Below are 57,671 nucleotides of genomic sequence, written 5' to 3' on the forward strand. Positions count from 1 at the left end.
ATGAACAGTTCGGGGATTTGAAATTTAAGTATAGAAACAGGGAGTTCTGGTGCCGTGGATACTATGTAGACACGGCAGGCAAGAACACGAAAAAGATACAGGAATATATAAAGCACCAGCTCGAAGCGGATAAAATGGGAGAGCAGTTGTCGATCCCTTATCCGGGAAGCCCGTTTACGGGCCGTAAGTAATCCAAAATGCAAATGTCAGATTGCGATGCGCCTGTTAGGGCGCTGCTGGTAAGAGAGCCTTACAGGCGCATTTGAAAAACCTCCGGCTATGCCGGAGGATATTTATTTTTGTACTTTATTGCCGACTGCCGTCGGATCTCCCGCTTATTTCAGCCGCCTGCCTGTATATCATCATTTCCGGACACGGAATACCTCCCCGTGTTTGTCAACAGGACCGCAGCGTTTCGTTGCCGGGCTTTTATAGTCTGACCCATTTGTACAGACCTGCCTGTGGATCGTTGTTGAGCACTTATCTGCCCCCGGAGACCTGGCCTGCGATGGTACTACAGGAGTAATGCACTCTGGCCACTGTGCACGTTACGATGCTTACCGGGTTAAGGCAGCCCGCATGTATGCAGTCAGTGTCTTAGGGCGGAGAAATGGTGTGTTTTGTCTGAGATGACCGGAACAGGGAAAAACAGAGACTCTTCGCCCGGAACTGATTGAATATACGCCATTAGCTTCACGCTGACGGGGCTCTTTGTACGGTGTGCTGTTGACGTGTCCGGGAGCAGGGGAGTAAAACTCAACGGAGAAGGGGTTTACCGTCTGAGTGTGGGGCTGTCAGTACCCTCTATGCCCAAAGTTTAGCTCTTTATCTCTTTAAATCAGTTGGTTAGTGGTGATAAATTAAACATATCAGCGCGAATATGTTCGCTCACTGAACAGGTTGATGAATTTTCAGTCATTCAGTCGGTTTTATTAGAAAAAATAGGGGATAGCACTTGCCAAGGTCGGGGAACCAGTCCATAATAGCCGCCATTCCGGAGACGAAAGAGAAATTAAGTCTTTCGGAATCAATAAGTTAGGTCGGCGTTTTGCCGGTGCTCAACAAAAAATCAGAAAGATAACATCTTTTAAGGTGTTGTAATTCAAAGAATTAAAGGCGCGTTGGCAGAGTGGCCATGCAGCGGATTGCAAATCCGCCTACCTCGGTTCGACTCCGGGACGCGCCTCCAGATTTGCCCGGGTGGTGAAATCGGTAGACACAAGGGATTTAAAATCCCTCGGCTGTAAGGCTGTGCGGGTTCAAGTCCCGCCCCGGGCACCACCGATTCAAATGAACAAAAATAAGCACTTATGTGCAATGTCGTTTAACCGCCGTCAGGCGGTTTTTTTATGTCTGAAATTCATGCCCTGTGCCCACAGGTAGCAATAAGTTGATCCTACCCACGTAATGTGTAGACAGCTCTAAGTGGATGGTGATGGCTGAAAAACCAAAACCTCAAAAAGTATCCGGAACTCATACAGATATGCTTATACTGCCAGTGACGTATCTGCGTGTCCGTCCGCGCTGGACTCAGGACGATAGTTACCGGATAAGGGGGCAGCAGTCGGGCTGAACAGGGAGCCTGCACACAGCCTGGCCTGGAGCGAACTGTCGAAACGGAATCGCGGTATCCTTTTCCCATGAACCGGTAACGCTCGCCGCAGCCTCATGACTGAACCTGAGTGATCGGATGAGCGGGGAGGTATTATTTCATCTGACCGTACAGAGTACTGCGGTCACTCCTGAGCTACATATCACAACTGCCACATGAAGCACTTTACTGACTTCTGCCCCCATGCCAACATATTAAGCAATGATACACACCGTTAGTGCTACCTGACTGGTTCAGGGCTGCGCACCGAAACCCGCTAAAACCACTGACGCACTAGTGCCTTGTTTCTTTCCACCCGGCGCGGTGTTACCAGGGGGGCCTGATTTCCGGGAAATGTACCCAAATGCTCACCCTGTGGGTGACTGAAGACGAGCACCGACGGCTGCCTGAGCGCTGCGACGGTAAACAGCTTGCAGCCGCGATGTGCCAGACTTACCTGGCCGCGAAACCGGTCCGTGCAGGCATACTTCCCTCGATCTCGCCGGCGTTGCTGCGTCAGCTGATCGGGGGGCGGAACAACCTCAATCAGACAGCCCGCAGAGTGAACCGCGGGCAGTGGTCCGGAAACGAGCGTGTGCAGGTGTTGCATGAGCAACAACAAAAGGATCGGGTTAAAGGCGGGCGCATCCGTAGCTGTAGCGGACGGATTTAGGTTAAGTTTCGTTCGGCATATGATGCTGACATTAACTTTTTAACATGCAAGGGATTAGCATGGAAATTATTGGCGACAATACCTGTTTCACCAGTATCAGGCCTAACAATAAAGTCGTTCAGTGTCGCGGAGAACAGCATAAATACTGGCTTGAACTCCGGTTCGTTGATGAAAACAATACCCCGGTTTCCGGGCTGAACGTGAGGCTTGAGTACCATCCGCTGGCGTCAGCCAGGGATGTGGAGATGTGGCGGCAATCCGGCTACGACTATAATCCGACACCGCCGCCCAATCCTCCGGGGGGCATGACCGATAGTCAGGGCGTGGTGCGCTTCGATAACCTCTACTGGATAGCGGCTGACGTGAAGACCGATGCCCGGCAGCTGGCAGATGAGATGGAAAAGCGCCCGCTGGGCCTGCGGCGTAACCCGAACAGCCAGCCGGTAAGCAACAATATATTCCGGCCGGAAACCCGCGCCCCCAAATGGCGCTCAGACGTGCAGGAAAAAGCCGGGATAGCCGGATACATCCATCACTATGTGACCATCGGGGAGCTTTGCGACCGGCTTCCGGAGATCGAGGGCTGGGCTGAGCCGGAGCCGCCGAAGTTTCATTTCCCACCGGGACGGTCACTGAAAGGCACCGAGATAGCGCGGGAGGCGCTCGATAAGCGGCATGTTATCGAGATCTGTCCGTTCCGCGCGTGGGTGCTGTCGCTGCACGACACGAAAGAGTATGACCTGGCGAACGCGCTGAACCTGGGCATTATGGCCGATCTGGTGTATGCCGCCGAAGCGAAGAACCCGACCATCGATTACTTTTTCCGACAGAAGTGTCAGGATCTGTCCTGTCTCCCGCAGCTTGCAGAATTCCCGAATTATTTTCATACGCTGGCGGTGGACGTGCCGTTCCGGGAGCGGTATCAGCCTCCGCTCTATATGAATACCGGGCAGGGGGCGCAGGGAGAAGGTGATACCCGCCTGTTTACGGTGGAGTGTGCCTCGCACGTTCTGGTTGCCTGGTGCGGTACCGACAGTCTGCTGAATTTCCGGACCGACGTGTCCTTCGGCCCGAAACGGTGCCCTGCAGAGCTGGGCGGGATGGGGAATGTGCACGGCGGTTTTCTGGAAGCTTATCAGCTGGCTAAACGGAAGTTCGGGGATAAGTTTAATCTTCGGGCACTCAGAACATCTTTAGACAATAGAAAGTCATTATTTATTTGCGGCCATAGTCTGGGAGGCGCGCTGGCGCTGCTGTATGCCGCGGAGATGAAGGCATTTAACCCGGTGCTGTACACCTACGGAATGCCACGAACGTTCAGTCGTCTGGCCGCGTACCTGCAGAGGGACATCACCCACTACCGTCACGCCAATGATAATGACACGGTGACACAGATCCCGCCGGAGGTGGATCTCGACAGCGAGCTTTACGAGAAACTGGGGTGGCTGGGTGACAAACTGGGCTTTGACTGGGTGATCACGTCGGCCATCGGTCTTTTACCGCGAACCTTCGGGGGAAATGCGGGCGTGGATATGGGGATTACACAGGAGAGAGATCCCTACTGGCATCACGGAAAAACGGTCCTGTTTTTACGCGCAGAACAAAGCGTAATGAAGTCCGGTGAGCGAAATACGCTGTGGATAGGGGGCGGAACGGTAAGCTATACGGAGAAGGCGGCGGTCAAACTGTATCTTGTGCCTGCCCTTAAGGAAGAATACCTGATATCCACCAAAGAGCATCAGGCGGCATTCATACAATGTCTGGCGCCGGGCGAGCTGGAGAAGCGGTTCCCTAAGGGGGAAAATACGGCATCATCCGGCTGGTTCAGTAAGCTATCAAACCACTCGATGGCGCACCGCTACCTTCCCTATATTCATAATCAGGTGCTGGAGCTTGCCGATCCGGTGCGGGATATGGACCGGAAAGCCATGCGGGACCGGTTCCGGAAGAGCGTTGAACAAAAGGCGAGCTTCAGTCATCCGGATGAGGTTGAACGTAATCGTGAGTTTCTGGCCCTTCAGGACATGCTGTCGGTTGCGCTGAGGCTGACACAGGCAGAGGAAACCGGGAAAAATGCCCTGCTGCGCTTTTCGGCGGTAACGGAGGAAGAAGTTGAATTTTCTCAATAAAACCACCGTCATTGCGTGTGCTGTAACACTGCTTTCCGGGTGTGATAACCGGCCTGACAAAACGCTGTCTCCTCCGGCGGATGCAAAGTGGGTAGACGTCACTTTCCGGGTGCCGGAGGGGATTACGCTGCAGCCCGCCGGGCTGCTGTACCGTTCGGCACAGTGCAAATCTGTGCGCTATAACTCAAGCAATGAACCGCATGATATACCGGGTTATAACGATATTGAGCGACCCTTCGGTGCCTCTGATGGCGATAATATCCGCCGTCTGCGGATTGCCGTGGACGGTGGTGGCCCGTGCCAGTGGCAGCTGAACTCGCTGATGGTGAACTTCAGAATTGCGGATGATGTTCCCCTGGCGAAGGGAAAAGAGGTTATCGATACCAGTTATATTTTCGATTTCGGAGACTACGGACTCAGTGATGGTTACGGGACCGGGCGGGCTAAAGCGTTCAGCGGGGAGCTAATTGAACTAAAAACAGATTTTTTCCCTATGGTGGTTCACCATATTGATAATACGGTAGATCTGTCTCTTTTCGGTGGTAATACAGCGTATGAGCAGTGGCGGAGGAGATATAAAACAGCAGATGTGGAACGCATTAATATTGATCCACAAATACACATCAATAAAGTAGTTTTATTAACCCCGCCTGCTATACGACTGGGAAATTTAACGGCGACCTATCCGGATGGCAGTCGTGAAGATATAAATCATATTTTCCCGGATTATGACAAGTTGCTGTCAATGAAATAGGCGATGTATATACCGAATAAACATGCTGTCGGTTGCGCTGAGGCTGACACAGGCAGAGGAAACCGGGAAAAATGCCCTGCTGCGCTTTTCGGCGGTAACGGAGGAAGAAGTTGAATTTTCTCAATAAAACCACCGTCATTGCGTGTGCTGTAACACTGCTTTCCGGGTGTGATAACCGGCCTGACAAAACGCTGTCTCCTCCGGCGGATGCAAAGTGGGTGGACGTTACTTTCCGGGTGCCGGAGGGGATTACGCTGCAGCCCGCCGGACTGCTGTACCGTTCGTTGCAATGCAAATCTGTGCGCTATAACTCAAGCAATGAACCGCATGATATACCGGGTTATAACGATATTGAGCGGCCCTTCGGTGCGCCTGATGGCGATAATATCCGCCGTCTGCGGGTTGCCGTGGACGGTGGTGGCCCGTGCCAGTGGCAGCTGAACTCGCTGATGGTGAACTTCAGAATTGCGGACGATGTTCCCCTGGTGAAGGGAAAAGAGGTTATCGATACCAGTTATATTTTCGATTTCGGGGACTATGGTCTCAGTGACGGCTACGGGACCGGGCGGGCGAAGGTGTTCAGCGAGAAAATGTTGGTTCTGAATACAGACTTCTTTCCGATAGTGTTTATAAATCATATGTTTAAAAAAACAACGCTAAAATTTTTTGGTGGGGATACTAATTACGATAAATGGGGCAGACGCTATCGCTTATCTTATACTGATGATATTTATCTGCATCCATCAGTGCATATTAATAAGCCCGTAATACTTGAAAGTCCAATATCGCCCCCGGGAAATATCAATGCACTCTATCCTGATGGCAGTCGTGAGGATGTGCCGAATATTTTCCCGGATTATGACAAGTTGCTGTCAATGAAATAGGCGATGTATATACCGAATAAACATGCTGCCGGTCGCTCTGAGGCTGACACAGGCAGAGGAAACCGGGAAAAATGCCCTGCTGCGCTTTTCGGCGGTAACGGAGGGAGAAGTTGAACTTTCTCAATAAAACCACCGTCATTGCGTGTGCGGTGACGCTGCTTTCCGGGTGTGATAACCGGCCTGACAAAACGCTGTCTCCTCCGGCGGATGCAAAGTGGGTGGACGTTACTTTCCGGGTGCCGGAGGGGATTACGCTGCAGCCCGCCGGGCTGCTGTACCGTTCGGCACAGTGCAAATCTGTGCGCTACAACTCAAGCAATGAACCGCATGATATACCGGGCTACAACGATATTGAGCGGCCCTTCGGTGCCTCTGATGGCGATAATATCCGCCGTCTGCGGGTTGCCGTGGATGGCGGCGGCCCGTGCCAGTGGCAACTGAACTCGCTGAAAATGAGCTTCAGAATTGCGGACGATGTTCCCCTGGTGAAGGGAAAAGAGGTTATCGATACCAGTTATATTTTCGATTTCGGGGACTATGGTCTCAGTGACGGCTACGGGACCGGGCGGGCGAAGGTATTCAGCGAGAAAATATTGGTTCTGAATACAGATTTCTTCCCTATAGTTGCTAATCACATCGATAATACGGTTAGTTTGAAGTTATTCGGGGGGGAGACAGGAACAGAAAAGTGGCGCAGGCGTTTTAGTCTAAGTAATACACAGCATATAGCTATTGAACCTGTTGTTCATCTTATGAAAGTTGTTGTATTAAACCCACCAGATCATCCAGGAAATCTGACAGCAACTTATCCTGATGGCAGTCGTGAGGATGTACCGAATATTTTCCCGGATTATGACAAGTTGCTGTCAATGAAATAGGCGATGTATATACCGAATAAACATGCTGCCGGTCGCTCTGAGGCTGACACAGGCAGAGAACATCGGGAAAAATGCCCTGCTGCGCTTTTCGGCGGTAACGGAGGAAGAAGTTGAACTTTCTCGGTAAAACAGTCGTCGTGTTGGCTTTAACACTGCTTTCCGGGTGTGATAACCGGCCTGACAAGACGCTGTCTCCTCCGGCTGATGCAAAATGGGTGGACGTTACTTTCCGGGTACCGGAGGGGATTACGCTGCAGTCCGCCGGATTGCTGTACCGTTCGGCACAGTGCAAATCTGTGCGCTACAACTCAAGCAATGAACCGCATGATATACCGGGCTACAACGATATTGAGCAGCTTAAGGGATGCCATAAGTCTGTTTAACCGGCTCCACAGAAAGGGCCGCCCGCAGCCGGGCCGGTGAAATGACAAAAAAGGCCTGACAGATCTTAATCCGGCGATAGGGTGATTCAGTAATATTATCGGCTGTTATTTCTTATGCTCATCAGGTCATAAATATAAACCGCTATTTTTCACCACTCACCCAATAAGTATCTGTTCCTTTCCTAACGCCTTCTATGAATAAATAATCACAATCCGGGCGCTCCTGACATTGCATAATATCCATAATAATAACGCGGAATATTTAATCCTCAATAAAGAGAGCCCCGAAAAATAAGGCCCTGTTTTTTTCGGGGTTGTCGTTATTTTTTGATGACTATTATTAATCACAACGATCATTTTTTTAAATGGCAGGGGCGGTATTATTTCTTCATTGTCATGAAGATGTAATAAAAATGATTTAACAGCAGTTAAATATACTTTGGTTACAATTTATCCCGAAAGGAACTGTTAGTTAACTAACATAGTATTAAATTTTGTATAAGGATCGTTATGTGATCCTTTTCTCTGGGTGAAGTTGATAAATTACAATAATTAAGTATAAATCACTTAATTTCCTCTCGTAGTAAAGATTGCGTAAATTTCTGTTTGCTTAAGTAAATTCATCTCTCTATGATTAATCTCATTCGTTAGCATTTAGTGCTATTTAATAAATCTACCGATAAGAGAAAATAATAGGTGGCCAGAAAAATATTATATTGCCTGGTGTTATTGTTTGTATTTTCAAGGCAGGATTTGGCGGCAGAGGGTTTTCTGGCTTCCCGGGCAGGCAATTCACCGGAAAACGGTCTGTCTCAGATTTATGAAATATCGTCAGGCACAACGTTGAAGGAGGGATTACAGCAATGGTCTGCCACGAGCGGGTGCAACCTTGCAGGTATTCCTCACTGGAAATTGATTTGGGAAAGCCATGTTAATTATCCGGTTGATGCCCCCCTTATTTTCCATGGGGATTATCTTTCGGCTATCGCAAAGGTCATCGATTTGTACTCAGCGGCTCAGATCCCGCTCTATGCACATATTTATCGCAACCAATGTCTGGTGGTCATCGATACCCGTTAAAGGATGACTTATGTATTACTGGTTACTGTCATTTTTTATCGGTGGATTATTATTTATGGGGCTGTTTCCTCAGGCGCAGACTCAGCGTCAGATTGATGATGAAAACTGCCAGCGAGAGGCGATATTTTTTCTGAACAGCTCAGTCAGGTGGCAGCATTCAGACCAGACACTGCCTGCCAGTGCCGGATATTCTGAAATCCCGTTACATTTTGAACGGCGGGGGTCACAACATTATATCTGGACTGCTGAAAAGCCGGGACTGGCAGGTTGTCTGATGGTGGTTAGCGAACATAGCCGGTTATTTTATATTTTTCGGCATCACCGCTTGTATGACATGTACGGTACAGCGGTAAACATAGAAATTCCTAATGACATGACTGACGACAGTATTCTCTATTATTACCAGGGATAAGATGGTTTATGAAATTCAATAAAAACACCACGCTGAGCCTGTTATCATTCATCTTTATTCAGATATCAGGATGCAGTAGCTGGCAGAGAATTAATGATATTGAAAAAGATAATAGTCAGCTGACATCACAGGCAGATGCCATGATGCCATTCAATAAATCACATCCCTATGTTATTAACGAAAAAACGCAATGGATCAATCCTGAGCCGATAAGCCGCGACTTACAGAAGGAGCAGGGTGAACTGCCATCCTGTAATATGACATTGAACCATCCGGGAAATATCAGCCTTGAGGCGGTTGCTTCACTGATTACTTCTCAATGTCATATTCCGGTGAATATCAGTCAGGATGCACTCAGTCAGCAGGAAAATAACCCTGGTTTCAGTAGTCAGGATCCGTCAATGAATGACCCTTTGCCGGGGAACGGCGCGCCGGTGAATACCGTTTCCTCCGGTACATCACTGAATCATCTTTTCTGGCAGGGGCCGGTTGCTGGTTTGCTGGATGATATTACCGCACGTCAGGGCCTGAGCTGGGAATATCAGGATCACCGGGTCATTATTTCTTATATGACCACGAAAACCTTCCCTGTTTTATTTATGGATAATAATGCCAGTTTTTATTCCCGTACGGTCAGCGGTACAACTTCTTCGCAAAACCAGAATACTAACGGCGTAGCAGGGGGCCAGAGCGCGTCTGACAATAGTGATAAAAACTCAGGCACGACTTCTCAGGCGACCACGATGGAAATAAAGTCCGGACTGTACCGTGATATCGCCAGCACCATCTCTATGATGCTGACTCCGGGTAAAGGACGGATGGATCTGACGAACGGAGAATTGACCGTTCGGGATACACCGCGAGTATTGAGTGATGTGGCGCGATATATCGATGATCGGAACACTCAACTAAACCGGCAGGTTGTTCTGAATGTGCAGGTTTACAGCATCGATAACAAAGATAACGACCAGCTAGGTATCGACTGGAAAGCGGTATTCAACAACAGCAACCTGGGGTTATCACTGACATCGCCGTATGCGGATGCGGCCAGTGAAATGATGAGTAGCGGTATCTCTATTCTGGACGGGAAAGGGCAGGGCAGTACGGCATTAGTGAAAGCGCTGGCAGAACAGACGCATCTGACCGTCGTGACCCAGCTCTCCAGCATGACGACTAACCTTTCAGCGGTTCCGGTTCAGGTGGCGTTACAGCAGGATTATGCCTCTGATACCAGCACAGAGAATACTGCCAATGTCGGTTCTTCCAGCAGTATCAGTAAGTCCACCATCACCACGGGCCTGAATATGACGATCCTGCCATATCTGATGCCGGACTCAACCCGTATGCAGTTGCAGTTTGCCATCAATATGTCCGATGACCCGACCTTCAGAACCTTTACCAGCCAGAATGCGTCGATTGAACTGATGAAAACCAGGATGAAAATTTTCACTCAGCGGGTATTGATGAAATCCGGACAGACGCTGGTGTTAAGCGGTTATCAGTCGGTAAGTAACAGTGATGATCATCAGGGCGTTGACCACTCTCATTTCTTCCTGTTCGGCGGGGGTGACGGCGGCAGCCGCGGGAAATCGGCGCTAGTGATCCTGATCACCCCGGTTCTGATGGGATAACGGTAATGCAACAGAACAGACCCTACAGCATCCGTCAGGGCGGTCGCCAACTGGTGGCCGGGCTTTCCTGGCGCTATCTGCCGGTCCGTGGCCGCAGGAAGATCCGCCAGCGCTTACCGGCGGTTCAGCACACTTACCATGTTGTGCTGACAAATGACCGCACGGGTGATCCGGGATGTCTGCTGGGCAGCGTACAGCTGCTACCGGCAAAACAGGGGCGAGAGAAACGTTATCCGCTGGCCCTGGTGGCTCTGCAGAAAATGCCACCAGACAGCTACGCCGTCTGCCGGCTGGAAGAAGGACTTTACTGGTTTATAGCCAAAGAAGGTCACGGGCTATCACCGTTCAGCGATATTCCCGGTACCCGTGAGGAAACAGAGCACTATCTGCAGCAGTTTTTGTTACTCCACCGCTCAGATAGCCAGTGGCAGGAATTTCGCAGCACCAGCGCGTCAGAAAAAAAAGAGACTTTCGCTGGCCTGACGCTGGACGAGTTGCTGCAAGATACGCCACCGCTGGCCCGTAAATACCGGCTGAAAGGAACAGATAACCGTTACCGGCTAAGGCTGGCCGGCGGGCTGTTGGTGGCCGGGGCTGCACTACTTTCAGCCGTTATGTGGCGGAATAACTACCAGCAACAGCAGCGTATTGAAGCGGCCCAACGCTATTTGTTACTAAAGCAGCAAAGTGCGGCAGCCGATGCGGCTCCGCCCTGGTCCCGTCAGCCTTCCCTTAGTGAGGTGTTGTCTGCCTGTCAGCAGCGTACCGGTGTTTTACCGATTATGATTGCCGGCTGGGGATTAAGTCATGTGAGTTGTACGGCTGATCCCGCCAGGATAACGGCGAAATATAGTCTGCAGGGCAGCGGAACGGTCGATGATTTTTCCCGCCAGCTAAAAGAGCATGGTTTGTCCGGGCTGCCTTACCGGTTCAATCTTCCGGGAGCAGGCGATGAAGCTGAGCTGCTCTTGCCTTTTGTTATGCAGAAACGCCCTGGCCCTGGTGTGGCCTCAGAGCCTGCGTCGCTCACCTCGCTGGCGAGTCTGGCACAACGGACGCACAGTGAATTACAACTTTCGGACGTCGCCGGGACCGGGTCGGATCCGTTCAGTGTGCGGACATTTACTCTGGTGACGCCGATCAGTCCGCGTTTATTACTCTCAGGCCCGGTCATGCAGGCCCGGAACCTGGGGTTTACTCGCCTTGACATCAGCCTGACCGCGGGCCGGTTACTTTTTACGCTTGAGGGACGCTTATATGAAAAGCAGTAATTTCAGGGGAGGTTATCTGTTGATCCTGCTCACCTGTAGCCTGAGAGCGGTAGCCGGAAGTCAGGATGACGGATTTACCCTTGGCTCTCTTGAAAAGATCCAGGAAGAAACCTTATTTGACCAGGCTCAGCTGGAACATGTCCGGGCACGGAATGAGCTGGATAAATACCGGCAAACGGCTCAGCCACAACCGGCAGCAGAGCCTGCAGAAATCCCCGGCCATCAATCGACGGGTATGCACGGCGGGGCGGCTTATGCTCCGGCGCCTCTCAGCACGCCATCAGAAAGTACTCCGCCGGCAGAAGCCGCTCTGCCGATGGTTATCCAAATCTGGGGGAGTCGCCGGCATCTTAATGCACAGTTGCAGATGCCGGATGGGAAACGACTGACGGTGGATGAAAACACGATCCTGCCCGGCGACTTGTATCGCGTCATCGCGATCACTCCCCGTGAAGTCAGGATAAGTACCGGCCATGGCTCACCGAAGAACCTCGCATTTATCGGGGGGAGTGATGATTAATCGTCAGGACAGTTCGGCATACATTTATATTGACCGTTCTGCGGATGAGCCCACGGTTTACTTCTCCGAAGCTCACCGGCATGACCCGTTAACGACCTCGGTGCTGGCCGGCATACTGCGACAGACACCACAGGCCAGGTTTGAACCTGTCCAGCTCGATGAGCTGCGTCAGTTACAGAGTGAACAACAGAGTAGCCAGGTCACTTCGGAGATCAGCCGCTCTGAGCAGCAATCAAGAGTGATCCGTTATTTCCGGCAGGCCGTGACTCTCGGAGCTTCAGATATTCATCTGCTGATAGGGTACCAGGAGGTCACTCTGGTGCAGTTACGTATCCACGGCCAGTTGCGCACCATCGCGCAACTGGAGCGCGAAGAAGGTATGCAACTTGCGGCGACCATTGTGTTATCCATGTGTGATGTAACGGAAAAAAGCTTTAATGCTAACCGTGCACAGGATGGCAGGTTACGCAGTGAATTTGTCCGTCAACTGGGGATTTTCGGTGCCCGTTATGCACATACGCCTGCCGAATTCGGGCTGTATGTTGTCATGCGCGTTTTGCCCGATGACAGTAGTTCATTACCCACCCCGGACCAATTAGGTTTTCTGCCGGTGCAGCAGCAACAGATCACCCGAATGCTGACCCGTCCCGAGGGGATCATCATTATTTCAGGGCCTACCGGCTCAGGAAAGAGTACCTCTCTGCGCTGTTTCAGCCGCTGTTACCTGGAACAGACGTTACACAGTAAACGGCTGTTCACCATTGAAGATCCTCCTGAAGGGATGATCCCCGGGGCGGTTCAGACGCCGGTGATCGCTGATCGCACCGATCCCGAAGCGCTGAGTCAGGCCTGGTCCAGAGGCATTTCATCGGCGTTACGTCTGGATCCGGATGCGATGATCATCGGTGAGATCCGCGATACTAACTCGGTCCGGGCCGCACTCAGTGCCGCGAAGTCAGGGCATCTGGTGCAGACCACTCTGCATGCTAACGATGCTATCGGTATTCTGGATCGCCTGACCGATACCCTGCAAATTCCGTTGCCGGAAATTGCTGATGCTCAGTTAGTGATTGGCCTGATTGCACAGCGTCTGGTCCCTGTGCTGTGTCCGTCCTGCAAGCTGAGCTGGCAGCAAAAGCTACCTTCCTTATCAGCGGAACAACGGGAATTTCTGACACGGCATTGTGATGCAGAAAAACTCTGTTTCCGGCATTCGTCCGGATGTTCAGCATGTTTCCATGGCACGGTTGGCCGGAAAATGATTGCCGAGGTGATCCGCCCCGATGCCCGCTTTATGGAGCTGTACCGGCACGAGGGTAAAATTGCTGCCCGCAGATACTGGCTGGATACCCTGAACGGCATTACCCGAACGGCGCACCTGAAAGACTATCTTCATCAGGGAGTTGCCGACCCGCTCGACGCCGATTTGATAAGCCCGCTGGATGAAGATGACCTGATGCAGCCTTCTCTAAGGAGTCAGGCATGACGGAGAAACGGACGTGGCGGGAATACAGCGAATCTCTCAGTCGCCAGCTGGCATTGAGAACCTTCTCAGGGAATGACCGGATCAGTTTGTATGATGACCTGGCTTTCCTGCTGGAGAATCAGTTCAAACTCGCAGATGCCATCAGCACGCTGATTATCAGCGATCGTTCGGCAAACAGCCCGCGGGTCTATTGTCTGCAGGATATTGCTGCCGCACTGACCTGCGGCATGTCACTGGATAAAGGATTACGTGGCTGGGTCCCGGAGCAGGAACTCTTATTGCTCAGTGCGGGGGTCAGTGACGGTGACCTTGCTGCCGCTATCCGACGCGCCATGACCATCGCGCGGGCCACAAAAGAGATGCGCTCAGCCTGCAGTGCTGCGCTGGCGTATCCGTGCCTGTTACTGATCTCTTGTCTGTTTATGGTGCAACTGGTCAGTCATCGCTTTCTTCCGCGACTGGCGGTTCTGGTCAGTGAAGACCAGTGGCAGGGCTCGCTGCAGGCACTGGCCATTATTTCCCGCGGGCTGAGTGAACACCTGATCCTGATCTCTGTCAGCGCTCTTGTGCTGACGGGCTGGACACTCTGGTCACTGCCTAATCTGACCGGACGTGTGCGTTGCCACCTGCTGGACCACATGTTGCCGTGGAAACTTTACCGCGATATCCAGGGGGTGAGTTTCCTGCTGAATATCTCGGCACTGCTCCGTGCACAAGTGAAAACCGAACAGAGCATCAACCAGTTAATGCAACGCGCTTCGCCCTGGCTGTATGAACGGCTGGAGGCCACTCTGCAGCATGTCTGGCAGGGAAAGCATCTGGGGGCAGCATTGTTTGCCAGCGGATATGCCTTTCCTTCAGCGGAGACCGTTAAAAAACTACGGGTACTGACTGCCGCGGATAATGCAGAAAATATTATAGAAAATTTCGCTAATGACTGGCTGCAAAAAACCGTACAGCGGATTAAGCAAACCGCGACGATGGCCGGGTATGTCTGCCTGGGCCTGAACGCCGGTTACATGGTACTGATCCTGCTCTCCACGCAGGACCTGAATAACCTGATTTCCGTTCATCAATAACCCGAGGAAACTCATGACAACTGCAACACGAATACACCGGGGCGCTATCTCCCTGTTTGAAGCCGGTATCTGGATCACCATTTCCCTTATTGTGCTGGTGATTGGGATCAGTGTCGGAGGGGGGTTATTCAGCCGTAATGATACCAGCACGGAGATGGGGAATATCAGTGAACTGATCACCAATACCCGTAATATGCTAAAAGTCGGCGGGAGCTACCAGTTTGCATCCGACCGGGAAATGACCGGGGCGTTGATCCGTTTCGGTGGCGCGCCGGGGAATATGACCATCCGCGGGGATAAAAACTCCGGTCAGGCCATCCTCAGTAATGTCTGGGGCAAAAATGTCACTCTGGTTCCGGATAACGTGCAGGGAGAGGGCAGCGACAGCGGATTTATACTGCGTTATGAGGGGGTCCCGTCGGAGGCCTGTACAACTCTGGCGACCAAACTGGGTAGCACCAGCCTGATCGATCATATCAGTATTAACGGTCACCGCTATACCAGCAGTCAGGGGGCGGGAGAGGCCGCTGCGGACTGCCAGTCCGCCGGGGGCGGTAAAGATGATAACCGTCTCGAATTTTTCAGTGCGAACTGACACGATGGAGCGCGGGCTTTTTTGTTTTCTGCTGCTGTTATCGTGGCCAGGCTGTGCCGCAGATTGTTTTGAGCAGGCAGCCCGTCACTATCATCTGAATGCTGATCTGCTCAGGGCCATCAGTCAGGTGGAAAGTCAGGGAGAGGCGGGCAGTATCGGACTGAATCGTGATGCACAGGGGCGGGTGATCAGCAGGGACTACGGACTGATGCAGATTAATTCGACCCATATCGCCGCATTGATTCGTGAGCACCGGATACACCAGGCCACAGATTTATTGCGGGACCCTTGTCTGAATATCGATACAGGCGCAGGGATCCTGGCCCGTCATCTGAGCTATTGCGGAAATAACTGGGCCTGTCTGGCCACCTACAACACCGGTTTTCTGCAGGGCCGGGATCAGGCACGCCGCCGTTATATCCATAAGGTTTACCTGGCTTATATGATGTATTCGCAGCGGAAGGCAGGATGATGGCAGACAAGATAGTGCTGTTTATGGTCGCCGGAATGCTGATGGTCAGGCAGGCCTGTCAGTTTATCGGTGATCATCAGGGGAATACCCCGGGCAAGCCAGTGCCTGTGGCAATTATTCTGCTGGCCACAGCCGCTTTTGCTCTGGCACTGTGGGTGCCAGGCATGTCCGCACAGCCTGTGGTACTGGCAGCGTTTCTGTTATGGGGAATTTTATTCACCGTGATTGATATCAGCAATTTCTGGCTGCCCTGGCGCTTTACTCTTAGTTTTACAGTGACCGGTGCATTGATACTCTTTCTGATAAAGGGCAGTGCCGCCGTTATTACCGGAATAATTACCTGGAGTATTCTGTTTTTATTATTCCGGGGAGTCGAAAAAATTTCGCTGAGGATCTGCGGAACCTCGGTAGGTCAGGGGGATGTGTATTTTATCAGTGCATTGAGTTTCTGGATGCATTGGCAAGTCATTTGTCTGGTATCCGGCGTGGGTTTTTTATTATTATTTTGTCACGCACTGATAATAAATAAAAAAACACTACCGTATGCCCCTTATTTTTATGTAGCGTTCTTACTCTGTCAGGTAACGGATGTTGCCGGATTAATTTAACAATAGTGTACCTATGGGAAATATACATCGCGGAGATACGCTGTTTTCTCTGAGCCTGGTGCTGGCGTTAATATTAATTGCAGCGCCGATAGGGTATCAAAGATACAGTGACTATTTACAACTGCAGGAATGGACAGTCACCGCCAGAGAAACTGACATGTTTTCCGGTGCGGCTGAGCGTTACCTGAAAGATAATTATGGTGAATTACAGAAACATTTGCTGGCAGAGAAATTTATTGCGATCGATGTAGAGCAACTCCGGCAACAAGGGTATCTGGATAAAAATATCTCGCTTATTAATAACGAGGGGCAAAGCTATACCGCGTATTTCACTCTGGATAACCTGACGGATAAAAATATTACAGGGTTATTACTTTCCCGGCAGGGCACTGTTCTCAGTGAAAAAGGGATGCGTTATATCGCACGACTGATGCACGGAGAGTCCGGGTATATCAGTAAAGATAATCAGGCGACCGGGGTGGATGGCAGCTGGAAACTGAATACCACGGAGTCCGGCATTCCGGCGGCCCGTGGGCATCTGGTCACGCTGTTCTCCGCCGACACGATGCAGAGTGTATTCAGTGAAAGTGACCGCCTTTACCGTTATACGGTACCAGGCCATCCGGAACTGAATCAGATGCATGCCGATATGGATCTGACGCAGCACGGGATACGTAATGCAGGCGAGATCACAGGAAAAAACATATCGCTCAGCGGCAGTCTGGCGGCAGACAGCGTATCGGCCAAAGGCGGGCTGTGGAGTGACGGTACGATCACCGGTGAAACGGATATCCGTACCGTGACCGGGTCATTGGTGACCCGCGGGGATAAAGGATGGATCAACAGTACCCATAATGGCGGCTTTTATATGGATGATGACCAGTGGGTAAAAGTCTGGAAGGACAAAGGGATTGAAACCGGGGGTGAAATTAAAGGCGGGAAAATATCTTCAGATGGCCGCATGACGACCCGTGAATATTTGGAGGTTCAGGGCAGTGCCTCACTGAATTCTGCCTGCAATGAAGATGGCCTGATGGCTAATGGCGGCAATTCAGGGATTTTATTTTGCTACAACGGCCAGTGGACGGGATATATGAAAAATTCGGTTCAGCTTTCCAGCCTCGGTGGCAGAACCGGAAGCTATCAGGGTGTCAATGGCACGGGTGAAATGGTCTGGATGTCGGCAACCGGGGGGAGTTCTTCACTGAACCGGAGTGCAGGAGATGGCTATTGTTATAATTTTGCGGATTTAATCGCCGCAGTTAACGGAATTATTGTCGCTCACAATAGCAGTCAGGGTAAAAATATTACGCCTTCAACTTCGGTGTTATTTGCTATTCCGCCGGGAGCGAGTTTTTCCGTGTCTTCCCGGCCAGGCCAGTTATATGGCTGCGGATCCGGACAGTTTTCTGTTTCTGCTTATCAATAATCGTTATCGGAAAATCAGGAGGTGAATTAAAAACAAAAAACCGTGTGTATTCCTTATTAAATATAACTATGGAGTCTGTAATGAATAAAATGATGAAAAGCATTCTGGCTTTCCCGCTGGCAGGGTTATTTGCAGCTAATGTTATGGCAACAGATACACCGGCCGATCAGGAGCCGGTGACCACAGTCACCACAACGACCTATTATGCGTTAGGGGATACTGATGGTGGCGTTTTAAATTATTTTAAAACGAAATACACCGCCGGCAGTGCCAGTGATTACGATATTTTATTATTAGGTGATTCACTCAGTGCTGACGCGTCCTTAAAAGCGACTGTGACTCAGGCATTAACGCAGGGAAAAGAAGTGATTTTTGATGGCAGTGCGGGCGGTAAAAAAGCGGCAACACTGGCAGGAGAAGTCCTGGGTTCTTCGGTTCAGGCGGATGCTGTGATGTTTAAAACGGCACCGGAGGGTGATGGTTATCTGATGACCCCGGTGGATCTGAGCTCCGGGCAGTATTCCACAGAGTTATTCTCGGATGAAAAAACAACATCCGCTGTGAATTCAGACAATACGCCGGATCAGATTTTCCAATAATTCAGGGGACAGACAATGAAAAAGATTTCACTAACGTTGTTAGCGGCACTGATTCCGCTGTCGAACAGTTTTGCGGGCACCTGCCTGGTGGGCCATACCGAGGATGTTATATTAACCGGCAAATCTGCCGCCTTTGCCCAGACCCAGTCGCGTACGACCTGGGAAGACTGGATCTGGCGCGGACCTATCTATCTGTGCCCGCAAGGGTCCGGCGGGGTAACCAGCTGCACCTATATCTGGGGGCAGACTAAAACCACCGGGTATCAGTGGGGCGGCACGGTCGGTCTGAATCTGAGTAAAATTCCGGTGATCGGTGGGGCATTGAGCCTGTTCTCGGTAAGTGCGAACTATAGCCACCAGCAGAGCTTCAGCACTAACTATAACTGGAATATCAGCGTTGAGCCTGGCTATTACGCGCAGCCGATCCAGGTGGTGGTTCGTCGCTGGACTCAGGGCAGTTACCGCGGCGGATACGTTCATAACCCGACCACCAGTTGTTCTACCGGTATAGCCGCCACACCAGCACCTAACTGGTATGGCTGGGATAATAGTGTTGTTGCAGGACGCTGGACGGCGAATATCGAGCAATCACGTTACGCGAGTTATTACGTTCATAAATAATCCGCGTCACTGAAGTTAACCACCCCTTACCGGGGTGGTTTTTTTACTTTTGGGTTACGCATAACATTTCTGTCTGCGGGGAGGCCCGACTTGCCGCAGAGCGGAAGCCCGTCACGGACGGCAGATCAATGGGTGACGGATTTGGAAAATAACTGGATGACTACCACGCCCATCACTATCAGCAGGATGCCGAGGATGGCTGCAAGGTCCAGCGTTTGCCGGAAAAACACCCAGGAAATCAGAGACACAAGACAGATGCCCACCCCGGCCCAGATAGCATAAGCTACCCCGACATTCATGACCCGCACCACCTGAGATAATCCCGCAAAAGAAATGATATAACCGGCGATGACTGCCAGGGAAGGGAGCAGGCGGGTAAAGCCTTCGGAGGATTTGATCATCGAGGTGGCAAAAGTCTCAGCAACGATAGAGACCAGAAGGATCAGCCATGTTTTTAACATAATATCATCCTTAAAGTGCACCCCGGGGAAGGACCTCTACGCTGCAGTATCAGGAAGCGTACCGGAGTGGCTAAAACCGAAGCCAGACAGAGAACAGGTTGTTTTAATCAGCAAAGACCTGGCGATAAGTCCGGCAAATTGTACCTTTTTTGTGCCGGAAATGACAGGTATCCTGCCTTTAACGGCTGTCGGTGATCATAGCTATTTATGGGGTCCGCGGATGCTGACTTTCCGGGGAAGGATCACCCGCATCCGGAGGTCCGGGAAAATGCTTGTTTGCCTGAGACACCGGGAATACTTAACTTCAGAAGTTTTAATGAGAAACTGCGTTAAAAGCAGCGATTCCGTACCTGTTACAATTTTAGTCGTTAGCGAGTGACCGGGTGTACTATACTCGCAATGCGAATCAGAGCTCCCCATAACTGACTGTAACCTATGAAATTTTTAACAAAAAGTGCGTTTACATTTTCATTAAAAACGGCACTGGCGGCTTTCCTGGCGTTGTATCTGGCATTAGAACTTAATCTGGAAAAACCCACCTGGTCATTAACGACAGTGTATGTCGTTTCACAGATCTATTCCGCCTCCACGGTGTCAAAATCCTTTTTCAGGCTGCTGGGCACTGTGCTGGGCGGTATTTTTATTTTTGTTATTTACCCGGCCACCGTGATGTCACCGGTGATGTTCAGTTTTTCTGTATCGGCCTGGGTCGCGGTATGTCTGTATCTGTCATTACATGACCGGACACCGAAAAGTTATATTTTTATGCTGGCCGGGTACAGTGCTGCGATTATGGGGTTTCCGGATGTGACGACGCCGTCAGCCATCACTTATACCGTGATCTCCAGGATCGAAGAGGTGGCGCTGGGGATCCTCTGCAGTAGTCTGGTGCACGTGCTGATTTTCCCGGTGAGTATGAAATCGCTACTGCAGAACAGTATCGATAACTGGTATCAGCAGGCAAAAAAAGTCTGTGCTTCTCTGCTTAGCCAGCAACCCCGGTCGGCAGAAATGCCCGAAAGAGAACAGATCCTGATCCAGATGGCGAATTACCCCGTGAGTGTGGAAGTCCTGATGACTCACTGTGCCTATGAGCCCGATCAGGTGAAGCGGCTGGTACGGATGGTATCGGCACAGTATCAGCATCTTTCCTATCTGGTGCCGACCCTGACGGCGATAGAAAAACGTCTGAGCCTGCTGTCTGCAGAAAATATCCCGCTGCCTGAAATCATGATGCATGCTATGGGCCGTTTTCTTGACTGGCTTGAACAGCCAGCCAGCACTGAAGATGTGGCTTCGGTGAATCGGTTACTGGAAGAGACGCAGCAAAATATCACAGAAAACTTCCATTCCGGTGCGTGGGGGACTGAAGAGTGTTTACTGTTTACCGGACTGACCCGACGGTTACAGAACTTTGTCCGCATTCTGAGTGCGTATCACGGGGTTGAGGTCAGGATCTCCCGGCTCAGAAGACGGGGTAAATCCTCCCCTGTGATGCACCGTAAACGCTACTTCGACCACGGAATGATCTCTCTGTCGGCGTTTACGGCGTTTGCCGCGACCTTTATCGCTTGTCTGTTCTGGATTGGCTCGGGCTGGAAAAGCGGCAACAATGCGGCAATGATCGCTGCCGTCACCTGTTCGTTTTTCGCAACCCACGACAGCCCCATTGGCGGAATGCGTGTATTCTTCAAAGGTATCGCCATTGCTATTGCCATCAGTATTTTTTATTCCCTGGCGATCCTGCCGGGCGCAATTACCTTTGAAGCCCTGATCATTTGTTTGTTACCGGCACTGCTGTTGATGGGGCTTATTATTGCAAACCCGGCCACTAATTTTATCGGGTTGATTGTCGCCACCCAGCTCCCTGCCTATATCGGCCTGAGCCATGATTTTGCGCCTAATCCTTTCGCGACAATCAACGCCGCGATTTCCACCTTTGTCGGGATTGTGATCTCTCTGGTGGTCACACTGATGATCAGAAATAAACGCCCGTCCTGGACCGCAAAAAGAGCACTGCGGGCAGGAATTAAAGAATTGTTACAGCTTATCAATGATATCCGGCTACAGAAAGCGTCATTATTGCAGCGTCAGCAGTTCGTGCAGCGAATGCTGGACCGAATCAACGTTATCCTCCCGAGGAATAAAGCCGACCCGGGGAACAGTCTGATCGTGGAAAATAATCTGATCACGGAAGTATGGCTGGGAGCAAATGTCTTCGACTTCTGCGCCCGTGATCCGGAAATTCTCCGTTTAAACGGACTACGGACAGAAGCGTTGCTTTATGAAATTAGTTTGTATCTTAAAAGGCGATTAAAAAATATCCATGAGCAACCCGGCAGCAGGTTGTTACATGAACTGGAGCAGTTGCTGTCCGTCATGGAGCCTATGGCGAAGAATAACCCGCAGTTATTTATGCCATTTTATTTTCTGTTCAACATCCGGTTATCCCTGTTTCCACGTATCCGCTGGAATACCGCGGCAGGGAAAGCCTGGTTTCCGGGTGATGACAGCTAAATGTTTACCGGAAGAAAAGCAGCATAAGAGGAAAAAGAGTGAAAAAAGTACTGGCAGTGATCGGCGTATTTTGTATCTTTCTGATACAACCGGCGGTCCGGGCAAGTGAACTGACCTATTTATTTATGCCGGCCGTCCGGCAGGATAAACCGCAATCGATGCTGGTCATGATGCATGGTTATGGTGCGAATGAACAAGACTTTAACGATTTTCCGGTCATTGTCCCGGGCAATATGATTGTGGTTTCACTCCGGGCGCCGCTACCGGTCGCCGGAGACAGCTATCAGTGGTACCGGGGGTCAGATAAACAGAAGAATGTTGCCGCCGATCAGCAAAGCAGCAGTGATGCAGTGGTTTCGACGGTGAAAACCCTGCAACAGCAATACCACGTCGCCGCCAGCCATACCTATCTGGGGGGATTCAGTCAGGGGGCGGTGATGACCTACAAGGTCGCACTGATGTATCCACAATTGTTCCACGGTGTTGCTGTTTTCAGCGGCCATTTACCGGCAAATTTTTCAGTGAACAGTATTCCGCGTCATCAGGTCAGTCAGCTACATTTCTTTATCGGCCACGGGGATGCTGACCAAAGGATCCCGTTAGCGCTGGCAAGGCAGGCGGTGGATCAGTTAAGCGGCGTCACACCGGATATCACCTTTAAGACGTATCCGGGCATGGGGCATACCATGAGCCTGGATGAAATTAAGGACTTCAGACAATGGCTCTTCAGTCAGGAAGTTCAGTAAGGCGGCTGGCGAAGCATAAAAATGTTTTTATAGCACGGTGCCTGAGGAAATCATCGGTTATTCCCTGTGACAGGCTACGGGCCGTCCTGTGGCTATTTCGGTCACAGAGATCGTTTTGTTCTGCAGGATGGCCGCCTGTTATCCGTGCTTAGGGTAAGGGATAATAACGGACTTCCGGTGCCTCCGGGCATTAGCCCCTGAGTGCGCAGACAGGGTGGGTCAGACCGGCCGGGCGGCAGGACGCATTGAGTAGCTGACTGAACTCAGCCTCTGCCCGGGTTACGGCCTGGAGAAATTCCGCCGGTGACAGGGATTGTTGCTGACCATTTACGTAGGCCAGTGCCAGCTCTTTACTGTTAAAACGATTCAAAGAAAACATAGTGTTTGCAGACTCCGCAGAGAGATAAGATTCAGGGGAAACTATAACCCTGATGGCAACCGCCGTGGATCCGGAAATCTGTATCAATTCGATAGGTGATCCCGTTCCCGGAGATGTGGAATTGTCACTTTTTATTTCCCCTCTTGTCAGACTCCGGTATGTCGTCCGGAGTGGTTCCGGTATCTTTGTGGAGTGTCGGGGCGGTCTCTTCTTCGGGCAACGCCGTGTTATTGCGACGATATCGCGGTTGCGGAAGGGGATGATTTATTAACGTCACCCTTATGAATTATTGGCAACGGCGGATGACACGTCTGCTGAAATATGGCGTTAACGTTATTAACGCAGAGATATTCCCGTACAGATATATTGCGGGGATGAGCACGGGCATAACCTGAATCAATGCTCTATGCTTTTTTTATGTCAAAATTGCGGTTAGCGATGATGGAACACTTTTACTGTGCACAGGAGCAGTTTGCATGAATAAAAAAATAATACTGACTGTATTACTGATGATAGTGATTATTTCACTGGCTGTTTTCTTTCGTGCCAGTAATCAGGGATTGTTATTACAGGGCGAGGTGGATGCGCCGGAAGTTATCGTCACCTCTAAAGCGAAAGGCCGCGTTATTGAACGTGAAGCCCAGCGGGGCGATGATGTCCGTGCGGGTGAAGTGTTGATGAGGCTGGAGGCCCCGGAACTGATTGCACAGCTGAAAGCGGCTGAAGCTGCCCGTGACCAGGCAAAAGCCCGGCTGGATCTTTCCCTCAGTGGTACCCGCGAAGAAAGCCTCCGTAACCTTCGTGCCGTACTGGCCTCATCCACATCAGACTACCAAAATGCCCGGGATGAATATAACCGGCAACTGAAGATTGCAGCGAAGGGATATATTTCTGCGCAGGCGCTGGATGATGCGCGTAATGCCCGTAATACGGCATTGCAATCTATGCAAAGCGCGCAGGCCAACCTGGATGAAGGGTTACATGGCGACCGCGCACAGCAGCGGGAAATTTATGCCGCACAACTGGATGAAGCAGAACAGCAATTACTGGAAATTAAAGCTCAGACGGATGACCTGGTGGTCAGAGCCCCTGTGGATGGTGAAGTCGGCCCCATCCCGGCCGAGGTCGGTGACCTGCTGACAGCCTACAGCCCGTTGCTGACATTAGTTCGTCTGCCGGATGCCTATTTTGTCTTTAACCTGCGTGAAGATATTCTCGCTCATGTCAGGAAAGGTGACATTATTAACCTGCGGGTTCCGGCATTAAATAATGAGATGATCAAGGCTGAAGTGCATTATATCGCCCCTCTGGGAGACTTTTCGACCAAAAGTGCAACACGGGCAACCGGCGATTTTGACTTAAAAACCTTTGAAGTTCGCCTGCGGCCTCTGCAGCCGGTGAAAGGATTGCGACAGGGAATGAGTGCATTATGGCAATGGAAGTAAAATATGGACGTCGTTGCTTCAGGCAGGCATTTAACCGCGAGCTGAGAACGGCCTTCAGGCGGCCCATGATCCACTGGCTGACCTGGATTTTCCCGTTATTACTGTTCTGGCTGCTGAGCAGCAACTTTTCGGCCGGAACTCTTCTGAATTTACCGGTAGCGGTGGTGGATAATGACCACAGTGAGCTGTCACGGCAATTAATCCGCGACCTGGATGCCAGCCCCCATGCCTCACTGACGGAGTGGCCGGGCGGTCTTGAACAGGCGGAACAGAAATTACGTACTGCGGCAGATTACGGCATCGTTTATATTCCGACGGACTTTGAGGCCGATGTGCTGGCCGGTCGTCAGCCGCAGGTGGTTTTCTATTATAACGCGCTGTTTTATGCCTCGGGGCTTTACTCCACGCAGGACTTCACCGGCCTGATGACGACCTTAAACAGTCAGTACCGCAGTATTATGGCGGCGAAAATCGGTAAGCAGGTTCCGACGCTGGCTCAGGTATCATTAACCTACCAGAGCCTGTTTAATGCCAGTGGCAGCTATATCTATTATCAGCAGTTTGCCGCGACAATCCATCTGATGCAGTTGTTTGTCGTTGCCTGTATGATCTATGTGTTATCCCGCAGTAAACCGCTGATCTACTCTAATTCCTTCACGATGTCGTTACTGGGGAAGATGGCTCCCTATACCCTTATCTATACCACAGTGCTGATGGCGCAGATTGCGTTGCTGGTCTGGGCGTCAGATGCCAGAGTAGTGGGTAATGCGTTTTATATGTACTGTGTCGCTTTTTTCTACATCATGGCAGCGCAGAGTATCGCCGTGTTTTTGTTCACCTTTACCCGCTCGGCCATTACGGCCTATACGCTGATGGCACTACTGGTGAGTATTGCCATGACATTTTCGGGACTGGCGGTCCCTGAATTATCGATGCCGTTACCGGCTCAGATTATTTCTAATCTGGAACCCTTGACCCATGCATTGTATGCCATGTTCGATCTGTTCCTGCGACAGGTCCCGGCACAACCGGTTGCCAGTGTCTGTGCTTTATTACTGGTTTACCCGCTGGTGGTCGGTCTGCTGGTCCGGAAACGATTACCGGCCCGCCTGAAAGCACAGGAGGCGATGACATGACGGTTTTTTTTCAGACGTTCCGCAAAGTTCTGACCGGCATGTTGCAACGCCCGATGTGGGGGATTTTGCTGATATCGCTGTGTGTTATGAGCCTGGTCTATGCGAACCACACGGTCTGGAACCTGCCGGTGGCGGTGGTTGATCAGGATCACAGTACCGCCAGCCGTTTATTGATCCGTAACCTGGACGCAACTTCCAAGATTGATATGATCAACTATGCGGATCTGGAAACCGCAAGACGTGATCTGGGCTGGCGTAAGCTATTTGCGATCATTATTATGCCGGTCGATCTGGAACAGAAAATGCTGGCCGGAGAATCCGTGGCGATCCCGGTGTTCGGGGATGCGACAAATCGGTTGCCCAACGGGCAGATACAGCAGGCTGTGGTCGCAGCTTACCAGCAGATGCTGGCCCACTATAATAACGAAATCCTCCTGAACCACGGTTTTACCGCCCCGGAAGCCAGTGTGGTGTTAACGCCCATTAAGGCCGTGATACAACCGCTGTTTAACCCCGGCATTAGTTTTGCGGCTATTATCTTTCCGGGGCTGCTGGTCATGTTATTACAACACTCCCTTTTGATCGCCAGTGTACGGGTCAATCTGACCATCAGCGCCAGCGGTAAACCTTCGATGCCGGTCATTCTGGGGGCGTATTCAGCACTATTGCCTATCTGGCTTTTTCTGTCGATAGTCCTGTTTGTCCTCTGGCCGTGGGTCCTGGGCTACCGGCAAACGGCCAGTATGGCCGAAATATTACTGCTGACCTTTCCTTTCCTGCTGGCAGTGATCAGTCTGGGGAATTTACTGACGGAATGTATTCGCCGTGTGGAAATTGTTTATCTGACGCTGTCATTTATGACCATGCCGGTCTTTTACATTTCAGGCACCATCTGGCCGGTACAGGCGATGCCCTGGGGCGTCAGATTACTCTCTGACCTGCTTCCTTCCACCTGGGCCGTGAAAGCCATCGCCGGGGTAAATCAGATGGGGCTTTCCTGGAAAAATGCACTGCCCGATGTGGTGGTGTTGTTGTTACTTTGCCTGTTATTTAACTTGCTGGAGTTTCTGATTAACACTTTCCGCAACCGTCAACGCCGGGAGGCATTTCTCCGGTTTTTCCGCGTAAAACCGGCCAGTGCGGCTAAATAACCTGCCGGAGGCCCGCCGCTCAGCGGGCAACTCTCCGGCCGCATAAACCGTCACTGTTGCGGGCGATACTTCATCAGGGAATTTTTGCTGCCCGTGTTGCTCAGGATCCCGCGCAATGATCTGCGGGCAGGGCAGGCGGTAATACTCGGAGCTCATAAGGGAGAGCCACTCTCCTTCACAAATCTCTCTGCATCAGTCCGGGCCAGGCGGTCACGGATCCTCCCCTGAAAGAAAAGTAGTGGCTGAACAGACGGTTTTCTGAGGAACGCCGGGTTTCACTGCCTCCGCCGATCGGCAGCACTCTTTTTGCACGGTTGCGCCATTTTTGTACCTGTTGATCACACTCCTGCGGTGAGGCCGTATGACAGATGCTGATCATTCCGGCCATCAGGTCACCGGATCCTGACGGCCGTCATGGCCGGTATTCACCGGCGGCAAACGACGGTGGATAGGGAGTGGCGAGGTCACCCGCAGTGTTTTTTGCCGGCTGAGGCAACCTGGCCTGAAAATTGTATGCTGATAACCGAAGAGATAAGTTTACCGGGTCACGAATGACCCACAGGTTACCTCAGAAGTACTTTTCAGCCCGCCTGTGTCAGCAGGTCTGAAGACAGGACAGACGCCGGAATATTGTATTTAATCGCTCCCGGTCACCGTCCGGGAGATAAAAGATGCGGAGCCGTATGAAAAAATTACTGACTTTTTCCGCACTGGCTGCCGGCACGAAAGCAGCAGGGGACGGACGTTACCCGGAAAAACAGGCTGTGGCCACATTGCACCGCGCGATAGATTGCGGGATCACTACTCTGGATACCTCTGCAGTGTACGGGCGCGGCCGTGCGGAACGTATGGCGGGTAAAGTGATCGCGACACGCAGACGGGAGATCTGTCTGGTGTCGGAAATTGCTTCCGGTGCGGCCAATCGCTTGTTATCCCGACGTTATTGCCAGGCATCTCTGAAGCGATTACAAACAGATCATATTGATTTTTACCTTCTTCACAAACGCTATCCCGGTCTGCTCGCGTCTGCGGTACGCAGCCTTGAAAAATTGCGCCAGGAAGGGCTGATCGGTGGCTGGGGTGTTGCGGATTTTGATGTCCGTGATCTCGTACAACTGTTTGCGTTGCCGGGCGGTGAAAACTGCGCTATTAACCGGGTGATGTACCACTGTGCGGCACGGGGAATTGAATACCGTTTACTGGATCAATGCCGGCAGGCCGGTATTCATATCATGGCTTATTCACCTTTCGGTGGCACCGGGGACCCGTTACTGACTGCCCCGGTACTGGAGATTATCGCCCGTGACCATCGCTGTCAGCCAGCGGAGGTCGCACTGGCCTGGATCCTCCGTCAGCCGGGGATGACCGCGATTATCGAAACTGACAGTCCGGTACACCCCGGGCACCTGGCCCGGGCGAAAACCCTGATGCTGACTGCGACAGACCTGGCTGCGATCAACGGCGTATTTCCTCCGCCGGTTATCCGTCAGCCCCTTTCCCGGCAGGGATAGACGGCCGGCGAAGCACTGGCAGACTGACGACATTGACATCACGGCGGATGCGCGCCTGACATCATAAGATGCACGGCGATACTCCTCTCGCGGGAAACCCGGCGGATGACCTGCCCGGGCATCCTTCCGGCTCCTCATTACAGACCTGGCGGTCAACGACTCAGTAATTCTCCCCGGTACTGAAGGAGCAGTTTTTGCAGGTCATTGACGACCAGGGTTATTTTTTCCGGGTCCGGCAGAATACGGATAACCAGCAGATATTCATGCAGCAATTGCTGAAGCTTCAGGTAGGCACGTTCCCGTTGTATAGCCATCCGCTGGTGAGACAGGTCATGAGCAGCCTCGCGGATTTGCTGGTGGAAATCAGAAAGTGTCTGCAGATTAGGAATATTCAGTGCGGTAATACGACGGTAAATAATGATCAGGTTAATACCCAGCCGGTAGCGCATCAGTTTACGGCTATCCATGGTGATCAGCAGCAGCAAATCATCATATAACGCACTCAGTCGGCTGATTTTACGACGTTTAGGGTTAGTCGTCAGCGTCTGTAATGACGTGGTCAGAATACTCCGCAGCAGGGCATTCGACAGGGTGCTCTTACTTAAATCCGGGATCAGCCAGATGATGGTCAGGGTCACTACCGCGCCAAGGATCTGCCCCAGAGCGCTGTCCATATAGTTATTAAAGTTGAATGTTTCCGGGTTAGTGATCGGGATCAGGTTAAAAATAAACATCAGGGAAGCCGCGCTGCCAGGAATTTTCCATTGTACGCAGAGGGAGAAAAAGAAAACCAGCAGACTGATGGCCATAATCAGCAGCAGAAAACTTTGCTGAGTGGACGGTACCACGACCAGGTAATAGAACAGGCTGACGGGCAGGATGTAAATCATGCCGTAGATAAAGTCCATAGCCAGTTTACGCGGGTTTTCGGCGCGCATTGCCAGGGTTGACACGATGCTCGAAATAATCAGAAATCCGGTGATCGCCGAAGAGGTGGTGGTCAGCCACAGGCAACATCCCACCAGTCCGGTCAAAAAGGTACGCAGACCGTTGACCAGTGCATGAGACTTCTGCACCGAGGCAGCGGCATTGATCGCATAGCGGCTGATGATCTCTTTTTCGACCTCATGCAACGGTACTTTCGACTGCACGCCGGTGCACAGAATACGTAACTCTTTCAGGCCTTTTATCCAGGAGGAGAGCGCATAAGGCGTCTGGCCGGGAGAAAGCTGAGGAATAAGCAGGCTGAACTGATGAATTTTTTGGGCCAGGGCAGCATTATTTGCGACGGGATGATTAAACAGTAAATACCAGCTGGTGCTGCGCTTTTCCGGCTGTTGCTGAAAGTATTGCCAGGTTTCATAGGTCAGGGTACACAGATGGAACATCAGACCATTAATGCCTTTTAACCGCTGATGCACTAACGGATTATTATGGGTCGACTCCATTTTTAAAACCTGGCGCATGGCATTAAATTTTTTGCATTCTTCCAGCATAAGTTTAAAACGCTCTTCAAACTCCTGCTCATTACTGGCAGTGAAGCAGCAACTCATTAAGCGGAATAAAGCCAGCGGGCATTCATCAATAAACCGCCGGATCTGCGGTTTAATACTGCGGGGGAGAAACAGTAAGTCGGAAAATATAATGCACAGCAGTCCGAGCGATATTTCCAGTGAACGATATATTGCGATTTGCGGTGCGGCTTGTGGGTCCTGCCAGGCAGTCACCAGAATAATAAAGACGGAGTACCCGGCCAATCCGAAGGCGTAAGAAACCTCCTGTTTAACGACGGTATACACCCAGGAGAACACCCCCGCCCAGAGGCAGCAGGCCAGTAGCATCAGCACCGGTGCCCGTGAAAGGCCGCAGATAATCACCACTGCACCGACAGAGCCGATAGCGGTCCCGATAAGGCGCAGAAAGCCGCGGAATCTCAATACTCCGGTCATGGGTTCACCGCCGGAGGCAAAGGCGGGGGATGCCGCAATAATTGCCACTGTCATCATCGACCATTTCGGGGTGTCCAGTTGCAGGACAAAACTCATGACCAACGCCATCACAAGGGCAAATGTCGTTTTGCAGGCAAAACGAAGCCGGAAAAGTAATGAATTATGCATTTTTTATATTAAATCGTTATTTAAAATAATTGCAGGCCGCCCTGAGGGCGCACGTCGTCTGTTGTCACCTGAAAACAGGTAACCCTTGGGGTGTTTGAATTAACGGAGCATCCGGGATATTTCCACACAGGAATTGGGTGATAAACACCATCTTACGCCTTTGCGGAGAAACACAAAAGTGTGATTTGCATCAAAGTAATAAAAAAAATTTACGACTGTATTGCCGGGAGAGGGCATAATGGCGGTGAATACCGGCGATATTCACCGCGGATTTACTACAAGGTACTATGCGTTACGGATCCTCTCCGCCCACTGACTAATCTCCTCACCGCTTCCCATATCTGCCTGAATTAATCCATTGATCATAAATGTCGGCGAGACATGAATACCGTTCTGACGGGAATATTTACAGTGCCACTTAATTAATTGCTGCAGTTCCGGTTTATCAAAAGCGTCACTGACACGGATACCGCTGTATTTTTCGATACGTTCAATAATCTGTTGCGGCGTGGCCGTCATATTCGGGCCACGGCAGTGGTCTTCAAATTCGAACTCTTCACGATGTTCACCGACGGCCTGCATGATTTTCAGGGCCGCGGCGTTACCTTCCGGCAACGTTTTAGCGGCCAGAATGCAGCGGACAATGACGCCGGAAAACATATGCCACGGCTGGGATTGCAGATAGATCCTGACGGAGAGCTGGTCTTCGCCTGCCAGGCTGACTAATCCTGCCAGCTTATTGAATGCACGGACAGAGAACGGGCAGGTGGGTTCCAGAAAAACTTCAAGTAATGCCGGGCCATGGCCCAGAGTCAGGGCTTTTTCAGAGAGAGGTGATGCAACCATGATGATCCTCATTTATCAGAACAGACGCGGTAAGCCGGTCCGTATCACTGCAAACATACCCCGGAGTGACCAGGGCGGTGATCGATAAGTTAAGCATAAAGTGGCGATGGGTCTGACGCAACCTCCGGCGCCTGACCTGCTCAGAAAGGATTCAGGCCGGCAAACATGCCGGTTAATGGTTTTTTCAGGGGATAGGCTAAATCTCCGTGCTTGCTGGTGGTCAGCCCGAGTGCCGCCAGGGCCCCCACCAGTCTGACTGCGGCACTGACGCCATCAATCACCGGCACACCTGTTTCCCGTGTCAGTTCCCGGGCGATACCGGCCATGCCTCCGCAGCCCAGAACAATCGCACCGCAATGGTCATATTTGATGGCTTCAAGGCACTGGCGACGGGTTTCCTCCCGGGCCACCGCTTCCTGTTCTTCCAGTGCCAGCACGGGGAGTTCGATGGTACGGACAGAGGCACAATGATCACTGAACCCGTATTGCTGTAACAGGTGTCTGGCGATGATCACCGTGCGGGGCAGGGTAGTGACAATACTAAACTTCGTCGCCACCAGGGTGGCCATATGCATCGCGGCTTCTGCAATGCCGACGACGGGGGCCGTAGCCAGTTCTCTGGCAGCCCGCAGCCCGGGGTCTCCGAAACAGGCGATGATATGCCCATCGACACCTTGCTGACGTCCCGCCGCTATCTGTTGCAGCACGCCGGTGACCGCAACAGCTTCGTCAAAATGCCCTTCAATAGACGGCACGCCCTCCTGCGGATTCACCGCGAGGATCCGGGTGTCTGCCGGGGCGGCTTGACGGGCTGCCCGCGCCATTTTTTCTGTCATTGCCTGACAAGTATTCGGATTAATTAATTGTATACAATAATCTGACATAGTCTCTCCGGCACTAATGCGAAAATAATTTACGGAAATCCGGGGTCGGGGATTTTTTGCGATTAAAATTCAGACGACTGACGATATTATCGAAGTGTTGCTGCATCAGTGCCGATAGCGTCATCAGATCTTTATCACGCAGTGCATTGAGCAGTTGCTGATGATCTGACTCATTACACCCCTGATGCCACTGATCTCCCCAGGCGGCGATCACCAGAGAAGATCGTAACGTCAGGTTGGTGATGATTTCGCTGAGCACCGTGTTTCCGGCTATCGCATGCAGGCGGGTATGGAACAGAGCGGAGTAGCGGATCGCGGCAGCCATATCCCTGTCATGGCTGGCCCGATGCTCCTGCACCAGAATCTCTTCCAGCTCTGTGACGTCTTTTGCCTGCAACCGGCTGATCACGTCAGGGAGGTTTCCCAGTTCAATCAGCGTACGGCTTTTGAAAATCATGCCGGACTCTTCCGCCGAAGGGTTAGCGACATATGCCCCTTTTTTGGGCGTCATATTGACCATTTGCACTGTGGCAAGGCGCGTAAGCACTTTCCTGATCCCGGTCCGGCTGATCCCGAATGCGTCGGCCAGTGCTTCTTCCGGAAGTTTACTGCCAGGGGGCAGCTGATGTTCCACCATCGCTTTGATTAATGCCTCGCGGATCTGCTGCTCTTTTTCCTGTCCGTCTGTACCTTCACGGTAAAGAGTGGTGTTTGACATCGTCTTCTCCTGAGTCATCGTCCCTGACAAGGTATACTTATTTTTCCGTTTTTGTATACAAAAATTAAAACTGGTCCGGATCCTGCAGGCTGTCAGAAGACATTTCTCATCAGTATCTCGACAGGGGACTTCAGCTATGCCGAAAAAAAAGGAACCACACCTCACGGGGCACAGCAAACCGGGCTACAGCCCGCGGCTGACCAATGATGATCTGGCACCGGTCAGGGAACAACACTGGAACTGGTATAATATTTTTTCTTTCTGGATGTCCGATGTCCACAGCATGGGGGGGTATGTGGTTGCTGCCAGTTTCTTTACTCTGGGGCTGGCGGGATGGCAGGTTCTGGTGTGTCTGCTGGCAGGGATCTGTATTGTCCAGTGGTTTGCTAATCTGGTCGCGAAACCCAGCCAGATGAGCGGCGTGCCTTTTGCGGTTGTTTGCCGGCAGGCATTTGGTGTGTTTGGTGCCAATATTCCGGCGGTGATCCGCGGGCTGATTGCCTTTGCCTGGTACGGTATTCAGACCTGGCTGGCTTCCAATGCTCTGATGCTGGTTTTACTGAAATTCTGGCCTTCGCTGGCCCCGATGACGAAGGTACATTTCCTCGGGTTATCCGCCTTAGGCTGGTGCTGTTTTGCCGTTATGTGGGTGCTGCAGGCACTGGTCTTCTGGCATGGCATGAATGCTATCAAACGGTTTATCGATATTGCCGGTCCGGCGGTGTATATCGTGATGCTGTCCCTGGCTATCTGGATTATTTCCCGCACCGGTTTCTCGGGGATCTCACTGACTCTGGCAGAAAAACAATTATCCGGCGGAGAACAGGTCTGGCAGATGGTGTCTGCGGTGGCACTGGTGGTCTCCTATTTCTCCGGCCCGTTACTGAATTTTGGAGATTTTTCCCGCTATGCCGCCAGTATGAACGATATCCGCCGCGGAAACCGTTGGGGGTTACCGTTTAACTTTCTGCTGTTTTCTATTATTACGGTGGTTATTGTTTCGGGGACACATTCATTATTCGGCCGGATGATCACGGACCCTATCGAAACGGTAGCCCATGTGGGAAGCGGACTGGCGATGGCGGTTGCTTTACTGACCATGATCATTGCAACGATCGGTATTAATATTGTGGCAAACTTTGTCTCACCCGCCTTCGATTTTTCAAACTGCTCACCGCAGAAGATCAGTTTTCGCATGGGGGGCATGATTGCCGCTATCGGATCTGTGGTTCTGACGCCGTGGAATCTGTTCCACTCACCGGAGCTTATCCACTATACCCTGGATGTGCTGGGGTCCTTTATCGGGCCGATATTCGGTATTCTGTTATGCGACTTTTACCGGGTCAACCGTCGCCAGATTAACACCGATGAACTCTTTAATGACTCGCCCTCCGGCCGTTATTGGTATGTCCGCGGCGTCAACCCGAAAGCTATTATTACGCTGTTACCCTCCGTCGGCTTATGTCTGCTGATAAGCTTTATTCCGGCGTTACATAATATTGCCAGTTTTAGCTGGTTTATCGGCGTGGGGATGGCTGCTGCAATTTATGCCGGTATTTCACGTCAGCCTTCCCCGGCCGTGAGCGGTCATATCTCTCCTTTAGCTTCGGAAGAATAACTTCAATCCCGTGACGCAGAAGAATCAACTCCCGGCGGCCTGAAAGGGCCCGGGGGCTTGCCCGATAGCGGCTCTGCCACAATCAGCCGCCACCGGGTGCATTATTGCCTTCTCTCTGCCCGTGATATCGTGCGCCCGGACAGTGGATCCTGTGGTTGAGCGGTGATCACTCCGGTATACTCTTGCCACCGTTCAGTATGAGAGATAGCAGGGGCGCTATGCCGGATTATCAGGCGTTAATACAACAACTTTGTGACCAGGGCTGGTACTACCAGCAAAATGTTCTGGATCCGCAGTGGGTTTCAGAGCTGGCTGCGCTTTGCCATAGCCGGACGTTCCTGCAGGCCGGCATTGGTAATGGCTTAAAAAATATTATTAATGAATCTATCCGGTCTGACAGCATCAGCTGGATTGATAAGGATGAACAGGATCCTGCTGTCCGGCGTTATCTGGCTCTGGTGGAAGAGATCCGTGTTCTGCTGAACCGGGAATTTTATCTGGGTCTGAATGATTTTGAGGGGCATTTTTCCCGATATCCGCAAGGAGCCTATTACAAACCTCATTATGACTGTTTTGCCAATGACCGGCGGCGGGCGATCACCTTTATTGTCTATATTAACCAGAACTGGCAGACGCAGGACGGCGGGCAACTTTGTCTGCATTTACCCGACGGGGAACATATGATAGAGCCGGTGGCCGGCAGCATGATTTGCTTCCTGTCTGAACAGATCCTGCATGAAGTTAAACCGACCCATTCCGAACGTATGGCATTGACCGGCTGGTTTATGCGTAATAACGGACGGGATTACTACTACAGTTAATCGCTGCCGGAAGCGGAAAGGGAAGGCCGGTAACTCCGCTCAATCCGGCCGGTCTTTTTTCCCGGCCACCTGGCTTCCCGCCTTATTTTCCAGTAACAGGATATCCGCCATGGCCACCAGGCAAAGCAGGGCCAGGGCAACAAAGGCGAGCCGGTAGCTGACCGCCGGCACTTGTGAAAGATAAGCCGCGGTCTGACTGAGCTTATCTGCCAGATAAAGGCAAAGGGCGCTAAAAGTAATACCTGCCCCCATTGAGAGCTGAGATGAGGTACTGAACAACGCATTCGCGTGGCTCATTTGTGTCTTCGGAACGTCACAATACACCAGCGTATTAATCGCGGTGAACTGCAGAGAACGGAACATCCCGCCGGCAAACAGTATCAGTATCACCAGCCAGTGGGGCGTTTGCGGTGTAAAAAATGCACAAGCCAGCATTCCACTGACGTTCAGGAAACCGTTCACTGTCAGTACGGTTTTGAAACCAAACCTTCGCAGGAGAGGGGTGGTGAACGGTTTGATCAGCAGGTTGCCGGCAAACACCGCCAGTACCAGCAGTCCGGAATGGAAGGCATCCAGATGAAAGCCCATCTGAAATAATAAAGGCAGAAGAAAAGGAACGGCTGAAATTGCGGCCCTGAACAAAAATCCTCCGACAAGCATCGCCCGGAATGTGGGGATGGTCAGCGCCTGCAGAGAGATCATCGGGAAAGGAACCCGCGCCATATGTCGAAAGCTCAGCCGGAATCCGTAAAGACTCAGTAGCAGTAAGCCCGTGGGGAGATACCACGGCAGCGATGATGAGGCCATTTCCATACTGCAAACAAACGTGACCATCGACAGGGTTGAAAAAATAAATCCTGTGATATCAAAGGGCCTTTTTTCCGGCTCAGCCTGCACGGTCATTAGTCTGCGGGCCAGCACAACAGCAATAATCCCGATGGGCAAGTTCAGGAAGAAAATCCAGCGCCAGCTGAACCAGGTCGTGATCAATCCGCCCAGTGGCGGCCCGAGGATCGGTGCAACCAGCGCAGGCCAGGTCAGGGTGGCAACGGCCGTGATCAGCTGTTCTTTTGGGGTGTTTTTTAACACAGCCAGTCTTCCTACCGGCACCATTAAGGCTCCGCCGACACCTTGCAGGATCCGCATAGCGACGAACAGAGGCAGGCTGTCGGCCAGCCCGCAAAGGACAGAGGACAAGGTAAAAATGGCCAGTGCCAGAGAAAAAACATTGCGGGCCCCGAAGCGGTCAGCTATCCAGCCACTGACCGGGATAAGCACGGCCAGCGTCAGAAGATAGGCACTGATCCCGAGGTTGAGCCGGGTCACGTCTGCGGAAAAAGTGATTGCCATAGAGGGCAGGGCTGTCGTGATCACCGTTCCATCCAGAAACTCCATAAAAAACGCACCGGCGACCAGCAGGGCCACCCCGGAGACGGATTGGGTTCTTTTATTAAGCCTTTCTGACATGGATCTGGCTGACCTGCATAAGATAGCAAAAAGTGTGGCTATAATAGCGAAGTTAAGGTTTCACTTTACTGATGAATGTATGTGAAAATGTTTAGTAAATACTAATAAAATGTATTGGAGTGTTCGTGGAACAACAAAAAAACCTGCATGTCGGCCTCGCATTACTGGCAATGGCCCTCGGGGGGTTTGCTATCGGCACCGGTGAGTTTGTCATTATGGGGCTGTTACCGGATGTGGCCCACGGGCTGGGCCGGTCGGTAACGACTGCCGGGAATGCGATTACCAGTTACGCATTGGGTGTGGTGGTGGGTGCTCCGTTGATTGCAGTTCTGGGTGCCAGAGTATCACGCCAACGTTTGCTGATTTTCCTGATGACACTTTTCGCTGCCGGTAACCTGGCCAGTGCCTTTGCGCCGGGCTACCTCAGTTTTATCGCAGTACGGTTTATCAGTGGTCTGCCGCACGGTGCTTATTTTGGTGTCGCCTCACTGGTGGCTGCCTCTATGGTTCCGGCGGAGCAACGGGGAAAAGCCATTGGCCGCATGATGACCGGCCTGACGGTTGCGACGTTACTGGGCGTTCCGCTGGCCGCCTGGGTAGGACATCATCTTAACTGGCATTATGCGTTCCTGTTTGTCGGGATCTGCGCGGTGGTCAGTGTACTGATGATCATTAGCTACATCCCTTACAGCAAGGGAGATCCGTCAGCGCATCCTCTGCAGGAACTGACCGCACTGAAAACACCGCGCGTTCTGTTGAGTTTACTGACTGGCGCGGCCGGGTTCAGTGGGATGTTTGCCGTCTTCAGCTATATCACCCCGACGCTGACCCATGAGTCAGGATTGCCGGAAGGGGGGATCCCCTGGGTCATGGCGGCCTTTGGGCTGGGTATGGTCGCCGGTATGATGGCAGGCGGACGTTTATCTGACTGGAGTGTGACAAAAGCCATCACTGTGGCACTGGTCTGGAACCTGGTCGTGATGGCACTGTTCCCGCTGATGGCCCATCATATCGCCAGCGGGATCCTGGTGACCTTTCTGATAGGGACAACCTCGTTGCTGATCCCGTGTTTGCAAATCCGTCTGATGGATGTGGCAGGTAAGGCGCAGACCCTTGCAGCGGCAATGAATCATTCCGCACTCAATATTGCTAATGCGCTGGGGGCTTTTTTTGGTGGCATGATCATTAACGCCGGCCTGGGATGGACCTCCACCGCTTGGGTGGGCGGTGCTCTCGGTATCTTCGGGCTGGTGGTTTATCAGTGCTCATTAGTGCTGAAACACCGGGATTAAGCGTTTGCCGGCAGGCTCCTCAGGGGCCTGTCTGGCGAAATATTTTGTCACTTTTTATCCCCTGCTGGCCTCTCTCCGCGCCTTTCCCCGGGTTTACAAAACGTCCCCTGGCTTTTATACCTGGTAAAGACAACGTTACTGCGACACTTCATCTTCAGGTGGCAGCCTGAATTGTCCTGTTATGAATCAGACCCGGGGGGAAAAATGCAGATTGATTCCCGAAGAGATTTTTTACGTGTAATGGCTCAGATAGCCGTCAGTTCGCCGTTGATCCTTGCGGCGGCCGCACGGGGCGAGTCTGCCTCGCCGGTGGTACCGGAACATTTTATGTTATCCGCCAATGGCTGGGTACCCAATAACCCGCACCTGCCGGTCCTTCTCTATCGCCAGGCACTCTCGCTGTCCGGCGATGTGACGCAGCAGTCGGAACAGGCACTGACGCACAATGGCTGGCCACCGCAATGGGTTGCCGGGGTATTTAACTTCCATCATTACCACAGTACTGCCCATGAGGTTTTAGGGTTTGTCGGCGGTGAAGCCCGGCTGATACTGGGAGGCCCGGGCGGGAAGACCGTGACGGTTCACGCCGGGGATGTGGCCCTGTTGCCCGCCGGTACCGGCCATTGCAATTCAGGCAGCAGTGACGATTTCCTGGTGATTGGTGCCTATCCGCCGGATCAGCACTGGGATATCTGTCGCTCGGCACCTACCGCCGCGATGCGCCAGCGGATTGACACCTTACCTTACCCGCATCAGGACCCGGTCAGCGGTCAGCCACAACCCTTAATGTCACTCTGGCAACAAGCATAATGTCATCTTAACAGGAGGTCCCGTGTCAGGAATTAAATCGTTACTGAGTGCAGGTCTGTTATTTATCGGTTCTCTGGCAACCGTCCAGGCGGCGTCGTTACCCTCCATCGGTATTATTGGCGCCGGGCAAATGGGCGGTACACTGGCCTCACTCTGGAGTAAATCCGGTTATCCGGTGATCCTCAGCTCGCGTCACCCTGAAGCCCTGAAAAATCAGGTTGCTGAACTGGGGCAGCAGGCCAGTGCCGCCAGTGTCGAACAGACGGCACAGAAAGCCAGCATTATTGTACTGGCCGTCCCCTATGGCGCTTTACCTTCGCTGGCTAAGACCATTGATGCTAGTGTGAAAGGCAAAGTGGTCCTGGATGTCAGTAACCCTTATCCCGGCAGAGACGGGCAGGTGGCCAACGAGGCTCTGAAAGAGGGGGTCGGACGATACAGTGCCGGGCTGTTCCCGGGGGCGCATCTGGTGCGCGGCTTTAACTCAGTAGCTGCCTACACCCTCAGCTCTGAGGCACATCGCTCCGGCGCGAAACTTGCGATCCCGCTGGCAGGAGATGATAAACAGGCGCTGAATGTCGTCTCGCAACTGGTGGAAAAAGCCGGTTTTGATCCGGTTATCGCGGGCGGGCTGGATAAAGCACGTTTATTCCAGCCAGGCAGCAGTCTGTTTCTGAGTAATCTCACCCGGCAGCAACTTAAACAGCAACTGGGGCAATAACCTTTCTCCCGACCCCCGCCCGGGGATCCATTAGTCCGCCTCACCCGGGGCGGACCTTCCGGGATCAGGCGGCAAAACGTCCTTCCCCTATGCAGAGTTTACGGGATCACATGTTTCCGTCATTGCCTGCCGGTGACAGCTTGTGGCTTTACCCATAAGGTGTATTCACGTAATCTGCATACTCCGCCCGGGCCAGCCTGTCGTTCCGGCAAGGCACAAACCCCACTGCCAGGCATGGGCGGGCGGCTACGTGCTGTTCAGCGACCTTTCCACCCGCAATGATACTGAGCGAATAATGATACCTGACACTTTCCTGCCGCTGACCGATCTCGGGCCTCGTATCTGTATTTTGGGGCCATCAAACAGCGGAAAATCCACCTTAGCTCTCGCTATCGCCGAAAAAACAGACTCACCGGTCGTACATCTGGATCAGTTATTTCACCAGCCGGGGACCCGCTGGCAGGAACGCCCTGAAGCAGAGTTTTTAGCGTTGCATGAGTCCGCGGTGCAGCAGGAACGCTGGGTGATGGAAGGGAATTATACCCGTTATCTGGGATCCCGGCTTGCGCGGGCGACCGGACTCATTATGTTAGATATTTCCATGCCGGTCATGCTCAGGCGCTATTTTTACCGGACACTGATACAAAAGGATCGTGCCGGGAATGTCCTGCCCGCGGGTCTGCGGGACAGGCTGTCAAAAGAGATGCTGAAATATCTGCTGGTCGTGACGCCGGGCAAAAGGGTACAAAACCGCACCCTCTATCAGCATTGTTCGTTACCGAAGGTTTTTCTGGCCTCGCCGGCGCAGACAGCAGCCTGCAGGCAACAGTGGCAACTGACGAAGAGTTAAAAAAGAGGGGGGCGATAGCCCCCCGAAAAAGGATGATACTAGTGTCGGCGGCTGCGTCGTAATCGTAAACCGATAATCAGCAGGATAAAGATCACCAGAACGACTGCGATGGCGGGCATAACATAAGGCTGTAAAGACACCAGCGCCGGCGGGTGCCCCCCTTTACGTACCCAGGCCACATCGCCGGCCTGTACAGTGACCGACGGATTACCAAAATTATGCAGGACATAATTACTGATATCGGCGACCTGCTGGTCGGTCAGGTGATCCACATAAGAAGATGTTGATCCGAAGCCTGGCATCAATACTTCATGGCCCCCGGTTGTCCGCTGAACACCGTAAAGGATAGTGGCAATCAGGTTTTGCGGATGGATCATGCCGGTCGCCGTATTATGGAATAACGACGGGTAAGCCTGGTTCTGACTTCCGGCACCGTCCGGTTGGTGACAACTGGCACAGTTACCACTGAATAAGGCTGCGCCGGAGATCACCGAATTGCGGGCATTATCGGGCGCTTTACCGCGAACTTCATCGTCCACATTCACGGGCGTGGAACCATAACTGTAAGCGGCCTGCGTCTCACCTTCTGTGCGTATCGGTGTTGTCTGTTTCAGGTAGGTTGCGATAGCATGCAGATCACTGTCCGGCAGGTATTGCAGGCTATGTTCAACGGCTTCAGCCATCCCTCCTGCGGCCTGGTTTTTCCCGGCAGCCCGGCCGGTTTTCAGGTACTGCACGATCTCGTCATCGCTCCAGCCGCCGATCCCACTGATTTTATCGGAGGTAATATTGGGTGCATACCAGCTGCCCAGCGGGGCACCGGCCAGGGCCTGGCCGGTCTCTTCATTCATCATAAAACCGCGGGGCGTATGGCAGGTATCACAGTGGGCCAGGCCATTGACCAGATAGTTACCACGGTTCCATTCAGCGCTCTTTCCGGGGTCGACCTGATAATCTTTGTTATCGGCATAGAGCAGATTCCAGATCTTCATACTGAAACGGATATTGAACGGAAAGGGCAGTGCGGTGACGGTGTTTTTCTGGTCGACCGGTTTTACACCATGCATAAAGTAATAATACAGTGCATGTAAATCGCTGTCGGTCATCATCCGGTAAGAGGTATAAGGCATCGCCGGATAGAGTTGCGCGCCATCCGCACGGATACCGTGTCTGACGGCGTTAGAGAACTGAGCCTCTGTATAATGACCGATCCCGGTGACAACATCCGGGGTAATATTGGTGGAGTAGATAGCGCCCATCGGTGAGGCGATGGCATACCCGCCGCTAAAGGCTGTTGTGCTGCCTGGTGCGGTATGACAGGCCTGGCAGTCAGAGGCGGTAGCCACCTGCTGCCCCTGGTTTAACAGTGACTGATCGATATCGGCCGCGCTGGCTGTCATCATATGGCATCCGGCATAGACTAATGCCAGCGCACTCATTTTGACGGAGAAGGAACGTTTCATGCAAACTCCTTCATACGCAGAGAAATATCGTGGGCCGCTTTCAGACCTAATGCCGCCATACTCAGGGTGCTGTTGACGACGCTGGCAGAAGGGATCGCACCGCCACCCGGCAGCCATAAATTTTCATGGTCAAAGGTACGGCAGTTGCCGTCTACGACCGCGTCTTTAGCCGATTTACCCATAATGGTTCCGCCCATAATGTGGTTATTCGCATTCAGGCTGGTGGTGATATTGAATTCTTTACCATTAAACAGCGAGCCGATATGTTCTAACTGCTCATGAGCGGCGGTCGCCCCTTTACGGACATAATCGCCGACATCGTAATGGATGTCCGGGCAGGCGAGGCCATGCGGATCTTTACGCGTTTTGCTGAGCGTCAGTCGGTTTTCAGGATCCGGCAACGGCTCCAGACTGATGGAGATATCTACCCCGTGGATCGACCGGTAACGGATTTCTTCATCCAGCGCCTTACCGACCAGACCTTTCGCCAGTGCCTGTTTGGTGGCCGGGACCACGCGGGAAATATTATTCAGGATCATTTTGTTAGCCGAATACTGGCTGCGGAAAGCACCATCACGCGGACCGACCATGCAACTGCTTTGTGCCGGGCCGCGGCCGAGCCATACCGGCTCTTCGGTCAGGAAGCTACAGTGGAAGCCGGAGTGGTCCATCATGTTGCGTCCCACCATATCTGAGCTGTTAGCGATCCCGTTCGGGTTGGCTTTATTGGCTGCCTGCAGTAACAGACGTGGGGTTTCTATGCCGTTACAGGCAAGCGCAAAGGCTTTGCCTGTGGCTTTATGGGATGCGCCCTGGTTATCCAGCCAATGGACGGCCGTCACGCGGTTATTACCATCGGTATCTATCTTATACACCACCGATTCAGCCAGAACGACGGCCCCTTTTTGCTCTGCACGTTCAATATGATGAATACCGTTATACATCGCGCCGATAGGACAAATAGGCTGGCAGTTATTATTACCGCAACAGACCGGACGACCTTCCCACGGGCGGGTGCTGCGTCCCTGCGGAATAGGCACCAGATTATAGCCATGCGGGTTCACCACACTGGCAAAATAGGCATCTCCGTGGGCAAACGGAACCATCTCCATCGGGTAGGGTTTGCTGCGCTCGCGCGGGGACTGCATGGCAGGGTCACTGGGGCCGGCGACCCCGATTTCATATTCTGCCTCACAATACCAGGGCTCCATTTCATCATAGGTAATTGCCCAGTCACGGCCGACACCATACTTACTCTGCATCACGAAATCACTGGGCATATGACGCCAGCAGGACGCAGCCCAGTGCCAGGTGGTGCCACCGACGGTTCGCAGATAGCCCTGCTGGAAGCTCCCGGCACTGGGGCCGGTAACATTCACATAGTTATTCGGCGGAAAATAGAGCGGCGCAGGGGCCAGCGGAGACTGAGGGTACAGCCCCTGAAAATCTGAACCGGCACGGTTAGCAAATGGCATATTTCGCCAGTTTTCAACAGCCTGAGCACGGCTGATACGCAAACCGGCTTCCAGTACCAGTACCGAATACCCCTGGCTGACTAATCTGTCTGCAATCATCCCGCCAACAATACCGGAGCCCACAATCACAATATCTGCAGAGGCATCGCCACCGGCAGTAAATTCAGGTTTTTTCATCGTATGCATTCTTTTTTTATCAGGTCACAGTTACAGGTTGTCGATTAATTCAGGATCCAGCGGGTCCGGTACCGGAGCAGTCCACCATAGGGGGCCATTGCCACAATAGGTAGGGACCACCAGTCCGTCACTGACCGTGGCATACATCAATGCCTCTTTATAAGCGACCAGGGTGCCCTTATAGTCATCGCCGAGGGTTCCGGTATACCAGGCGGTAACAATGTCCTGCAGAAAGTTACCCAGGCCGGCAGCAACGGCTCGCTGTTTGAACGCGACGGCCGTGTCTGATGGCTGGATCACGGCGGCCAGACGGGAAATTTTGCTGTTGAATTGCGGGTCTCGCTGGCTGAAAGCGCTCAGAAAGTGTGAGGCCAGTTGCGGACTGATATGTTTGTGTTCAGTAATGGTTTGCGATACCCGGATAAAATCACGCGCTGCGTCGCTGCCACGGATGACGCTATCAGCGAAACTTTGTAATGGCAGTGAGGCAGCAATGCCGGCGACAGAGATAACCAGTGCGGAACGGATAAAGTCCCTCCGGCTGGAACCGGTTCCATTCCCGATAACATTAGACGGCGATTGCTCAAAATTTTGCTTCATAGAAATTCCACATCCGTAGAGCCATATGTGAGTAAAATCACATTCTATAGCTAAAAGAAACGTAAATGTTAAATAAATTAATGTAGTTTGACTTGTTTGTCGCACTTTTTATTAAGATGATAACGATTTTCATTACTGGTTTTGCAGTGAAACCCTCATCAGCCAGTGGCTGAGTCCCGTTTACCGCGGGGAAATCCCCATGAAAAACAGCCAGTCATGCCACTCCTGTAACATCGTTCTGCCAAATCAGCGACAGAAACCCTTCCCTCTGCCAGCAACCGCCGGAACGTGGCCCCGGAGTAGTGTCCTGCGTAACAGAGTATTCTTATTAATGTTAGACCGGTATTCAGGTATTTCCGGAAAAAATGTGTGGATTTGTATCTGAGCCAACGGTCCGGACGGCCAGCATGAAAAACCGGGGACAGGGATGCAGACAGGCGAGGCGGTAAACAAAGAAAGACAGCGCAGTACAGGCAAACTGAAACGAAGAATATTGGCAGGGCGGATTAAAAAGAAAGAACACGCCGGGGAAGGTCGGCCCTGAAGGCCGGTGCCGGGGAGGGCACCGGTACAGAAAACGTATCAGTCCAGCTTACCGGTCAGCCGCTGATGAATGACTTTGCTTTTCCCCCCGAGACCGGTGATGGTCACCCGGGTCTGGTAGCGCTGGTAACGGAGTTCGATGGCATCCAGTGCGGCGACCGTAGAAGCGTCCAGGATCATTGCTTCAGACAAATCTATCTCCACATGTTCAGGATCGTTGGCGTAATCAAAATGTTCATACAGGTCATTACTGCTGGCAAAGAATAGCGGGCCATAGATTTTGTAATGCGCTGTGTTGTTATCGGCCGATAGCTGGCGTTCTGCTGTGATCACATGGCTCAGACGTCGTGCAAACCACAGAATGGCCAGCAGCACTCCGCTGACGACGCCAAGCGCCAGATTACTGGTCCAGACCGTAATGGCGACGGTGGCCAGCATAATCAGTGTCTCAGATAACGGGATGCGCCGTAAGGTGGCCGGTTTTACGCTATGCCAGCTCAGTGTTTTGACAGCGACGACCATCATGATTGCGGCCAGAACAACCATCGGAATATGTGCCATGACCTGACTCAGAACACTGACCAGTAACAAGAGTACAACCCCGGCGACCAGTGTGGAAACGCGGCTGCGTGCCTTGCCTAATTCCACGTTAACAATTGTCTGACCTATCATCGCACAGCCGGCGATACCGCCATAAAAACCGGCCAGAATATTGGCGATGCCAAGGCCGGTGGCTTCTTTCCGCTTTGACGAATGGGTATCGGTCAGGTCATCGACCACTTTTGCCGTCAGTAAGGATTCAATCAGTCCGACCAGCGCAACACTGACTGCCGTCGGCCAGATAATTTGTAACGTCTGCATGTTCAGCGGCACCTGTAACAGTGTCAGCCCGGGCAGACCGCGACTCATCGGGCCTTCATCACCCACATTCGGCAGAGAATATCCCATGCTCCAGGCGATGGTGGTAATAGCCACTATCGCCACCAGCGGTGCCGGGATCCGGGTCGTCAGTCGTGGCAGCAGGAGCACAATGCCCAGAGTCAGGATAAAAAAGAGCAGTACCAGCGGTGACTGCTTCCAGACATGGGGAACCTGGGCGAAAAATATCAATATGCCCAGCGAGTTCACAAACCCGGTCATCACCGGGCGGGGAATATAGCGCATCATCCGGGAAAGACCGGCAATGCCGAAGATTATCTGCAATATGCCCGCCAGGACGACCGTCGGCAGCAGGTAGGGAATGCCGTGCTGATGAACCATCGGGCCAATCACCAGGGCAACAGAGCCTGCGGCCGCACTCACCATTGCCGGGCGACCGCCAATCAACGATAAAGTCAGGCAGATCACCACAGACGCGATCAGACTGACCTTCGGGTCAACCCCCGCGACCACGGAAAAGGAGATTACTTCGGGGATTAAGGCCAGTGCCGTGACAATACCCGCCAGCGATTCACGGGTCAGCAATGCGGGCTGGCGGAAAACCGACAATATGCCGGGGGAGTCCACGGCATGATGTGTCGCAGAGGAAGAATATTGTTCCTGATTCATTATAAAACTCTTTATGGTTGTTGCAGGTGATAGAACTATCCGGCGTCAGTGCGCCTTTATACAGGGTATTGACCAATGTGGTAAATCGTAACGTTACTGTCTGGCGGAGTCTGTTGCCTGTCTGCCGGCAAGGCGGACAGGCAACAGGGGCACTATTTTTTACCTGAGAATAAGAAACGCAGTACCGGAATACGGCGATGAATTTCGTAGAGCAGGAACGACAGGCCGAAGACAAACAGCAATCCGATGCAGAAACCGACGGTGTCACCCGGGATATGTGGCATCAGAAACAGGCCAAACACCAGCGTCAACGGATGGTGTACCAGGTAAATAAACAAAGACGCATTCACCAGATAGGAAATCCGGGGGGAGGCGCGGTTCAGAAAACGGTGGCCGCAGCTGTAACATACATTCAGCATACAGAGCCCCATCCCGGTAGAGATCAGGGCATCCAGTTCATAAAGCCAGCCATCGCCGGCACTGTATTGCTGGTTAAAGTGGTAGGCGATAAACAGCACGATAGCACCGGTCCATAACACCGGGTGAGGGCGAACAAACAGGGCTTTTGCTGCCGGGTTTGTCCAGGCAATGGCCCCCAGCACAAAGAACGGCAGATAAAACAGCGTCTGCATCACCGCGATATTAAATAATCCGTCCATCAGCAATGCCGGAGCCTGCCACAGCAGCAGACGACGGAACAGTCCCCACACCACCACAGAACAAGCCAGTGCCACAAAAATACGCGGCCAGGTCAGTGTAAGTTGTGAGAGCCGCTGCTGGTGCTTCCTGAGGACAGCAAATATAAGCATTCCGCTGGCGGTGAGCAGAAGTAATACTAACAGGAACCATAAATGTGAAATCAGTTCCCAGACCAGAGTGTTATAACGCTGATAGGCGGTATATTCTGCCCAGCCAGTAAATTTCGGCGACAAACTTTTTAACATATAAAATTGCGGCAATGTGATTAACGGAATGGCTGCCAGAAAAGGAATTCCGACCCGTTCACCACGGACTTTCAGCCAGCGTAAAGGCTGATAGCGTAAATAGAGCATGTAAGAAAAATAACCTGAAATAACGAAAAACACCTGCATACGAAATGAGTGTATAAATTCATTAAACAGGGTCAGCCAGAGTGAAGCGTTAGGACTATTTACTGTCCATTGCTGACTGGAGTAGATCAGTGATACATGAAATGGCACACCCAGTAGCATCAGCCATGCCCGGATAGAGTCCAGAAAATACTCGCGTTCAGGTTTTTCGGGGGTCATATAAGCACTCGTCTGATAAATTGGAACTTTCCGGCAGTATGCCTGATAAAAGTCGTACTATAATTCTATCAGACATGTAAGAACCCTGACGGGTTTCGTTAAAGATTCTGAAAAAAAGCTTTTCAGGAAGATAATACCTACATTCTTTCGGGGTCGCTGTCAGAATCTGGCAGAATCCATTACTATGACAGTGATTTCTCAGGCACACGCACGCAAGGGGGAGATGTGCTCAATCAAGAACAAAAAAAATCAGGGTTGATGAAAATGCAGCTGGCAAGTGCCGCAGTGATGCTTGCCATGTATGCCAGTAATAGCTGGGCATTTGATCTTAATGATGTCGCAAAAGAAGCAAAGTCCCTGGCAGGGCAAAGCTATGAAGCACCCAAAAGCAATCTGCCCTCACAGCTCCGGGATTTGAAATATGCTGATTACCAGCAAATCCAATATAAACGTGATAAAGCGTATTGGGGAAAATTACGTACCCCTTTCAAACTCGAATTCTATCCGGAAGGAATGTATTTTGATGTTCCGGTAAAAGTAAATGAAGTCACGGCCAATTCTGTGCGTGAAATAAAATACAGCCCGGATGATTTTACTTTCGGCAATATTCCGCATGATGCGGATTCGTTCAAAAACCTCGGCTTTGCCGGGTTTAAAGTGCTTTATCCGCTTAACAGCAAAAATAAAGAAGACGAAATTACCAGTTTCCTGGGCGCCAGCTATTTCCGTGTGATCGGGGCAGGGCAGGTCTATGGTCTGTCGGCGCGTGGTCTGGCCATTGATACCGCATTACCGTCCGGTGAAGAATTCCCGCGCTTTAAAGAATTCTGGATCCAGCGTCCGAAACCTCAGGATAAACAGCTGGTGATCTACGCATTGCTGGATTCCCCGCGGGCGACCGGTGCGTACCGGTTTGTACTGCATCCGGGCAAAGAGAGCACCGTGGATGTGAATTCTAAAATTTTCCTGCGTGATAATGTCGGTAAACTGGGGGTCGCTCCGCTGACCAGTATGTTCCTGTTCGGAGCGAACCAGCCGTCGCCAACCCTGAATTACCGTGACGAGTTGCACGATTCAGATGGACTGTCTATTCATAACGGTAATGGTGAATGGATCTGGCGTCCGCTGAACAATCCGAAACGCCTGGCGGTCAGCACTTACACGCTTGAAAACCCTAAAGGTTTTGGTTTGTTACAACGTAACCGTGACTTCAGCCATTATCAGGACCTGGATGACCGTTATGACGAACGTCCGAGTGGCTGGGTAGAACCGCTGGGTAACTGGGGCAAGGGCCATGTTGAACTGGTTGAAATTCCGACCAATGATGAGACGAACGATAATATCGTCGCTTTCTGGTCTCCGGAAAAAATGCCTGAGCCGGGTAAAGAAACCGACTTTAACTACCGCTTACATTTTACCCGCGATGAAGCTCAGCTGCATTCACCGAATGTCGCCTGGGTGGCTGACACACTCCGCTCTGCCGGGGATGTGAAGCAGTCTAACCTGGTCCGCCAGCCGGATGGTTCCATTGCCTTTATCATCGATTTCGCCGGCAAAGCCATGAGTAAACTGCCACAGGAGACTCAGGTCGCGCCTCAGGTCAGTATCGGTGATAACGGTGAAGTGGTGGAACAAAGCGTCCGATACAATCCGGTCACTAAAGGCTGGCGCCTGGTATTACGTCTGCGGGTCAAAGACCCGAAAAAGACGACAGAAATGCGTGCTGCTTTAGTCAGTGGCGATAAAACGTTGACGGAAACCTGGAGCTATCAGTTACCAGCCAATGAATAAATCAACTTTTACCCCCGAAAAATATGTCGATGCTCTGCCGCTACCTGCGGCGGAGCAGGCGGCGCTACGCGCATCAACCGATACTGATTTTGCCGGTTTCCAGCACCAGTTGGGCCAGGATACGGCGGCCAGCAGTCGTGAGGATGATGCCCCTTTAACCTCTGTCTCTTCCCGTATTGAGATGGCCTGGCCTGAATCCCTGGATGACGGCAAACAGTTCGGGAAAGATGACCTTGATCGCACCACACTAAAGGCGATGCCGCCGGTTAAACGTGCCGGCATGTACCCTGATGCGTGGGAGACCAACCCGGTGACCCGTCTGTGGAATAAGATGATGGGGCGCTCAAAAGCACACCACCCGCACGATCAGGCAAGCATTGATGCCCGCCTCGCTGAAGAAAAATGGCGTTTTGTGGGGTCTGTTCGTCGCTATATCTTGCTGTTCCTGACGCTCGCGCAGACAGTCATAGCGACCTGGTACATGAAAACGATCCTGCCGTACCAGGGCTGGGCACTTATCGACCCTTCAGAGCTGATGAGCCAGAACTGGCAGCAATCGGTGCTGCAGTTACTGCCGTATGTGCTGCAAACCGGGATACTGATCCTGTTCGCTATCCTTTTCTGCTGGGTTTCGGCCGGGTTCTGGACGGCATTGATGGGCTTTGTCCAGCTGATGATGGGTAAGGATAAATACAGTATTTCTTACTCTACCACCGGCGATGAACCCCTGGATCCGGAGCACCGTACCGCACTTATCATGCCTATTTGTAATGAAGACGTAGAGCGTGTCTTCGCGGGGCTGCGGGCCACCTGGGAGTCGGTGGTACGTACCGGTAATGCAGAGCACTTTGATGTTTACATTCTTAGTGACAGTTATGATGCCGATATCGCGATCGCTGAACAGAAAGCCTGGATGGAACTGGTCAGAGATGTGGGCGGTGCCGGTAAAATTTTCTACCGTCGTCGTCGTCGCCGTGTAAAACGTAAAAGCGGTAACATCGATGATTTCTGCCGTCGCTGGGGCAGCCAGTACAGCTATATGGTTGTGCTGGACGCTGACAGTGTGATGAGCGGTGAATGTCTTACCGGGCTTGTCCGCATGATGGAGGCTAACCCGAATGCCGGCATCATCCAGTCATCGCCAAAAGCCTCGGGGATGGATACGCTGTATGCCCGTTGCCAGCAGTTTGCTACCCGTGTCTACGGACCGCTTTTTACCGCAGGTCTGCACTTCTGGCAATTGGGGGAATCCCATTACTGGGGGCACAATGCCATTATTCGCGTAAAACCGTTTATCGAGCACTGTGCACTGGCTCCACTGCCAGGGGAAGGGTCGTTTGCCGGCTCTATCCTGTCCCATGACTTTGTGGAAGCTGCGCTGATGCGTCGTGCCGGCTGGGGTGTGTGGATTGCGTATGATCTGCCCGGTTCGTATGAAGAACTGCCGCCGAACCTGCTGGATGAGCTGAAACGCGACCGTCGCTGGTGTCATGGTAACCTGATGAACTTCCGGTTATTCCTGGTGAAAGGGATGCACCCGGTACACCGTGCGGTATTCCTGACCGGGGTCATGTCTTACCTGTCGGCGCCACTATGGTTTATGTTCCTGGCGTTGTCCACGGCACTTCAGGTCGTTCATACCCTGATGGAACCGCAGTACTTCCTGCAGCCCCGGCAGTTGTTCCCGGTCTGGCCGCAGTGGCGTCCGGAACTGGCTATTGCCCTGTTCTCCACCACCCTGGTATTGCTGTTTTTACCGAAGCTATTAAGTGTCATCTTAATCTGGTGTAAAGGTGCTAAACCTTACGGAGGAGCGGCCCGCGTCTTTATTTCTCTGATGCTGGAAATGCTGTTTTCGGTGCTGCTGGCCCCGGTACGTATGCTGTTCCACACGGTCTTCGTTGTCAGTGCCTTCCTCGGCCTGAAAGCTGTCTGGAACTCGCCACAGCGTGATGATGATGCTACCCCCTGGAGTGAAGCCTTTGCCCGCCATGGTCTGCAAATGTTGCTGGGTATCGTCTGGGCCACCGGGATGGGCTGGCTGAACCTCAACTTCCTGTGGTGGCTGGCCCCGATTGTCTTCTCGCTGATCCTGTCGCCATTTGTGTCGGCGTTCTCCAGCAGAGCAACCCTGGGCCTGAAGTCACAGCGCGCAAAACTGTTCCTGATCCCGGAAGAGTATGCGCCGCCGCAGGAGCTGGTGGATACGGATAAGTATCTGACACTGAACCATCGCCGTGCGTTAAATAATGGCTTTATGCATGCAGTGTTCAACCCGGCCTTCAATGCACTGGCGACAGCCATGGCGACGTCGCGGCATAAACAGAGTCAGCTACTTGACCATGCCCGTGACCGTCAGGTCGATCTGGCACTGAGTGAGGCTCCTGAAAAACTGGGACGTGAACAACGTTTACAGTTAATCAGTGACCCTGTCGTACTGGCCCGGGTGCACAGTCGTTTGTGGCAGTCCGGTGAGAAATATCATCAGTGGCTGAGCAGTTATCAGAAAATGGCACTCTCCCCGAAGGTATTGCCTCAACGGTAATCGCTTTCCTCCTGAAAACCTCCCTCATGATGATGGAGGTTTTTTTTTACCGGTATAACAGTCCCCGGGTTGTCAGAGAGAACCGGCAGGAGGCGTCAGATCGGGGGGAATTTTGCGCACCGGCAGAGACTTAACAAAAAACTGACAAAAAACGGCGGGATCCTTATCCGTAGTATGACTAAAAACAAGCTAGACTAGGCACCGGTTTGTTAACGCGCACAGGTTGCAGAAACAATGAAATTTTTATTATTAACCGCCAGCGTGATAATGCTGACGGGTTGCGGCAGCATTATCAGCCGGACGGTTCCCGGTCAGGGAAACGGCCATCAGTATTATCCCGGTGTTCAGTGGGATATGCGGGAGGGGGCGTGGCGCTATCTGACGGTGCTTGACCTGCCGTTATCCCTCATCGTCGACACGCTGTTGTTACCGGTGGATGCGAAACATGGCAGTTATGACTGAGTAAAGTGACGCCGCAGTTACCAGCGTTCAGTTTCGCTGTCATCATCCGTCCATTCTTCGGCGGCACGCAGTCCTTCTTCGGTATCGGTCGGCGGAGAGAGCTGAAATTCACCATCATCCCATTCGTGCAGGGTATCTTCTTCTGACCACTCCTGGAGCAGTTCCTGCGGGTCAAAATCCCCGTCCCAGACGGACTGAGCGGCTTCATCGAACAACAAGGGCAGACACTCACCCTCTTCTGTATCTTCTTCGCCAGAAAACTCTGCCTGCCAGCGGGGTTCGCCTTCCTGCATTACGTATTTTTGCAGGGAAAACTGTCGGATATCCGGTTCGCTCTCAGCATCCGGAGAGTTAGCCAGAAATGCTTCCCGGGCGGCTTCAATGGCTTCCGGCAATGTGGTGTATAGATCCATATAGTGAGTGCTCCGGTTATGTCGGCAGAAACCTAAAGCATAGATCAAATCAGTCAGGGATAAAGGGGAAGGGGAAAATTAATATCGCCCCCGGCGGGTCAGGAAAATACCGGGGGCCGGGGAAGATCAGTAGAGTGACGGTTCCCCTTCAGGGCGTGTCTTAAAGCGGCGGTGCAGCCACATGTACTGGTCAGGTGCCAGCAGAATGCCTTCTTCCACAATCTGGTTCATACGGGCAGCCGTAGCCAGTTCATCGGCCAGCGGCATATTATCGCTGGCGTCGGGTAAAATCACCATTTCATAACCCCGCCCGTTGGGCAGTCGGCGGGGAACAAACGGGATCACCGCCGGATGGCTGGTGCGGATCAGCATATAGCTGCCACGGGTCGTCGCGGCTTTATCCACGGCAAACAGGGGCGCAAACACGCTGGCGCGGGGACCATAATCATGGTCGGGGGCATACCAGATAATGTCGTTATTTTTCAGCGCGCGGATCATCCCTTTAATATCTTTGCGGTCCAGCATCGATTTATTGGAACGCATCCGGCCATAGGTCTGCAGCCAGTCCAGCAGCCGGTTATCGTGTGGCCGGTAGACACCAATACCCGGGTTGTAGATACCAAAAATACGGGCGCCCAGTTCCAGCGTCAGAAAATGAATACCAATCAGTAATACACCGCGCTTATCGTGAAGTGCCTTATCGATGTGTTCCAGGCCGGAAACGGCGAACCATTTTTTAATCCGCCAGTCCGGCCAGAACCAGGCCATTCCGGTTTCCATCAGCCCCATCCCGACCGATTCGAAATTATGCCGCAACAGCGCCTGGCGATCAGCTTCCGGCATTTCAGGAAAACAGAGTTCGAGATTACGTCGGGCAATGGCAACACGGCTTTTCAGAAAGCGCATCGACATCCGTCCCAGATTCGTTCCCAAAAAGTTGAGCACAGGATAGGGCAAAAGTACGATCAAATAGAGCAATCCAATACCCAGCCATGTAAGCCAGTAACGGGGATGAAGAAGGCTGCGATTAAATTCAGGCAATTGTGTCATTTTATTGTTTTTCCCACATTCCATTTCCCGGGCAGAGAAGGTTCCTCTCTACAATTTTCCTGTTATTGTGCCATTTTTTAACATTATCTAAAATGTTATATCCTGTTTGCGATGATTTTACGCTGTTTTTTATCCTGTGCAGTGAAAACACTGCAGAGCTATCGTTTTTCCGGGGAGATAATTCGGGTATGATATTGCCCCTTCAGAATTCAGTATAACTCACAGGAATGAACACCATGCCAGTGTTACACAATCTTGTTTCCAATAAAGAACTTAAAGAGCGGATGCTCGCCGAAACCGAGCCACGCACTACGGTATCCTTTTACAAATATTTCCGAATTGAAGACCCGCAGGCATTTCGCGATAAGCTCTATCTGATGCTGACGGAGATGAAGGTTTTCGGTCGTATTTATGTCGCCCGTGAAGGCATTAATGCTCAGATCAGTGTTCCGCAAAGCCGCTATGAAGCGATGAAGCAGGCGCTGTATGATTTCGACCCGGCCCTGAATCAACTGCGTATGAACATCGCTTTGGATGATGATGGTAAATCCTTCTGGGTTTTGCGCCTCAAAGTGCGTGAACGTATTGTGGCTGATGGTATTGAAGATGAATCCTTTGATGCGGCGGATGTCGGCGAATACCTGAAAGCAGATGAGGTCAACCAGATGCTGGACGATCCGGATGCGGTTTTTGTAGATATGCGTAACCACTATGAGTTTGAAGTGGGTCATTTCGACAATGCGCTGGAAATCCCTGCAGATACCTTCCGTGATCAGTTACCGATGGCCGTGGAGATGCTGGAGCAGCAAAAAGACAAAAAAATTGTCATGTATTGCACCGGTGGAATACGTTGCGAAAAAGCCAGTGCCTGGATGCGTCACAGTGGTTTCGATAATGTCTATCATATCGAAGGGGGTATCATTGAATATACCCGCCGTGCTCGCGAGCAGGGGCTACCGGTCCGCTTCAAAGGTAAAAACTTTGTCTTTGATGAGCGGATGGGCGAGCGGATCTCTGACGATGTTTTAGCCCATTGTCATCAGTGTGGTGCTTCCTGTGATACGCATGTGAACTGCATTAATGACGGTTGCCATCTGCTGTTTATTCAGTGCCCGGCCTGTGCAGAAAAATATCATGGCTGCTGCAGCCCGATGTGTATGGAAGAATCGCAGCTTCCGCCGGAAGAACAGCGGTTACGCCGTGCCGGCCGTGAAACCAGTAACAAAATCTTTAATAAATCCCGCGGTGTGTTACGGATGACAATCCCACAGCCGGTCAAAGACGGCGGGGAATAATGGAAAAAAGCCTGACATTGTCAGGCTTTTTTCCATCACCGGCAGGTTCAGGCTGGAAACTCCAGGACTTCGGTCAGGTCACCCATTGGCGGATGTCCGTGTTTCTGCAGCGATTCATCACGCAGTTTCAGCCCCGGTAACACCGGAAGATCATAGACACGACTGATTAATCGCAGCACTGAACCGGTATCATATTGAGTATGCTCAACATGGCCTTTACGTGCATAAGGCGAAATCACCAGGGCCGGAATGCGGGTGCCGGGTCCCCAACGGTCGCCTTTCGGTGGAGCCACGTGATCCCACCAGCCACCATTTTCATCAAAAGTAATCACCACCAGGGTGTTTTCCCATTGCGGACCTTGCTGCAGCCGGTCGACAATATGGGCGATATGGCGATCCCCTGACTCCACATCCGAATATCCGGCATGCATATTCAGGTTACCCTGCGGTTTATAGAAGGTCACCGGAGGCAGTTTTCCTGCATCAACATCCGCCAGGAATTTATTAGTCTCTGCGGTATCACCCAGCCCACCGTCCCGCAGATGCTGGCGACGATTTTCCGGATGCCCCGGCCCCAGATCCGCAAAATAGTTCAACGGCTGGTGGTGGAGCTGGAAGTCAGGACGGGCAGGGAAATCGTTACTGTCTTTTTTACCATCAACAGCAAACTGCCAGCCACCGGCATACCAGGCCCAGTCGATATTCTTGTCTGACAACAGGTTACCGATATGTGTATGGGTCTGTGGCGGCAGTGTATTCGGTGATGAACTGTCAGCCAGTGCCGGGTCTGTTTTATCACGGCTGCCTGATGGCCAGTACGGTGGCAACATCGTATTGACGGCAAATCCGTCAGGGGTTATCTGGCTTGGCCCGAAGCGGGGGATCCCGTCAAGAGCGCTGGCCGGCGAGTCGTCCAGCGGTTTCAGGCGGGGATCCGCCGGGTCATCACTCATCAGTGTGGCCACCTTACCTTTGGCGGGAGAGTGATGAACGTCCGGATAAACCGGTGGCCGGGCAGAAACCAGATACTGGTGATTGAGGAACGATCCGCCAAAGGCTCCCTGGAAGAAGTTATCGCAAAGTGTGTATTCCCGGGCCAGGTTCCACAGCCGCATATTCCAGGCGCTGTCTCCATAATATCCCATCGTCAGCGCACCGGAATCTGCCCAGGCGACGAATTTGTCGTTCTTTCCGCCGTTGATCTGCATCTGATTCTGATAAAACACATGCCATAAATCCCGGGTAACCACTCCCTGAGGCAGGGCCTCACCACCGGGGCCTTTCAGGGCAAATGGCTGGTTAGGCAGTTGTTGCATGTAGTCAGCATTTTCCGGTACCTGGTAACGGGTATGGTTAACCGTTTGTTCATGCGGGACCAGGCCTGTCCAGACCGGAGGCAGGTGAGGAAGTAACTCTCCGTTACGATCACGTTGCCGGAGCGCTTCAGGTTTCAGGGATGACAAAGGTTGCTGTACACCCGGGAAATTGGCAAACAGGTTATTGAAACTGCGGTTTTCTGCGTAGATAACGACCACATTGCGGATATGTTTACGCAGTAAAAGATCCTGCTCTTTTCGCGGCAGCTTACTCAACAAATGCCGGGTATCTGTGCAGCCTTCCGTCCCTCTGGCAGCATTTGCCATCGGCAGAATACCGGAACTGAGGCCAAGCACAGAAGCCCCGGCCAGGAAGCGGCGGCGGGCCGGATTATCCGGCGTCATACCTTCTGCGGAGGGAGATTTTTCTGTGTTTTCAGGTTGTTTACTGTCTGGCTTTTTCATTAGTCTGACCTTAATAGGATCCGAATGGCAGAAGCAGCAGGGATGCTATTAAGCAGCGGTGACAGTCATATGACGATTTTATAAAGAAATGATGACAGTGACCCGGGGTGACAGTTACCCCCGGGAAATGAAAACGACGGACGTCAGATTAGCGGGTAAATCGGCTGAGCGAAAAAGGGCGTAATCCGTCCGGTAATGTGCCCTGTTGTGCAAATTCACTCGCAATTTCACCCAGCAGTGGCGCGAATTTGAAGCCATGTCCGCTTAAACCAGTGATTACCATGCAGTCAGGGTTATCCGGCAGTGTATCAATAATAAAATCCCCGTCCGGGGAGTTATCGTAGCTGCAGCTTTCCCCGTACAGGCAGCCGCCGACACCGGGCAGACATTGGCGCAGAAAGGCAAAACATTCACTGCCATCTTCAGGGTAGCTGCCAAAAGGGAAGCCTTTATTATCTGACACCCCGGGCTGCCCCCCGTCATGACGACCGACTTTCAGCGCGTTATCCTGCGCCGGAAATCCATAATAATGGCTGCCGTCGTCCAGACCGATGCTGAAGCCCGGGAAATGATTATTTTCGCTGTAACGGCCATCCGCCTGGAACCAGGCAAAGACTTTCCGGGTCTGGATGACCGGCAGAGATGCAACAAAATCGTTGATCCGGCTTCCCATAC

General features: G+C 52.1%; 52 protein-coding genes and 2 tRNA genes (1 of these 54 running past the window's edge). 37 read left to right on the forward strand and 17 right to left on the reverse strand.

Translation table 11 applies throughout. The features are described 5' to 3' along the window. From CG67_RS04055 to CG67_RS04160, 21 genes are all read left to right on the forward strand, one after another. Positions 1-191, forward strand: a 191-nt coding sequence (locus CG67_RS04055) for an IS200/IS605 family transposase (protein ID WP_025901704.1), incomplete at its 5' end; no start/stop codon positions are given. 924 nt (positions 192-1,115) lie between these two features. Continuing rightward, a tRNA-Cys gene (locus tag CG67_RS04060) sits at positions 1,116-1,189 on the forward strand. Between the two features lie 5 nt (positions 1,190-1,194). Next, positions 1,195-1,281: transfer RNA gene (locus CG67_RS04065), tRNA-Leu, on the forward strand. A gap of 674 nt (positions 1,282-1,955) precedes the next feature. Further along, positions 1,956-2,264: a mobilization protein gene (locus CG67_RS04070; RefSeq protein ID WP_025901705.1), complete on the forward strand. Its 309-nt coding sequence runs from the start codon at positions 1,956-1,958 to the stop codon at positions 2,262-2,264. Between the two features lie 59 nt (positions 2,265-2,323). Then, on the forward strand, positions 2,324-4,393 hold the full coding sequence (locus tag CG67_RS04075; RefSeq protein WP_025901706.1) for a lipase family protein: 2,070 nt from the start codon (positions 2,324-2,326) through the stop codon (positions 4,391-4,393). Next, entirely contained in the window at positions 4,377-5,147 is a 771-nt protein-coding gene (locus tag CG67_RS04080; RefSeq protein ID WP_025901707.1) for a hypothetical protein, read from the forward strand. Before CG67_RS04075 ends, CG67_RS04080 begins: the two co-directional genes overlap by 17 nt. 110 nt (positions 5,148-5,257) lie before the next feature. Beyond that, positions 5,258-6,031, forward strand: a complete 774-nt coding sequence (locus CG67_RS04085) for a hypothetical protein (protein WP_025901708.1) — start codon at positions 5,258-5,260, stop codon at positions 6,029-6,031. A gap of 110 nt (positions 6,032-6,141) precedes the next feature. Beyond that, the gene (locus CG67_RS04090; RefSeq protein ID WP_025901709.1) at positions 6,142-6,909 is read left to right on the forward strand and encodes a hypothetical protein; all 768 of its coding nucleotides are present in this window, start codon (positions 6,142-6,144) and stop codon (positions 6,907-6,909) included. A 1,106-nt stretch (positions 6,910-8,015) separates the two neighbouring features. Beyond that, positions 8,016-8,372, forward strand: coding sequence for a toxin co-regulated pilus biosynthesis Q family protein (locus CG67_RS18235; protein ID WP_256360144.1), 357 nt, complete (start codon positions 8,016-8,018; stop codon positions 8,370-8,372). 10 nt (positions 8,373-8,382) lie between these two features. Further along, positions 8,383-8,784, forward strand: a complete 402-nt coding sequence (locus CG67_RS04105) for a type IV pilus biogenesis protein PilM (RefSeq protein ID WP_025901712.1) — start codon at positions 8,383-8,385, stop codon at positions 8,782-8,784. 8 nt (positions 8,785-8,792) lie between these two features. Beyond that, on the forward strand, positions 8,793-10,415 hold the full coding sequence (locus tag CG67_RS04110) for a PilN family type IVB pilus formation outer membrane protein (RefSeq protein WP_025901713.1): 1,623 nt from the start codon (positions 8,793-8,795) through the stop codon (positions 10,413-10,415). A 5-nt stretch (positions 10,416-10,420) separates the two neighbouring features. Beyond that, the gene (gene pilO2 / locus CG67_RS04115; RefSeq protein WP_025901714.1) at positions 10,421-11,686 is read left to right on the forward strand and encodes a type 4b pilus protein PilO2; all 1,266 of its coding nucleotides are present in this window, start codon (positions 10,421-10,423) and stop codon (positions 11,684-11,686) included. Then, complete coding sequence (gene pilP / locus CG67_RS04120; protein ID WP_025901715.1) at positions 11,673-12,206, forward strand: type IV pilus biogenesis protein PilP; 534 nt, start codon at positions 11,673-11,675, stop codon at positions 12,204-12,206. Before pilO2 ends, pilP begins: the two co-directional genes overlap by 14 nt. Further along, positions 12,199-13,692 carry a GspE/PulE family protein gene (locus CG67_RS04125; RefSeq protein WP_025901716.1) on the forward strand — a complete coding sequence of 498 codons (1,494 nt, stop codon included), beginning with the start codon at positions 12,199-12,201 and terminating at the stop codon, positions 13,690-13,692. The genes pilP and CG67_RS04125 overlap by 8 nt, the downstream gene beginning before the upstream one ends. After that, positions 13,689-14,771: a type II secretion system F family protein gene (locus CG67_RS04130; RefSeq protein ID WP_025901717.1), complete on the forward strand. Its 1,083-nt coding sequence runs from the start codon at positions 13,689-13,691 to the stop codon at positions 14,769-14,771. The genes CG67_RS04125 and CG67_RS04130 overlap by 4 nt, the downstream gene beginning before the upstream one ends. A 13-nt stretch (positions 14,772-14,784) precedes the next feature. Continuing rightward, positions 14,785-15,366 carry a type 4 pilus major pilin gene (locus CG67_RS04135; RefSeq protein WP_025901718.1) on the forward strand — a complete coding sequence of 194 codons (582 nt, stop codon included), beginning with the start codon at positions 14,785-14,787 and terminating at the stop codon, positions 15,364-15,366. A 4-nt stretch (positions 15,367-15,370) separates the two neighbouring features. Next, positions 15,371-15,838, forward strand: coding sequence for a lytic transglycosylase domain-containing protein (locus CG67_RS04140; RefSeq protein ID WP_025901719.1), 468 nt, complete (start codon positions 15,371-15,373; stop codon positions 15,836-15,838). Continuing rightward, on the forward strand, positions 15,835-16,446 hold the full coding sequence (locus tag CG67_RS04145) for a prepilin peptidase (protein ID WP_025901720.1): 612 nt from the start codon (positions 15,835-15,837) through the stop codon (positions 16,444-16,446). Before CG67_RS04140 ends, CG67_RS04145 begins: the two co-directional genes overlap by 4 nt. Before the next feature lie 13 nt (positions 16,447-16,459). Continuing rightward, the gene (pilV, locus tag CG67_RS04150; RefSeq protein WP_025901721.1) at positions 16,460-17,875 is read left to right on the forward strand and encodes a shufflon system plasmid conjugative transfer pilus tip adhesin PilV; all 1,416 of its coding nucleotides are present in this window, start codon (positions 16,460-16,462) and stop codon (positions 17,873-17,875) included. An 80-nt stretch (positions 17,876-17,955) separates the two neighbouring features. Continuing rightward, a complete protein-coding gene (locus CG67_RS04155) occupies positions 17,956-18,474 on the forward strand; it encodes a hypothetical protein (protein WP_025901722.1) in 519 nt (172 codons plus the stop codon). 15 nt (positions 18,475-18,489) lie between these two features. Next, positions 18,490-19,095 carry a hypothetical protein gene (locus CG67_RS04160; protein WP_025901723.1) on the forward strand — a complete coding sequence of 202 codons (606 nt, stop codon included), beginning with the start codon at positions 18,490-18,492 and terminating at the stop codon, positions 19,093-19,095. A 125-nt stretch (positions 19,096-19,220) separates the two neighbouring features. Here the strand turns inward: CG67_RS04160 and CG67_RS04165 are convergent, their stop codons facing one another. Beyond that, entirely contained in the window at positions 19,221-19,556 is a 336-nt protein-coding gene (locus CG67_RS04165; RefSeq protein ID WP_025901724.1) for a multidrug efflux SMR transporter, read from the reverse strand. Positions 19,557-19,991: 435 nt separating this feature from the next. On the opposite strand from CG67_RS04165, the gene CG67_RS04170 reads away from it, so the two are divergent. After that, positions 19,992-22,073 carry an FUSC family protein gene (locus CG67_RS04170; protein ID WP_025901725.1) on the forward strand — a complete coding sequence of 694 codons (2,082 nt, stop codon included), beginning with the start codon at positions 19,992-19,994 and terminating at the stop codon, positions 22,071-22,073. 38 nt (positions 22,074-22,111) lie between these two features. After that, entirely contained in the window at positions 22,112-22,819 is a 708-nt protein-coding gene (locus CG67_RS04175) for an alpha/beta hydrolase (RefSeq protein ID WP_025901726.1), read from the forward strand. Positions 22,820-23,009: 190 nt separating this feature from the next. Here the strand turns inward: CG67_RS04175 and CG67_RS04180 are convergent, their stop codons facing one another. After that, positions 23,010-23,198, reverse strand: coding sequence for a hypothetical protein (locus CG67_RS04180; RefSeq protein WP_025901727.1), 189 nt, complete (start codon positions 23,196-23,198; stop codon positions 23,010-23,012). A 476-nt stretch (positions 23,199-23,674) separates the two neighbouring features. Here CG67_RS04180 and CG67_RS04185 point away from each other — a divergent pair, with 476 nt between their 5' ends. From CG67_RS04185 to CG67_RS04195, 3 genes are read left to right on the forward strand one after another with little or no spacing between them, the layout of a single operon-like run. After that, entirely contained in the window at positions 23,675-24,643 is a 969-nt protein-coding gene (locus CG67_RS04185) for an HlyD family secretion protein (protein WP_025901728.1), read from the forward strand. After that, complete coding sequence (locus CG67_RS04190) at positions 24,628-25,779, forward strand: ABC transporter permease (protein WP_025901729.1); 1,152 nt, start codon at positions 24,628-24,630, stop codon at positions 25,777-25,779. Before CG67_RS04185 ends, CG67_RS04190 begins: the two co-directional genes overlap by 16 nt. After that, positions 25,776-26,930 (forward strand): ABC transporter permease, encoded by a 1,155-nt coding sequence (locus CG67_RS04195; RefSeq protein WP_025901730.1) that lies wholly within the window; start codon positions 25,776-25,778, stop codon positions 26,928-26,930. The genes CG67_RS04190 and CG67_RS04195 overlap by 4 nt, the downstream gene beginning before the upstream one ends. 175 nt (positions 26,931-27,105) lie before the next feature. On the opposite strand, the gene CG67_RS04200 is transcribed toward CG67_RS04195, so the two are convergent. After that, positions 27,106-27,318 (reverse strand): hypothetical protein, encoded by a 213-nt coding sequence (locus tag CG67_RS04200; protein WP_025901731.1) that lies wholly within the window; start codon positions 27,316-27,318, stop codon positions 27,106-27,108. A 295-nt stretch (positions 27,319-27,613) separates the two neighbouring features. Here CG67_RS04200 and CG67_RS04205 point away from each other — a divergent pair, with 295 nt between their 5' ends. Then, positions 27,614-28,441 carry an aldo/keto reductase gene (locus tag CG67_RS04205; protein WP_160318958.1) on the forward strand — a complete coding sequence of 276 codons (828 nt, stop codon included), beginning with the start codon at positions 27,614-27,616 and terminating at the stop codon, positions 28,439-28,441. A 152-nt stretch (positions 28,442-28,593) separates the two neighbouring features. Here CG67_RS04205 and CG67_RS04210 read toward each other — a convergent pair whose 3' ends face one another. From CG67_RS04210 to CG67_RS04225, 4 genes are all read right to left on the reverse strand, one after another. Beyond that, the gene (locus tag CG67_RS04210; protein ID WP_055725588.1) at positions 28,594-30,558 is read right to left on the reverse strand and encodes an FUSC family protein; all 1,965 of its coding nucleotides are present in this window, start codon (positions 30,556-30,558) and stop codon (positions 28,594-28,596) included. 285 nt (positions 30,559-30,843) lie between these two features. Continuing rightward, positions 30,844-31,404 carry a thioredoxin domain-containing protein gene (locus CG67_RS04215; RefSeq protein ID WP_025901734.1) on the reverse strand — a complete coding sequence of 187 codons (561 nt, stop codon included), beginning with the start codon at positions 31,402-31,404 and terminating at the stop codon, positions 30,844-30,846. Positions 31,405-31,544: 140 nt separating this feature from the next. Beyond that, positions 31,545-32,288 (reverse strand): aspartate/glutamate racemase family protein, encoded by a 744-nt coding sequence (locus CG67_RS04220; protein WP_025901735.1) that lies wholly within the window; start codon positions 32,286-32,288, stop codon positions 31,545-31,547. A gap of 13 nt (positions 32,289-32,301) precedes the next feature. Further along, on the reverse strand, positions 32,302-33,006 hold the full coding sequence (locus tag CG67_RS04225; RefSeq protein ID WP_029989341.1) for a GntR family transcriptional regulator: 705 nt from the start codon (positions 33,004-33,006) through the stop codon (positions 32,302-32,304). A gap of 136 nt (positions 33,007-33,142) precedes the next feature. Between CG67_RS04225 and CG67_RS04230 the strand changes: the two genes are divergently transcribed. Beyond that, positions 33,143-34,624 (forward strand): NCS1 family nucleobase:cation symporter-1, encoded by a 1,482-nt coding sequence (locus CG67_RS04230; protein ID WP_025901736.1) that lies wholly within the window; start codon positions 33,143-33,145, stop codon positions 34,622-34,624. Positions 34,625-34,842: 218 nt separating this feature from the next. Continuing rightward, complete coding sequence (locus tag CG67_RS04235; protein ID WP_025901737.1) at positions 34,843-35,445, forward strand: 2OG-Fe(II) oxygenase; 603 nt, start codon at positions 34,843-34,845, stop codon at positions 35,443-35,445. 39 nt (positions 35,446-35,484) lie between these two features. Here the strand turns inward: CG67_RS04235 and CG67_RS04240 are convergent, their stop codons facing one another. After that, complete coding sequence (locus tag CG67_RS04240; protein ID WP_025901738.1) at positions 35,485-36,912, reverse strand: MFS transporter; 1,428 nt, start codon at positions 36,910-36,912, stop codon at positions 35,485-35,487. Between the two features lie 125 nt (positions 36,913-37,037). On the opposite strand from CG67_RS04240, the gene CG67_RS04245 reads away from it, so the two are divergent. From CG67_RS04245 to CG67_RS04260, 4 genes are all read left to right on the forward strand, one after another. After that, positions 37,038-38,204, forward strand: coding sequence for an MFS transporter (locus CG67_RS04245; protein ID WP_029989337.1), 1,167 nt, complete (start codon positions 37,038-37,040; stop codon positions 38,202-38,204). A 204-nt stretch (positions 38,205-38,408) separates the two neighbouring features. Further along, positions 38,409-39,014 carry a cupin gene (locus tag CG67_RS04250; RefSeq protein ID WP_029989336.1) on the forward strand — a complete coding sequence of 202 codons (606 nt, stop codon included), beginning with the start codon at positions 38,409-38,411 and terminating at the stop codon, positions 39,012-39,014. A gap of 22 nt (positions 39,015-39,036) precedes the next feature. After that, the gene (locus CG67_RS04255) at positions 39,037-39,735 is read left to right on the forward strand and encodes an NADPH-dependent F420 reductase (protein ID WP_025901739.1); all 699 of its coding nucleotides are present in this window, start codon (positions 39,037-39,039) and stop codon (positions 39,733-39,735) included. Between the two features lie 295 nt (positions 39,736-40,030). Beyond that, positions 40,031-40,585: an ATPase AAA gene (locus CG67_RS04260; RefSeq protein WP_038024686.1), complete on the forward strand. Its 555-nt coding sequence runs from the start codon at positions 40,031-40,033 to the stop codon at positions 40,583-40,585. 38 nt (positions 40,586-40,623) lie between these two features. Here CG67_RS04260 and CG67_RS04265 read toward each other — a convergent pair whose 3' ends face one another. The 5 genes from CG67_RS04265 to mdoC form a co-directional block, all read right to left on the reverse strand. Next, positions 40,624-41,988 (reverse strand): cytochrome c, encoded by a 1,365-nt coding sequence (locus CG67_RS04265; RefSeq protein ID WP_235501104.1) that lies wholly within the window; start codon positions 41,986-41,988, stop codon positions 40,624-40,626. 56 nt (positions 41,989-42,044) lie between these two features. Next, on the reverse strand, positions 42,045-43,700 hold the full coding sequence (locus tag CG67_RS04270) for a GMC family oxidoreductase (RefSeq protein WP_025901742.1): 1,656 nt from the start codon (positions 43,698-43,700) through the stop codon (positions 42,045-42,047). Positions 43,701-43,730: 30 nt separating this feature from the next. Further along, complete coding sequence (locus tag CG67_RS04275; RefSeq protein WP_025901743.1) at positions 43,731-44,300, reverse strand: sugar dehydrogenase complex small subunit; 570 nt, start codon at positions 44,298-44,300, stop codon at positions 43,731-43,733. Positions 44,301-44,882: 582 nt separating this feature from the next. After that, positions 44,883-46,391, reverse strand: a complete 1,509-nt coding sequence (locus CG67_RS04280; protein WP_025901744.1) for a SulP family inorganic anion transporter — start codon at positions 46,389-46,391, stop codon at positions 44,883-44,885. A 152-nt stretch (positions 46,392-46,543) separates the two neighbouring features. Next, complete coding sequence (gene mdoC / locus CG67_RS04285) at positions 46,544-47,659, reverse strand: glucans biosynthesis protein MdoC (protein WP_025901745.1); 1,116 nt, start codon at positions 47,657-47,659, stop codon at positions 46,544-46,546. Between the two features lie 255 nt (positions 47,660-47,914). Between mdoC and CG67_RS04290 the strand changes: the two genes are divergently transcribed. The 3 genes from CG67_RS04290 to CG67_RS04300 all read left to right on the forward strand — a co-directional run bounded on the left by CG67_RS04290 (position 47,915) and on the right by CG67_RS04300 (position 52,457). Further along, a complete protein-coding gene (locus CG67_RS04290) occupies positions 47,915-49,450 on the forward strand; it encodes a glucan biosynthesis protein G (RefSeq protein ID WP_200910036.1) in 1,536 nt (511 codons plus the stop codon). Further along, entirely contained in the window at positions 49,443-51,995 is a 2,553-nt protein-coding gene (gene mdoH / locus CG67_RS04295) for a glucans biosynthesis glucosyltransferase MdoH (RefSeq protein WP_025901747.1), read from the forward strand. Before CG67_RS04290 ends, mdoH begins: the two co-directional genes overlap by 8 nt. A 234-nt stretch (positions 51,996-52,229) precedes the next feature. After that, positions 52,230-52,457 (forward strand): YceK/YidQ family lipoprotein, encoded by a 228-nt coding sequence (locus tag CG67_RS04300; RefSeq protein ID WP_025901748.1) that lies wholly within the window; start codon positions 52,230-52,232, stop codon positions 52,455-52,457. A gap of 17 nt (positions 52,458-52,474) precedes the next feature. Here the strand turns inward: CG67_RS04300 and CG67_RS04305 are convergent, their stop codons facing one another. Both CG67_RS04305 and CG67_RS04310 read right to left on the reverse strand, forming a co-directional pair. Then, the gene (locus tag CG67_RS04305; RefSeq protein ID WP_025901749.1) at positions 52,475-52,870 is read right to left on the reverse strand and encodes a MysB family protein; all 396 of its coding nucleotides are present in this window, start codon (positions 52,868-52,870) and stop codon (positions 52,475-52,477) included. Positions 52,871-52,996: 126 nt separating this feature from the next. After that, positions 52,997-53,920 carry a Kdo(2)-lipid IV(A) acyltransferase gene (locus CG67_RS04310; protein WP_025901750.1) on the reverse strand — a complete coding sequence of 308 codons (924 nt, stop codon included), beginning with the start codon at positions 53,918-53,920 and terminating at the stop codon, positions 52,997-52,999. 236 nt (positions 53,921-54,156) lie between these two features. On the opposite strand from CG67_RS04310, the gene CG67_RS04315 reads away from it, so the two are divergent. Continuing rightward, positions 54,157-55,215, forward strand: coding sequence for a rhodanese-related sulfurtransferase (locus CG67_RS04315; RefSeq protein WP_025901751.1), 1,059 nt, complete (start codon positions 54,157-54,159; stop codon positions 55,213-55,215). 47 nt (positions 55,216-55,262) lie between these two features. On the opposite strand, the gene acpA is transcribed toward CG67_RS04315, so the two are convergent. After that, positions 55,263-56,996, reverse strand: coding sequence for an acid phosphatase (gene acpA / locus CG67_RS04320; RefSeq protein WP_025901752.1), 1,734 nt, complete (start codon positions 56,994-56,996; stop codon positions 55,263-55,265). Between the two features lie 148 nt (positions 56,997-57,144). Next, positions 57,145-57,671, reverse strand: the 3' end of a protein-coding gene (gene solA / locus CG67_RS04325; RefSeq protein ID WP_025901753.1) for an N-methyl-L-tryptophan oxidase. It continues 592 nt past the right edge of the window; the window shows 527 of its 1,119 coding nt (coding positions 593-1,119); the start codon falls outside the window, past its right edge; the stop codon is at positions 57,145-57,147.

The sequence above is a fragment of the Tatumella sp. UCD-D_suzukii genome (assembly GCF_000611875.2).
Taxonomy (GTDB): Bacteria; Pseudomonadota; Gammaproteobacteria; order Enterobacterales; family Enterobacteriaceae; genus Tatumella; species Tatumella ptyseos.

Bases quoted from the DNA above. Each gene is read 5' to 3' on its own strand.
- pilO2 (WP_025901714.1), top strand. From the start codon at position 10,421: ATGCAACAGAACAGACCCTACAGCATCCGTCAGGGCGGTCGCCAACTG.
- CG67_RS04260 (WP_038024686.1), top strand. From the start codon at position 40,031: ATGATACCTGACACTTTCCTGCCGCTGACCGATCTCGGGCCTCGTATC.
- CG67_RS04250 (WP_029989336.1), top strand. From the start codon at position 38,409: ATGCAGATTGATTCCCGAAGAGATTTTTTACGTGTAATGGCTCAGATA.
- CG67_RS04070 (WP_025901705.1), top strand. From the start codon at position 1,956: ATGCTCACCCTGTGGGTGACTGAAGACGAGCACCGACGGCTGCCTGAG.
- CG67_RS04300 (WP_025901748.1), top strand. From the start codon at position 52,230: ATGAAATTTTTATTATTAACCGCCAGCGTGATAATGCTGACGGGTTGC.
- pilV (WP_025901721.1), top strand. From the start codon at position 16,460: ATGGGAAATATACATCGCGGAGATACGCTGTTTTCTCTGAGCCTGGTG.
- CG67_RS04240 (WP_025901738.1), bottom strand. From the start codon at position 36,912: ATGTCAGAAAGGCTTAATAAAAGAACCCAATCCGTCTCCGGGGTGGCC.
- CG67_RS04110 (WP_025901713.1), top strand. From the start codon at position 8,793: ATGAAATTCAATAAAAACACCACGCTGAGCCTGTTATCATTCATCTTT.
- CG67_RS04315 (WP_025901751.1), top strand. From the start codon at position 54,157: ATGCCAGTGTTACACAATCTTGTTTCCAATAAAGAACTTAAAGAGCGG.
- CG67_RS04105 (WP_025901712.1), top strand. From the start codon at position 8,383: ATGTATTACTGGTTACTGTCATTTTTTATCGGTGGATTATTATTTATG.
- CG67_RS04305 (WP_025901749.1), bottom strand. From the start codon at position 52,870: ATGGATCTATACACCACATTGCCGGAAGCCATTGAAGCCGCCCGGGAA.
- CG67_RS04220 (WP_025901735.1), bottom strand. From the start codon at position 32,288: ATGTCAGATTATTGTATACAATTAATTAATCCGAATACTTGTCAGGCA.
- CG67_RS04165 (WP_025901724.1), bottom strand. From the start codon at position 19,556: ATGTTAAAAACATGGCTGATCCTTCTGGTCTCTATCGTTGCTGAGACT.
- CG67_RS04225 (WP_029989341.1), bottom strand. From the start codon at position 33,006: ATGTCAAACACCACTCTTTACCGTGAAGGTACAGACGGACAGGAAAAA.
- acpA (WP_025901752.1), bottom strand. From the start codon at position 56,996: ATGAAAAAGCCAGACAGTAAACAACCTGAAAACACAGAAAAATCTCCC.
- CG67_RS04230 (WP_025901736.1), top strand. From the start codon at position 33,143: ATGCCGAAAAAAAAGGAACCACACCTCACGGGGCACAGCAAACCGGGC.
- CG67_RS04140 (WP_025901719.1), top strand. From the start codon at position 15,371: ATGGAGCGCGGGCTTTTTTGTTTTCTGCTGCTGTTATCGTGGCCAGGC.
- mdoC (WP_025901745.1), bottom strand. From the start codon at position 47,659: ATGACCCCCGAAAAACCTGAACGCGAGTATTTTCTGGACTCTATCCGG.
- CG67_RS04075 (WP_025901706.1), top strand. From the start codon at position 2,324: ATGGAAATTATTGGCGACAATACCTGTTTCACCAGTATCAGGCCTAAC.
- CG67_RS04210 (WP_055725588.1), bottom strand. From the start codon at position 30,558: ATGCATAATTCATTACTTTTCCGGCTTCGTTTTGCCTGCAAAACGACA.
- pilP (WP_025901715.1), top strand. From the start codon at position 11,673: ATGAAAAGCAGTAATTTCAGGGGAGGTTATCTGTTGATCCTGCTCACC.
- CG67_RS04155 (WP_025901722.1), top strand. From the start codon at position 17,956: ATGAATAAAATGATGAAAAGCATTCTGGCTTTCCCGCTGGCAGGGTTA.
- CG67_RS04125 (WP_025901716.1), top strand. From the start codon at position 12,199: ATGATTAATCGTCAGGACAGTTCGGCATACATTTATATTGACCGTTCT.
- CG67_RS04280 (WP_025901744.1), bottom strand. From the start codon at position 46,391: ATGAATCAGGAACAATATTCTTCCTCTGCGACACATCATGCCGTGGAC.
- CG67_RS04185 (WP_025901728.1), top strand. From the start codon at position 23,675: ATGAATAAAAAAATAATACTGACTGTATTACTGATGATAGTGATTATT.
- CG67_RS04130 (WP_025901717.1), top strand. From the start codon at position 13,689: ATGACGGAGAAACGGACGTGGCGGGAATACAGCGAATCTCTCAGTCGC.
- CG67_RS04270 (WP_025901742.1), bottom strand. From the start codon at position 43,700: ATGAAAAAACCTGAATTTACTGCCGGTGGCGATGCCTCTGCAGATATT.
- CG67_RS04265 (WP_235501104.1), bottom strand. From the start codon at position 41,988: ATGATGACAGCCAGCGCGGCCGATATCGATCAGTCACTGTTAAACCAG.
- CG67_RS04160 (WP_025901723.1), top strand. From the start codon at position 18,490: ATGAAAAAGATTTCACTAACGTTGTTAGCGGCACTGATTCCGCTGTCG.
- CG67_RS04180 (WP_025901727.1), bottom strand. From the start codon at position 23,198: ATGTTTTCTTTGAATCGTTTTAACAGTAAAGAGCTGGCACTGGCCTAC.
- CG67_RS04190 (WP_025901729.1), top strand. From the start codon at position 24,628: ATGGCAATGGAAGTAAAATATGGACGTCGTTGCTTCAGGCAGGCATTT.
- mdoH (WP_025901747.1), top strand. From the start codon at position 49,443: ATGAATAAATCAACTTTTACCCCCGAAAAATATGTCGATGCTCTGCCG.
- CG67_RS04135 (WP_025901718.1), top strand. From the start codon at position 14,785: ATGACAACTGCAACACGAATACACCGGGGCGCTATCTCCCTGTTTGAA.
- CG67_RS04200 (WP_025901731.1), bottom strand. From the start codon at position 27,318: ATGGCCGGAATGATCAGCATCTGTCATACGGCCTCACCGCAGGAGTGT.
- CG67_RS04145 (WP_025901720.1), top strand. From the start codon at position 15,835: ATGATGGCAGACAAGATAGTGCTGTTTATGGTCGCCGGAATGCTGATG.
- CG67_RS04195 (WP_025901730.1), top strand. From the start codon at position 25,776: ATGACGGTTTTTTTTCAGACGTTCCGCAAAGTTCTGACCGGCATGTTG.
- CG67_RS04215 (WP_025901734.1), bottom strand. From the start codon at position 31,404: ATGGTTGCATCACCTCTCTCTGAAAAAGCCCTGACTCTGGGCCATGGC.
- CG67_RS04235 (WP_025901737.1), top strand. From the start codon at position 34,843: ATGCCGGATTATCAGGCGTTAATACAACAACTTTGTGACCAGGGCTGG.
- CG67_RS04170 (WP_025901725.1), top strand. From the start codon at position 19,992: ATGAAATTTTTAACAAAAAGTGCGTTTACATTTTCATTAAAAACGGCA.
- CG67_RS04310 (WP_025901750.1), bottom strand. From the start codon at position 53,920: ATGACACAATTGCCTGAATTTAATCGCAGCCTTCTTCATCCCCGTTAC.
- CG67_RS04275 (WP_025901743.1), bottom strand. From the start codon at position 44,300: ATGAAGCAAAATTTTGAGCAATCGCCGTCTAATGTTATCGGGAATGGA.
- CG67_RS04205 (WP_160318958.1), top strand. From the start codon at position 27,614: ATGAAAAAATTACTGACTTTTTCCGCACTGGCTGCCGGCACGAAAGCA.